The 41,840-nt window shown below is 51.4% G+C and carries 37 protein-coding genes and 2 pseudogenes; 28 read left to right on the top strand and 11 right to left on the bottom strand.

The window, feature by feature from the left end; genetic code table 11:
• Positions 1–111 precede the first annotated feature (111 nt).
• The 5 genes and pseudogenes from argC (at position 112) to BZG79_RS01055 (ending at position 6,761) form a co-directional block, all read left to right on the top strand.
• Complete coding sequence (gene argC / locus BZG79_RS01035) at positions 112–1,122, top strand: N-acetyl-gamma-glutamyl-phosphate reductase (RefSeq protein ID WP_077773547.1); 1,011 nt, start codon at positions 112–114, stop codon at positions 1,120–1,122.
• Between the two features lie 9 nt (positions 1,123–1,131).
• Positions 1,132–1,911 (top strand): acetylglutamate kinase, encoded by a 780-nt coding sequence (argB, locus tag BZG79_RS01040; protein WP_077773548.1) that lies wholly within the window; start codon positions 1,132–1,134, stop codon positions 1,909–1,911.
• A 55-nt stretch (positions 1,912–1,966) separates the two neighbouring features.
• A pseudogene (locus BZG79_RS01045) lies at positions 1,967–3,164 on the top strand (argininosuccinate synthase).
• 35 nt (positions 3,165–3,199) lie between these two features.
• Positions 3,200–5,080, top strand: coding sequence for an argininosuccinate lyase (gene argH, locus BZG79_RS01050; RefSeq protein ID WP_077773549.1), 1,881 nt, complete (start codon positions 3,200–3,202; stop codon positions 5,078–5,080).
• A gap of 214 nt (positions 5,081–5,294) precedes the next feature.
• The gene (locus BZG79_RS01055; RefSeq protein WP_108743210.1) at positions 5,295–6,761 is read left to right on the top strand and encodes an alkaline phosphatase; all 1,467 of its coding nucleotides are present in this window, start codon (positions 5,295–5,297) and stop codon (positions 6,759–6,761) included.
• On the opposite strand, the gene BZG79_RS01060 is transcribed toward BZG79_RS01055, so the two are convergent.
• The 3 genes from BZG79_RS01060 to BZG79_RS01070 all read right to left on the bottom strand — a co-directional run bounded on the left by BZG79_RS01060 (position 6,758) and on the right by BZG79_RS01070 (position 9,428).
• Complete coding sequence (locus tag BZG79_RS01060; RefSeq protein WP_077773551.1) at positions 6,758–7,030, bottom strand: DUF3624 domain-containing protein; 273 nt, start codon at positions 7,028–7,030, stop codon at positions 6,758–6,760. The genes BZG79_RS01055 and BZG79_RS01060 overlap by 4 nt on opposite strands.
• A gap of 162 nt (positions 7,031–7,192) precedes the next feature.
• A complete protein-coding gene (locus tag BZG79_RS01065; RefSeq protein ID WP_077485804.1) occupies positions 7,193–8,644 on the bottom strand; it encodes a dihydrolipoyl dehydrogenase in 1,452 nt (483 codons plus the stop codon).
• Between the two features lie 52 nt (positions 8,645–8,696).
• Entirely contained in the window at positions 8,697–9,428 is a 732-nt protein-coding gene (locus BZG79_RS01070; protein ID WP_077461547.1) for a glutathione peroxidase, read from the bottom strand.
• Between the two features lie 147 nt (positions 9,429–9,575).
• Between BZG79_RS01070 and oxyR the strand changes: the two genes are divergently transcribed.
• Complete coding sequence (oxyR, locus tag BZG79_RS01075; RefSeq protein ID WP_077461548.1) at positions 9,576–10,484, top strand: DNA-binding transcriptional regulator OxyR; 909 nt, start codon at positions 9,576–9,578, stop codon at positions 10,482–10,484.
• Between the two features lie 68 nt (positions 10,485–10,552).
• On the opposite strand, the gene BZG79_RS01080 is transcribed toward oxyR, so the two are convergent.
• Positions 10,553–13,051: a PBP1A family penicillin-binding protein gene (locus BZG79_RS01080; protein WP_077773552.1), complete on the bottom strand. Its 2,499-nt coding sequence runs from the start codon at positions 13,049–13,051 to the stop codon at positions 10,553–10,555.
• Positions 13,052–13,192: 141 nt separating this feature from the next.
• Between BZG79_RS01080 and pilM the strand changes: the two genes are divergently transcribed.
• From pilM to BZG79_RS01120, 9 genes are all read left to right on the top strand, one after another.
• On the top strand, positions 13,193–14,107 hold the full coding sequence (pilM, locus tag BZG79_RS16025) for a pilus assembly protein PilM (protein ID WP_108743208.1): 915 nt from the start codon (positions 13,193–13,195) through the stop codon (positions 14,105–14,107).
• The gene (locus BZG79_RS01085) at positions 14,104–14,682 is read left to right on the top strand and encodes a PilN domain-containing protein (RefSeq protein WP_199877491.1); all 579 of its coding nucleotides are present in this window, start codon (positions 14,104–14,106) and stop codon (positions 14,680–14,682) included. The genes pilM and BZG79_RS01085 overlap by 4 nt, the downstream gene beginning before the upstream one ends.
• Positions 14,682–15,287 (top strand): type 4a pilus biogenesis protein PilO, encoded by a 606-nt coding sequence (pilO, locus tag BZG79_RS01090; RefSeq protein WP_077773554.1) that lies wholly within the window; start codon positions 14,682–14,684, stop codon positions 15,285–15,287. Before BZG79_RS01085 ends, pilO begins: the two co-directional genes overlap by 1 nt.
• Before the next feature lie 8 nt (positions 15,288–15,295).
• Complete coding sequence (locus BZG79_RS01095; protein ID WP_077773555.1) at positions 15,296–15,808, top strand: pilus assembly protein PilP; 513 nt, start codon at positions 15,296–15,298, stop codon at positions 15,806–15,808.
• Between the two features lie 12 nt (positions 15,809–15,820).
• The gene (pilQ, locus tag BZG79_RS01100) at positions 15,821–17,566 is read left to right on the top strand and encodes a type IV pilus secretin PilQ (RefSeq protein WP_077773556.1); all 1,746 of its coding nucleotides are present in this window, start codon (positions 15,821–15,823) and stop codon (positions 17,564–17,566) included.
• Positions 17,567–17,710: 144 nt separating this feature from the next.
• Positions 17,711–18,229 carry a shikimate kinase AroK gene (gene aroK, locus BZG79_RS01105; protein ID WP_025739049.1) on the top strand — a complete coding sequence of 173 codons (519 nt, stop codon included), beginning with the start codon at positions 17,711–17,713 and terminating at the stop codon, positions 18,227–18,229.
• A gap of 19 nt (positions 18,230–18,248) precedes the next feature.
• Positions 18,249–19,328 (top strand): 3-dehydroquinate synthase, encoded by a 1,080-nt coding sequence (aroB, locus tag BZG79_RS01110; protein ID WP_077773557.1) that lies wholly within the window; start codon positions 18,249–18,251, stop codon positions 19,326–19,328.
• A gap of 11 nt (positions 19,329–19,339) precedes the next feature.
• Positions 19,340–20,929 (top strand): AAA family ATPase, encoded by a 1,590-nt coding sequence (locus BZG79_RS01115; protein WP_077773558.1) that lies wholly within the window; start codon positions 19,340–19,342, stop codon positions 20,927–20,929.
• Positions 20,930–21,001: 72 nt separating this feature from the next.
• Entirely contained in the window at positions 21,002–21,832 is an 831-nt protein-coding gene (locus BZG79_RS01120) for a Dam family site-specific DNA-(adenine-N6)-methyltransferase (protein ID WP_077461556.1), read from the top strand.
• A 20-nt stretch (positions 21,833–21,852) separates the two neighbouring features.
• Here the strand turns inward: BZG79_RS01120 and BZG79_RS01125 are convergent, their stop codons facing one another.
• Entirely contained in the window at positions 21,853–22,041 is a 189-nt protein-coding gene (locus tag BZG79_RS01125; protein WP_077461557.1) for a DUF2970 domain-containing protein, read from the bottom strand.
• Positions 22,042–22,191: 150 nt separating this feature from the next.
• Between BZG79_RS01125 and rpe the strand changes: the two genes are divergently transcribed.
• The 9 genes from rpe to BZG79_RS01170 all read left to right on the top strand — a co-directional run bounded on the left by rpe (position 22,192) and on the right by BZG79_RS01170 (position 32,834).
• Positions 22,192–22,866: a ribulose-phosphate 3-epimerase gene (gene rpe / locus BZG79_RS01130; RefSeq protein ID WP_025744259.1), complete on the top strand. Its 675-nt coding sequence runs from the start codon at positions 22,192–22,194 to the stop codon at positions 22,864–22,866.
• 9 nt (positions 22,867–22,875) lie between these two features.
• Positions 22,876–23,556, top strand: coding sequence for a phosphoglycolate phosphatase (locus BZG79_RS01135; protein WP_025744260.1), 681 nt, complete (start codon positions 22,876–22,878; stop codon positions 23,554–23,556).
• Between the two features lie 60 nt (positions 23,557–23,616).
• Positions 23,617–24,630, top strand: a complete 1,014-nt coding sequence (trpS, locus tag BZG79_RS01140) for a tryptophan--tRNA ligase (RefSeq protein WP_199877495.1) — start codon at positions 23,617–23,619, stop codon at positions 24,628–24,630.
• 222 nt (positions 24,631–24,852) lie between these two features.
• Positions 24,853–27,198, top strand: coding sequence for an ExeM/NucH family extracellular endonuclease (locus BZG79_RS01145; RefSeq protein ID WP_077773559.1), 2,346 nt, complete (start codon positions 24,853–24,855; stop codon positions 27,196–27,198).
• Positions 27,199–27,294: 96 nt separating this feature from the next.
• On the top strand, positions 27,295–27,873 hold the full coding sequence (locus BZG79_RS01150) for an aminodeoxychorismate/anthranilate synthase component II (protein WP_077461562.1): 579 nt from the start codon (positions 27,295–27,297) through the stop codon (positions 27,871–27,873).
• Positions 27,874–28,279: 406 nt separating this feature from the next.
• Positions 28,280–29,497: an aspartate aminotransferase family protein gene (locus BZG79_RS01155; protein WP_077773560.1), complete on the top strand. Its 1,218-nt coding sequence runs from the start codon at positions 28,280–28,282 to the stop codon at positions 29,495–29,497.
• Positions 29,498–29,526: 29 nt separating this feature from the next.
• Positions 29,527–30,549 carry an arginine N-succinyltransferase gene (gene astA, locus BZG79_RS01160; RefSeq protein WP_077461564.1) on the top strand — a complete coding sequence of 341 codons (1,023 nt, stop codon included), beginning with the start codon at positions 29,527–29,529 and terminating at the stop codon, positions 30,547–30,549.
• Between the two features lies 1 nt (position 30,550).
• The gene (astD, locus tag BZG79_RS01165; RefSeq protein ID WP_077773561.1) at positions 30,551–32,032 is read left to right on the top strand and encodes a succinylglutamate-semialdehyde dehydrogenase; all 1,482 of its coding nucleotides are present in this window, start codon (positions 30,551–30,553) and stop codon (positions 32,030–32,032) included.
• A gap of 10 nt (positions 32,033–32,042) precedes the next feature.
• Positions 32,043–32,834, top strand: a complete 792-nt coding sequence (locus BZG79_RS01170) for a DUF1338 domain-containing protein (protein WP_077646906.1) — start codon at positions 32,043–32,045, stop codon at positions 32,832–32,834.
• 117 nt (positions 32,835–32,951) lie between these two features.
• Here BZG79_RS01170 and crp read toward each other — a convergent pair.
• From crp to BZG79_RS01200, 6 genes and pseudogenes are all read right to left on the bottom strand, one after another.
• A pseudogene (gene crp, locus BZG79_RS01175) lies at positions 32,952–33,458 on the bottom strand (cAMP-activated global transcriptional regulator CRP); the annotation flags it as partial.
• Between the two features lie 223 nt (positions 33,459–33,681).
• A complete protein-coding gene (locus BZG79_RS01180) occupies positions 33,682–34,551 on the bottom strand; it encodes a phosphoribulokinase (protein WP_025744265.1) in 870 nt (289 codons plus the stop codon).
• A gap of 56 nt (positions 34,552–34,607) precedes the next feature.
• Positions 34,608–34,826: a YheU family protein gene (locus BZG79_RS01185; RefSeq protein WP_025744266.1), complete on the bottom strand. Its 219-nt coding sequence runs from the start codon at positions 34,824–34,826 to the stop codon at positions 34,608–34,610.
• A 147-nt stretch (positions 34,827–34,973) separates the two neighbouring features.
• Entirely contained in the window at positions 34,974–35,942 is a 969-nt protein-coding gene (locus BZG79_RS01190; protein WP_101494534.1) for a hydrolase, read from the bottom strand.
• Positions 35,929–36,408, bottom strand: coding sequence for a TIGR02444 family protein (locus BZG79_RS01195; RefSeq protein ID WP_108743209.1), 480 nt, complete (start codon positions 36,406–36,408; stop codon positions 35,929–35,931). Before BZG79_RS01195 ends, BZG79_RS01190 begins: the two co-directional genes overlap by 14 nt.
• An 8-nt stretch (positions 36,409–36,416) precedes the next feature.
• Positions 36,417–38,345, bottom strand: coding sequence for an ABC transporter ATP-binding protein (locus BZG79_RS01200; protein WP_077773563.1), 1,929 nt, complete (start codon positions 38,343–38,345; stop codon positions 36,417–36,419).
• Positions 38,346–38,538: 193 nt separating this feature from the next.
• Here BZG79_RS01200 and kefG point away from each other — a divergent pair, with 193 nt between their 5' ends.
• The 4 genes from kefG to slyD are packed head-to-tail and all read left to right on the top strand — an operon-like array spanning position 38,539 to position 41,667.
• A complete protein-coding gene (gene kefG / locus BZG79_RS01205; RefSeq protein WP_077660307.1) occupies positions 38,539–39,123 on the top strand; it encodes a glutathione-regulated potassium-efflux system ancillary protein KefG in 585 nt (194 codons plus the stop codon).
• Positions 39,113–40,912, top strand: a complete 1,800-nt coding sequence (kefB, locus tag BZG79_RS01210) for a glutathione-regulated potassium-efflux system protein KefB (RefSeq protein ID WP_077679222.1) — start codon at positions 39,113–39,115, stop codon at positions 40,910–40,912. The genes kefG and kefB overlap by 11 nt, the downstream gene beginning before the upstream one ends.
• A gap of 9 nt (positions 40,913–40,921) precedes the next feature.
• Positions 40,922–41,125: a YheV family putative zinc ribbon protein gene (locus BZG79_RS01215; RefSeq protein WP_025744269.1), complete on the top strand. Its 204-nt coding sequence runs from the start codon at positions 40,922–40,924 to the stop codon at positions 41,123–41,125.
• A gap of 50 nt (positions 41,126–41,175) precedes the next feature.
• The gene (slyD, locus tag BZG79_RS01220) at positions 41,176–41,667 is read left to right on the top strand and encodes a peptidylprolyl isomerase (protein WP_077660305.1); all 492 of its coding nucleotides are present in this window, start codon (positions 41,176–41,178) and stop codon (positions 41,665–41,667) included.
• Positions 41,668–41,840 lie beyond the last annotated feature (173 nt).

Below are 41,840 nucleotides of genomic sequence, written 5' to 3' on the forward strand. Positions count from 1 at the left end.
CAATATCCTTGCCCTTCGACGACGCTAGCCTGCTTTGCGTGGCTATCCGCTACGCCCTCGACACTATGCTGCCCCGCAGCACGCCTTAAATATCCATAAAGAGAGACACCCATGACACTTAACACCATTATTGTCGGTGCCAGTGGCTACACAGGAGCCGAGCTTGTCGCCCTTGTCCATCGCCATCCGCAATTGCACTTGGTCGGTTTATATGTCTCGGCAGGCAGTGAAGACGCTAATCGTCCTGTGAGCGCGTTGCACGGGCAACTGCGTGGCGTGGTGGATATGCCACTGATGCCATTGTCCTCGCCACAGGATGTCGCCAAGCAAGCTGATGTGGTGTTTTTAGCCACCGCGCATGCGGTCAGTCATGAATTGGCGCCGGTTTTTCTGGCTCAAGGTTGCGTGGTGTTTGATTTGTCGGGGGCGTATCGGGTCAATCAAGCCGATTTTTATCCCGAACACTACGGTTTTGCGCACCAATCGCCGACATGGCTTGAGCAAGCCGTGTATGGCTTGGCCGAGTGGCAGGGTGAGGCATTGCAAGCAGCGCAGCTAGTCGCCGTACCTGGGTGTTACCCCACCGCCAGTCAATTAGCGCTCAAACCTGTGCTGGATGCAGGCTTGTTGGATAAACAAATGTGGCCGGTGATTAATGCTACCAGCGGCGTGACGGGCGCGGGGCGCAAAGCGAGTCTGACCAACAGTTTTTGCGAAGTGAGCCTGCATGCCTACGGGGTGTTTTCTCATCGTCATCAGCCAGAGATTGCCGCACACCTAGATACGCCGGTGATTTTCACCCCGCACCTTGGCAGCTACAAACGCGGCATTCTTGCCACCATTACCGCCAAATTAGCGCCAGGTGTTAGTGAGGCGGAGGTGGGGCAGGCACTCTCTCACGCCTATCAAGAGGCGCCTTTGGTACGGGTGCTCCCAGCCGGTGAGGTGGCCAAGCTACACGCGGTGCAACATACCGGCTTTTGCGATATTGGCTATCAGGCCGCGCATGGGCATCTGATCCTTACCAGTGCGATTGATAATTTACTTAAAGGCGCGGCCAGCCAAGCCGTGCAGTGTTTAAACCTGAAGTTTGGCTTTGCCGAAACTACCGCGATTGTCTAGGAGAAACGGATGAAAACGCCATTAGTGATTAAATTAGGCGGCGCGGCACTGAGCTGCAGCGAGACCCTCGCCAAGGTTTTCGGCGCGATCAATGCCTATCGCAGTGAGGCGGAGCGCCCGTTAGTGCTGGTGCATGGTGGCGGTTACTTGGTCGATGATCTGCTCAAAAAGCTCGCCCTCACTAGCGTGAAAAAACAAGGCTTACGGGTCACGCCAGCCGACCAGATTGATTATGTCACCGGTGCGTTGGCAGGGACAGCAAACAAGTTGCTGTTAGCCCAAGCACGTAAAGCAAACATTAAAAGCTGTGGCTTAAGCTTGGCCGACGGTGGCCTGTGTCAGGTCAGCCAGTTGGACCCTGAGCTGGGTGCGGTGGGAGAAGCCAGCGCCGGCGATCCTACCCTGCTGCAGGCGGTACTGGCCGCAGATTGTGTCCCCATTATTAGCTCGATTGGCATCAGTGACCAAGGTGAGCTGATGAACGTTAATGCCGACCAAGCAGCGGTCGCGGTGGCTACCACCCTCGGGGCGGAGCTAGTGCTGCTGTCGGATGTCAGTGGTGTATTGGATGGCAAAGGCCATCTACTGCCCTGTTTGACCGAGCTGGATGCGCAACACCTGATAGAAAAAGGCGTGATCACCGATGGCATGGTGGTCAAGGTCAACGCGGCGTTTGCCGCCGCCCGCGAACTGGGTAAACCGGTGGAGATTGCCACTTGGCGTTACCCAGAAAAACTCACCCAATTATTCGATGGCCAGCAAATCGGCACCCGGTTTAGCGCCAGTTAATAAGACGTATAACGACGCTACTCAAACCGTCGCATCATGATTTAAGGAGAGCAAGATGAGCAAAGTCAACAAAGTGGTACTGGCCTATTCGGGTGGATTGGATACCTCGGCCATCATTCCCTGGCTAAAAGAAAACTATGACTGTGAAGTCGTCGCCTTTGTCGCCGACGTCGGTCAAGGCGAACAAGAGCTCGAAGGCATTGAGCAAAAAGCGCTCGCTTCGGGGGCATCACAGTGTTTTATCGCCGATCTAAAACACGAAATGGTGGCGGATTATATTTATCCCAGCCTGAAAACCGGTGCGGTGTATGAAGGCAAGTACCTACTTGGCACCTCTATGGCGCGTCCTATCATTGCCAAAGCGCAGGTCGAATGTGCCCTTGAGGTTGGCGCGGATGCACTCTGCCACGGCTGTACCGGCAAGGGGAACGATCAAGTCCGTTTTGAGAGCACCTTCTCCGCGCTGGCGCCGCAGCTTAAAGTGATTGCACCGTGGCGTGAGTGGGATCTCACCAGTCGTGAAGCCCTGCTCGATTACTTGGCCGCCCGTGATATTCCTTGCACGGCGAGCCTTGAGAAAATTTATTCACGTGATGCCAATGCTTGGCATGTCTCAACCGAAGGCGGCGTGTTAGAAGATACCTGGACGGCGGCCAACCAAGATTGCTGGGTATGGACTGTCGCGCCGGAAGAGGCGCCCAATACGCCCGAGTTTGTCACCTTGGGAGTACAAAGCGGGGAAGTGGTCTCGGTCGATGGTGAGTCCATGTCGCCTTATGACGTGCTAACGCTATTGAATGACAAAGGTGCCGAACATNGATATCGTTGAGAACCGTTTGGTGGGGATGAAATCCCGCGGCTGCTACGAAACCCCGGGTGGCACCATCATCATGGAAGCGCTGCGCGGCGTTGAACAATTGGTGCTAGATAAAGAGAGTTATCAGTTCCGTGAGGAGCTCGGTTTAAAAGCCTCTCACCTGATTTATGATGGGCGTTGGTTTACGCCACTTTGTCAGTCGATTGTTGCCGCTGCCAATTCCCTTGCCGCGCCGGTAACGGGCGAGGTGGTGATCAAACTCTATAAAGGGCAAGCGACGGTGGTACAAAAGCGCTCGACCAATAGCTTGTACTCGGAAGACTTTGCCACTTTTGGTGATGATGACGTCTACGATCACAGCCACGCCGAAGGCTTTATCCGTTTGTATTCGCTGTCGAGCCGGATTCGGACACTGAACAAACAAAAACAATCCTAATTAAAAAAGCATCGTGAGCAGTAAGGAGAGACAGCATGGCATTATGGGGCGGACGCTTTAGTCAAGCAGCAGACAAACGGTTTCAAGCGTTTAAYGATTCGCTGCGCTTTGACTATCGCTTAGCAGAGCAAGACATTGTGGGCTCCATTGCTTGGTCGAAAGCCTTGCGTTCAGTGGGCGTGCTGAGTGATGACGAGCAACAGCAATTGGAGCTGGCGCTCAATGAGCTCAAGCTGTCGGTGATGGAAAACCCTGAGCAGATCTTAAACTCAGAGGCCGAAGATATTCACAGCTGGGTCGAGCAGCAACTGATCGATAAAGTCGGGGATTTGGGCAAAAAGCTGCATACCGGGCGCTCACGCAACGATCAGGTGGCCACGGATCTCAAACTGTGGTGTCGCCAGCAAGGCCAGCAAATCTTGCTGTCTCTCGATAAGCTTCAGCAGCAGCTGGTGGATGTGGCGGGTCAGCACCATGGTACCGTGCTGCCTGGCTACACCCACTTGCAGCGTGCACAACCGGTGACCTTTGCCCATTGGTGTCTGGCCTATCTGGAGATGTTTGAGCGTGATACCACGCGTTTGCAAGATGCGCTCAGTCGCTTGGATACCTGCCCACTCGGATCGGGGGCGCTGGCAGGCACCGCGTATCCGATTGATCGCGATGCCTTGGCACAAAACCTGGGATTTAAACGGGCTACCCGTAATAGTTTGGATTCGGTCTCGGACCGCGATCATGTGATGGAGATGATGTCTGCTGCATCCATGTCGATGTTGCATCTGTCACGGATGGCCGAAGACATGATCTTCTATAACTCGGGCGAGTCCGGGTTTATCGAGCTGGCCGATACCGTCACCTCAGGCTCGTCGCTGATGCCACAAAAGAAAAACCCCGATGCGTTAGAACTGATACGTGGTCGAACGGGTCGGGTGTATGGTTCCTTGTCGGCAATGATGATGACAGTGAAAGCCTTGCCGCTGGCTTACAACAAGGACATGCAAGAAGACAAAGAAGGGCTATTCGATGCCATGGACACCTGGCATGACTGCTTAGACATGGCGGCCCTGTGCTTTGAAGGCATCACCATCCATAAAGACAAAACCTTGCAAGCGGCGCAGCAAGGTCATGCCAATGCGACCGAGCTGGCCGATTATTTGGTGAGCAAAGGGATCCCGTTCCGTGAAGCCCACCATATTGTTGGCGTGGCGGTGGTATCAGCCATTGAGCAAGGGTGTGCGCTGGAAGCGCTGCCGCTAGAAACCTTGCAGCAATTCTCACCGGTGATTGAAGATGATGTGTATGCCATGCTCACGATTGAATCCTGCCTGGCCCAACGTCGGGCACTCGGTGGGGTGGCACCTGAGCAGGTCAGCTTTGCTATTCAAGAAGCGCAAAAGCGCTTGGATAAGCGCTTTACCCCCAAAGTCACGGTGCGCTCGGCAAGACTCACCGACCTCGATACCATTGAAGGCATGGTGGTGTATTGGGCGAAATTGGGGGAGAACTTACCGCGCGACCGTCATGAATTAGTGCGTAATATTGGCCTGTTTGCGGTATCTGAGCATCAAGGGGATTTGACCGGCTGCGGATCGCTGTATATTTACGACTCAGGGCTGGCAGAAATTCGCTCTTTGGGAATCGAAGCTGGCTGGCAGCGCCAAGGACACGGTACGGCGTTGATGATGCATTTGATTAAAAAAGCCAAGCAAATGGCGATTGAGCAAGTCTTTGTCCTCACCCGGGTGCCCGAGTTTTTCACCCAATTGGGCTTTACCCCAGTGTCGAAATCGCAATTGCCAGAGAAAGTGATGAAAGATTGTGAAATCTGTCCTCGCTTCCACGCCTGTGACGAAGTGGCGCTAACCTATAACATTGCTGGGCCGGCCACAATCTCAACCTTCTCTACGTTGGAGTAGGGTGACATCGTCTATTGCCTGACGATATCAGCGTCGTCGTTACCCCTCCCTAAGGCTGCGTGCTGACTAAGTCGCAGCTTTTTTGTGTTATCGTCATAAAAAATTCATCAAAATGAGCCGCTTATAAATTGTTACATTGTACGGTTTGTCACAGAAGCGTCACGCGTAATGATCATCATGCCCGCGTTTTCTCGTTAATAATGGAGATTTTGTGGTGAAGACAATTCTTACGGCCGCGGTGGCCTCAGCCTTATTAGCGGCAGCTGCACACGCGGCAGTGCCTCAGCAAAACGATGTCTGGTATCAAGACGCGCAAGCGGCATTGGCGGCCGCTAAAGCTAACCCACCTATCACGGGCAAAGCCAAAAATGTGATCCTCTTTGTCGGCGACGGCATGAGCGTGGGGACAATCACAGCGGCGCGTATTTATCAGGGCCAGCAGCAGGGGCAAACCGGTGAGGAAAACCGCCTTGGCATGGAAAGCCTGCCGCATGTTGCGCTAGCCAAAACCTATAATACCGACATGCAAACCCCTGACTCGGCTGGGACCGCGACGGCCATGGTTACTGGGGTGAAAACCAAAGCTGGGATCATCAGTGTTGACGATAACGTTCAGCGTGGTTTTTGTAGCACCGCAAAAGGTAACGAAGCGAAAACCCTATTTGAAATGGCGGGCGAGAAGGGCAAAGCATTAGGTTTGATCTCAACCGCCCGTTTAACCCACGCCACCCCGGCCACCACTTATGCGCACAGTGCGGATCGCAATTGGGAAAACGATAGCAAGTTACCCAACATTGCCAAAAACCAAGGCTGCACCGACATTGCCAGCCAGTTTGTCGACTTTGATGCTGGAGAGGGGTTTCAGGTGGCCTTCGGTGGCGGACGGCGTGAATTTATTCCTGCCGATAGCGTCGATCCTGAGGGCAAAAAGGGTAAGCGTAAAGATGGACGCAACCTGATTGAGGCATGGCAAACCCGCCACCCTGATGGCCAATACATTTTCGATAAATCCGGTTTTGATGCCATCGATCCGGCGACCACTTCACGCGTGTTTGGTTTGTTTGAAAGTAGCCACATGAAATACGAAGCGGATCGCCGTGAAAGCCAAGATGAGCCATCATTGGCGGACATGACCAGCAAGGCGATCGATATGCTTAGCCGCAACAAAGACGGCTATGTGATGATGGTAGAAGCCGGACGTATCGACCATGCTCACCATGCGGGCAACGCTGCGCGAGCGTTAGAAGATACGTTGGCTTACGATGATGCCATCAAGGTGGCATTAGCGAAAACCAACCCAGAAGACACTCTGGTTATCGTTACCGCGGACCACGCTCACACCATGGTGATGAACGGCTATGCGGAGCGGGGCAATCCCATTCTCGGCCTGTCACGTCAAAAAGGACGCTTGAATCAGGATGACTTTGGTAAAACCTATACCACCATCACCTATGGCAACGGCCCGGGGGCGGTCAAAGGTGAGCGGGAAAACTTGCAAGAAGGGCAGGTGCGTAAGCTGGATTACAAACAGCAATCCTTGATTAAGCTCGGTTCGGAAACCCACTCTGGTGAAGATGTGGCCATCATGGCACGTGGGCCGATGGCGTGGTTATTCCAAGGGGCCGTGGAGCAAAACTATATTTTCCATGTGATTAACGAAGCCACGGATCTGGCTGATTAATCATCTGGTGTGTCTGACGACCCGTGCTTCGGCGCGGGTTTTTTATTGCGCCGAAATGGATAAATCAATAAATGAAGCATGAGCAAGGCGCTGGCACTGCCGGCGGCGAACAACAAGGCAATCGACTCCACTTGCCGTGGCGTGTCGGCATAGGCCCACCACCAAAACGGCCAAAGTATGGCAGAAATGACAGCAAGTTGGGTCATACAACGCGTGCAGCGTCCTAACTTCTGCTTCCAAATGCCAGATTGACAATATTTACAAGCCATATGGGCTCTCTTGGTCAGTGAGGGCGGTACGCCATTGTGGCGCAGTGAGTCGTTGGATACAAAAAAGCCCTCCGCGAAGGAGGGCAAAAGGTAAGCAAGTGCTTGGGGAAGCAACAGGCATTGCCTGTAAAGCGCCGAGCGTTCGGCGAAAAGGACAGTGAATTAGCAGCCTGGGCCGCAATCCATGCAGTGTTTGATCATCTCTGGCCCGAGTTTGAGTTTGGCGTTGACATCACGCAGTGCGGTACGTACCCCTTCTTCAATCACTGGGTGATAAAAGGGCATATCCAACATTTGCGAAATGGTCATTTGGTTTTGGTGAGCCCAGGCGAGTAAGTGTGCTAAGTGCTCGGCGTTCGGCCCAATCATTTCTGCGCCCAAGAAACGCCCTGTGCCTTGCTCGGCATAAACATGCAATAAGCCTTTATTGCGTAGCATGACCCGTGAGCGACCTTGTCCCTCAAAGGAAACCACACCGATTTCAAAACAGCCACATGGGCCGAGACGATCGGTAATTGCTTTATAGCTTTCGCCCACCATCGCAATTTGTGGATCGGAGAAGACCGCGGATAGCTTGCTACGGCGCAGTCCCGCACGGATATCTTTGCCGCGCCCCGCGTTGTCACCGGCAATTCTGGCTTGGTCAGCCGCTTCGTGCAGCAGTGGAATTTGGTTGTTAGCATCACCGGCAATAAAAATATGCGCTGCGGTGGTTTGCAGGGTGTAGCTATCGGCTACTGGGACACCGCGTGCGTCCACTTTGATGCTCGTCGCGTCAAGGTTAAGTTTGTCGACATTGGGGCGACGACCGGTGGCGGCAACCACGTAATCAACCCAACGCAACTGGCTTTCGCCGTTTTTGTCGCGGTAACGGATTTGGACCTTATCACCTTCACGGATCATCTCTTCAACCTTGGCATCGGCATCGAGATAAAACTCCTCGCTGAAGGTTTTATCCGCATATGCCATGATATCTGGGTCGGTGAGTGGACCCACTTGGCCGCCGACACCAAACATAGTCATTTCGACACCGAGGCGGTGTAACGCTTGGCCCAGTTCAAGGCCAATCACGCCCGGACCAAACACGGCAACCGATTCAGGTAAGTCATCCCATTCGAAAATATCATCGTTGACCACCAAACGATCACCGAGGTGATTCCAGGCCTCGGGCCAGCTCGGACGTGAGCCGGTCGCAATCACAATGCGGTCAGCATGGATAGTGGTGTGATCGTCAACCATCAAGGTATGATCATCGACAAAACGTGCATAGCCATCGATTTTGTCTTGGGCGGGAATGTCGTCGACACTTTCCAATACAAAGCCGACAAAGCGATCGCGCTCGCGTTTAACCCGATCCATTACCTCACGACCATTTATCTCGGTACTTCCGCCTGGGTAGACACCAAAACCGGGCGCTTTATCGATATGGTGCGCCGCTTCGGCGGCCGCAATTAACAGTTTGGATGGCATGCAGCCAACACGTGCACAGGTGGTGCCATACGGGCCGCCTTCAATCATCACCACGCTATCTGTCTGTGCTTTTGCCGCGCGATAGGCACCGAGCCCGGCGGTCCCGCCACCAATCACAGCCACATCAACCGTTAATGTTTTCATTGCTTTCTCCTGGGAAAATAACGGGCGGCAAGGCTGCCGCCCAAACAGCGGATTACTGGTTTAGGTAAGTGTCGAGCTCTTCGCTGCCACCGATGTGACGGCCACCGATAAATACTTGTGGCACCGTGGCACGGCCGGTGACTGCGCGCAAAGAGACCGTGGTGGCATCTTTACCGAGGATGATTTCTTCGAACTGAAGTCCTTCATCGATCAGTGCTTGTTTTGCTTTGGCACAGAATGGGCAGCCTGGCTTGCTAAACACGGTGATCGAATCTTGCAGTTTATGCTCAGGAGCAATATAGCCCAGCATGGTGTCGGCATCAGAGACCTTGAACGGGTCACCTGGTTCGTTTGGCTCAACAAACATTTTTTCGACCACGCCGTTTTTTACCAGCATGCTGTAGCGCCATGAGCGTTTGCCAAAGCCAAGATCATTTTTGTCGACCAGCATGTCCATGCCATCGGTAAATTCACCGTTACCATCAGGTAGTACATGGATGTTGTCAGCATCTTGGTCGGCTTTCCATGCGTTCATTACAAAGGTGTCATTGACCGAGACACAAACGATGTCATCAACGCCGTGTTGTTGAAAGACAGGGAACAGCTCGTTATAGCGTGGCAGATGCGAAGAAGAACACGTCGGGGTGAACGCGCCTGGCAGGCTGAACACAATGACGGTTTTGTTGGCAAAGATGTCATCGCTGGTCACGTCTTTCCACTGATCGCCTTCGCGAGTGCGGAAGGTTACTTGTGGTACTGGCTGGCCTTCTTTGGTTGCTGTCATGAATCGTTCCTTTTGTTTTCAATTAAAGTTATTAAGCGAGAAGTGACTCGCTGTGTTTTGATGGGTCTAGTATTGCTAAATAAGATTGATAGCTCTAATCGCTTGATGCTATGGTTTTGATAGTTATCCCCTATAGAAGAGACAACGATGAACATTCGTGACTTGGAGTATTTGGTTGCGTTGGCTGAACACCGACATTTTCGCAAAGCCGCTGAGGCTTGCTTTGTCAGCCAGCCGACCTTGAGTGGCCAAATTCGTAAACTGGAGGATGAACTCGGCGTCAGCTTACTTGAGCGTACCAGTCGTCGGGTTCTGTTCACCGATGCCGGTATGAGGTTAGTACAGCAAGCACGTAACGTATTGCGGGAAGTCACAATTTTAACCGAATTGGCCAGTGAGCAAGGTGAAAGTATGACCGGCCCCCTACATATTGGCTTTATTCCCACCGTGGGGCCGTATCTATTACCCAAAATCATTCCGATGCTGCGAGATTGTTTCCCAGATTTAGAGCTGTTTATTCATGAGGGACAAACCCAGCAACTGGTTCAGCAGTTGGAAGAAGGCAAGCTCGATTGCGTTATCCTGGCCTCTGTCGAAGAAACACAGCACCTTAAAGAGCTGCCACTCTATGATGAGCCGATGTTGCTTGCGGTCAACGAAAAGCACCGGTTGGCGGAATGTGCTGAAGTTGCGCTTGATGTGTTAGACGGGGAAACCTTGTTGATGCTGGGCGATGGCCACTGTTTGCGCGATCAAGCCATGGGCTTTTGTTTTAAAGTCGGTGCGCAAGAGGATCAACGTTTCCGCGCGACCAGCCTAGAAACGTTACGCAACATGGTGGCCGCAGGAAGTGGGATTACCTTATTGCCTCAGCTGTCCGTGCCTGCCGATAAACGCGATGGTGTGGTGTATATCCCCATTACGTCACCGACGCCGTCGCGACAAATCACGCTCGATTATCGCCCTGGGTCACCGTTACGAGGACGATATGAACAGCTTGCGGACGCCATTGGTGGCCAGATGACCGCGATAAGGAGCGGCTTAAATCACCGCTAACACAAGATACTGGCATTGAGGTGACAACGCCCACGGATGTGGGCGTTGTGGTTTAAGCGTTTATCGAGTTAAAACAAGGATTCCGTGCTGGACTCGTAAATGTTGCCATCAGACTGATCCGATACATATTCTGTCGGCTCGGTGCCTTTGATAAAGTACTCAAACATCGAGGTATGATCGGTTTTTCTTGTCAGCAGTCCGGTCTCGCGATCGATCCGTACTTTGACTATGCCGGACGGCACCACTTTATTTTGCTCTGGCACGTCAGCGAGAGCTTGTTGCATAAAGTCAATCCAAGCAGGTTCTGCGGTTTTTGCGCCAGATTCCGCCCCATAAATCGGTTGACGCTCGTCGCCTAAATTAGCATTACGAGTGGTGCGACCGAGTTCACGCGAATGATCATCAAAGCCAACCCAAACCGTGGTGACGATACCTGGGCCATAGCCAGTGTACCAAGTGTCTTTGGAGTCATTGGTGGTCCCGGTTTTACCACCGATATCGCGACGTTTAAGCGCTTGAGCGCGCCAGCCCGTGCCGTTCCAACCGGTGCCATAACGCCAATCGCCGCCGCCCCAAATGTTGCTTTGCATCATTTCGCGCACCAAGAACGCATTTTGTTCATCAATCACTTGCTTGGCATTGCGCGGTGTTGGTTGGTCACTGCCATTGTCCGTCAATAAGTTTTGCTCATTAAACGGGTCAGCCTTTTCCGGTTTGCGCTCACAGTGGTCGCATATAACCGGTGGGTTGGCACGATAGATCTCCGCGCCGAAGGGGGTTTCAACGCGATCAATGATAAAAGGCTCCATAAAATAGCCACCATTGGCAAATACGCTAAACCCTTGTGCCATTTCAACCGGCGTTAAGCTACCTGCGCCGAGTGCAATGGCTTCAGCGCGCGGTAGGTCGTCACGTTGGAAACCAAAACGCGTGAGGTAATCTAGCGTATCGTCGAGCCCCACTCGGCGGAGTACTCGCACCGCCATGACGTTTTTAGACTGGGCTAATCCCAACCGTGCGCGCGTCGGGCCGGCATAGCGTGGCGGTGAGTTTTTAGGACGCCATGCCACCCCTTGGCTGCGATCCCAACGGTTAATGGGCGCGTCATTGATAAGGCTGGCTAGCGTCATTCCCTCATTGACTGCCGCCGAGTAAATAAAGGGTTTGATACTCGACCCGACTTGCCGTACCGACTGAGTGGCACGGTTAAACTTGGAGTGGACAAAGTTAAACCCACCGACCAAGGCTTTGATTGCCCCCGTTGACGGAGACATAGAAACTAAGGCCGTATTGGTGGTAGGTACTTGCGCCAAATGCCAGCTGTCATTGACTCGACGAATAAACACTTGCTGGCCACTGGCGAGGAACTCGTCAGCACGTTTGGGCGCTGGGCCTTGGCGACTATCAGTAATATAAGGTCGCGCCCAGTCGAGTCCTTTCCAAGGCAGTTCGATTTCACGGCCATTGGGCCCAATAACCTGTGCCGATTGTGCTTGGACATCGGTCACGACCGCAGGCTCCAAGGGGCCGTAACTGGGTTGCTTGGCAAGGTGATCAACAATACGTTGATGTTGCCAGCGTTCGCTAGGTGCTTGCCAAAGCGTGGCTACTGGACCACGAAAACCATGGCGTCGGTCATAGGCGAGGATATTCTCTATGGCGGCGTGATTGGCCGCGCGCTGCATATCCGCATCCACACTGGTGAAAATACGTACCCCTGAGGTGTAGGCATCATCGCCAAGCGCATCGACCGCCCAAGCCCTGGCCATTTCAGCAACATAGGGTGCTGAGAGTTCTATTTCGGCGCCATGGTAGCTGGCGACAATAGGCTCATTTTTCGCTTGCTGGTATTCCGCATTAGAAATGTAGCCCTCATTCAACATGCGGCCGAGCACTACGTTCCGTCGCTCGGTTGAGCGTGAAAGCGAGTAAAGTGGGTTCATGGTGGAGGGCGCTTTGGGTAACCCCACGATCACGGCCATTTCGCTTAAGGTCAGTTGATCTAAGGTTTTACCAAAATACACGTGTGCGGCTGCCCCTACGCCATAAGAGCGATACCCTAAGAAGACTTTGTTGAAATAGAGCTCAAGGATCTCTTCTTTACTGAGCAATTGTTCGATATGCACCGCGATAAAAATTTCTTTTATCTTGCGCATAATTCGCTTTTCGTTGGTCAGGAAGAAGTTTCGTGCTAGCTGTTGGGTGATGGTGCTGGCCCCTTGCTTGGCACTGCCAGACATGGCGACAACCGCCGCGGCACGAACAATACCAATAGGATCAATGCCTGGGTGTTGATAAAAGCGGCTATCTTCGGTGGCAATTAAGGCATCAATCATAGGTTGAGGTATATCCTCGAGTTTGACTGGAATACGCCGTTTTTCGCCGAATTGCGAGATTAACTCACCATCCGCGCTATAGACCTGCATCGGAGTTTGTAGCTCAACATCTTGCAATGTCGCCACATCGGGGAGGTCGGGTTTCACATAAAGGTAAAACCCAAAGATTGTTGTGACTCCAAGCACTGTGCAAACCAGTGCAAAGATAAGCAAACGCTTTATGAACTTCACCTGAGATTTCCCGTTTCGTTGCCGTTTAGCCGTTTAATAATCATACGTGAGTAGTATAAAGGCACCAGCATAAAAAATAACCCGTGATGAGGACAGTTTTGTAAATACTGACCTTACTCTGACGTTGGAGCCTAACACGAAATGATTCCAAGTTCGGCAGTTTTAGGTATCGCTTTGGGCCAAACGGAAAGCCACGCGATTGCGCTATGCCCGTCCTCTTCATCCCTCAAGGTTTCCGGGCATCATATCTTGACCGCTGGTGATGAAGACACCCTGACAACCACGATGAAAACGCTAAAAGACACACTATTGAGCCGAGTATCCTGGTATCAACGTTTGTCACCGAGTGTAGTGGTAGGCGTTGAGGATGACACCGTGATCAGTAAGACCCTGATGGCAGCCGATGTGGATGATCCTCTCGAGCAGGAAGCCGTGGTCGGACAAGCATTGGGCATGGCGCTCAATATGGAAATTAGTGGTCTTTTCTTCGATTTCACCAAACAGCATGCGTTGAACCATCAGCCAGGACAGGCGCAGTACCAGGTAGTGGCCTGTCGCCAACAGACACTCACGCCAATACTTTCGGCGTTGAAAGACGTGGGATTAAAGGTAAGTGTTGTCGATACGCAGCAGCATGGGCTGCAAGCAGTTTATGATGCGTTGATAGGTCACTACCAACCACAGACTTCACCGCTATGGCTACATCTTGATGCCGGCAAGTTGACGGCGGTGCGCGCGTTATCCGATGGCGGGCTGTACCAACAATCTTTGACCGTCGCAATGCCGCTAGGAGGATCTGGCTCAGAAGGCGAGGCAACGGCATCCTCTCGCGTTCTACAACAACATTTGGATCATGCCTATCAACGCGGGGAGAGCGAACACGCGGTGCCTATCTCAACCTTATGGCTAAGCGGTCACTGGCCCAGCGACATTCTCTGCCCCTCATCTGCCCAACGTGTGTTTATTCAACCTGGCGAACCCTTTGGCGCGCCCTCTCTAAGCCCTCATGCTTGCTCGGCGCTAGGGCTTGCGCTCCGAGGAGCGAGCGGTTCATGAGGATTAACTTACTCCCCTGGCGCGCGCAAGTGCAACGTCGACAGGCACGCCATTTTATCCTGCAAACCCTTGCGGTTGCGGGGAGCGCACTGATCATCGGAATGGGATTCATCCAGTGGCAGCATTAWCAGATAGCGGGGCAGCAACACCGTAATCAACAACTTGAACAAGGCATCACGCAGTTTAAACAAACCTTAGTGCGCTTTGAGCAACAAGACACTAAACGTCGCGCCTTGCAATCACGGCTCGGGTTGGTCAATCAACTGCAAAGACAGCGTAATAATGTCACTGAGGTGCTCAACTTTATACCGACGGTGATGCCTGCTGGTGCCTATTTAACCCGGTTGGCACAACAAAAAGGCCATATCCGTTTAGAAGGGTGGGTGAATTCAAACGCAGAGCTCGCGCGTTTGCTGGCCGCGTTGGAAGCGCAGCAAGCGGTAGAGGCGCTCGATATCGATACCGTAGTGACGGGTGATCACACCGTCGGGCCCAATAAACGGTTTCGACTGAGCTTTTCACTGACACACTATGTTTCCCCCCAATTACCGGAGCGCGAGGAGGACGAACAGTGATGGATTCGATGGCATGGGAGTGGCGACGACTACCGTTTGCGCCTTGGTCGGTAAAGCTGAGTTTATGGGGTGCTTTACTGACAGTGATGGGGTATGTCGGCTGGTTAGGCGCTGGACAGCCAAATCAAGCGACCTTGCTTGATGCTCACCGGCAAGAGTCTCACCTGAAAGCACGTTATCGACAGTTAGCGCATGAGGTGGCTGCGTTACCCGATGTCCAGGCGCAAATAGAGACGCTTAATCAACGCTACGCAAGACTGATTCAGCAATTGCCTGAGGAAGAAGAGCTCGCGGGCCTGCTGGCTGGTGTGAACGAGGTGGGGATGCGTCACCAGTTGCAGTTTGAAACGCTCGCATGGCAGCCGAGAAAGCAAGGAAGCTGGCTAGACGCCATTCCAATCAACATTGTGCTTGAAGGCCAGTATCGAGATATTGGCGCGTTCAGTGCCGATATTGCCGCGATGACTCGCTTAGTGTCATTGCAGGACTTTGTCCTCGCGCGCGAGGCCGAACAGCCGCCGTCTGCGGCGCCATTGCAATTTTCGGTGTCTGCGACGACGTATCGCTATACCGGCCGCCCCGCGCTCAATCAACCCACAAACTAGGACGCGTCATGTTAAGAGCCAGTGTATTTGTGTTGATCGTGATCTTGAGTGGTTGTCAAAAAACGGATGATGACATTCATCAGTTTATGCGCCAGGTGCAAGCGCAAGCGACGGTTACCGCGACACGCATGCCGCCGCCTAGTGTTTATCAACCTGTCCCCTTTGCAAAAGAAGCGCGCGATCCATTTGTTCTATCGATCGCATCGGACCCACAACGGATGTCTCCTGGTGATTGCTGGCAACCGGCCTTGCATTGGCGTGACAGTCCGCTTTCAACCTTACCTTTAGCACAACTTGAAATGAAAGGAAGCCTCACTAAAGGGGGGCAAAAACAGGCACTCATTGCTTTGCCGAATGGGATGGTCAAGCAAGTCGCACGTGGCGACCGGCTTGGTGAACACCACGGCCGAGTGATGGCGGTGACGCGTGATCATGTCGCGATAAACCAGGCACTACCTGATGGTTTAGGATGCTGGCAGCAACGGACCGTGACGCTTTCAATCGAACCTAACCTGTCGTAAAGGATAACTGTTATGATGATTTTCGCGGCGTATAACGCCCGATATACCCTTATACCGTGGTCGCTTGTGCGCGTGGCGCTGATCGTGGTGTGTTTTATAGGCGCGTCCGCTCAGGCTGCGGAGATGACAACCTTGAGCCAGTTGCAGTTAACCCGCTCTGCTCAGGGAGAGGCGCAACTGATTTTGGGCTTCGACAGCCCTGCGATCATGGCGGATTTTCGTCAGCCGAGCGCCGATCAACTCCATATCCGATTACCGCAGGTAACGATTAAACCGTCATTAATGAAGCGGATCGATACCCAAGACAGGGATTCGGCAATTACGGCGATCGATGTGTCGCAATCCTCTGGACACGCAAAAATTTATCTGCAAGCGGCGCAAGCGATCGCCTTTGATTACCATCAACAAAAACAACAATTAGTGGTAACCATACAAGCCACCGAACCGACGACACCTGCATCCTTTGATCCGAATGCACCGATTTCGATCAACTTCCAAGACATTCCAGTTCGTGCTGTGCTCCAACTGATTGCCGAGCAAAATCAGTTTAATTTAGTCACCTCAGACAGTGTTCAGGGCAATATCACCATGCGGATTGACGGTGTGCCTTGGCAAGACGTGTTAGAGGTTATCTTAAGAGTGAAAGGGCTGGACAAGCGTCAACGTGGCGAGGTGATGCTTGTTGCCCCTCGTCGAGAGCTGATGGCGCAAGAAAAGCAGGATTTGGAAATGGCGCAGCAAGCAGAAACCTTGTTGCCGCTATCGTCGGCGGTTATCACGGTAAATTATGCCAAAGCCAGCGAGGTAGCCGCATTAATTCGCGGTCAAACGCAAGGCGTGAGCTTGTTATCTCCAAGGGGGGCGGTGTCGCTGGATGAGCGGACCAATGCGATCATCATTCGCGATATTGACAAGAACATTGATCGTATCCGCACCTTGGTTCAGCACCTCGATGTGCCGGTTAAGCAGGTGGAAATCGAAGCGCGTATTGTCACGGTAGAGCAAGGTTCGGTCGACGAGCTTGGCGTACGTTGGGGGCTTTTGAATCGCAACGGCTCAACCACGGTGGGATCGTCGGTCGAAGGGAATATCATGTGGGATAGCGATTTGGCGCAGCAAGGTCCTGACAGCCTAAATGAAGCCGCCGGTGAGGGGAGCAGTATTGGTGATTTCCTCAATGTTAATTTAGCTGCAGTCAATCCTTCTGCCTCAAGCATGGCCTTTCAAGTGGCTAAGTTAGGCAACGATTTACTGCTCGATTTGGAGCTTTCTGCGCTCGAGAGCGAACGAAAAGCCGAAGTGGTCTCGAGCCCAAGATTAATCACCACCAATAAAAAAGCCGCCTATATTGAACAAGGGACGGAGTTGCCCTATTTAGAAGCTTCTTCCAGTGGGGCGGTGGCCGTCTCTTTTAAGAAAGCGGTGTTGAGTTTGTCGGTCACGCCTCAGATCACGCCGGATAATACGTTGGTGCTGGATTTAAAGCTGACCCAAGATATGCCGGAAAAGTCGGTCGTGGCCGGAAAAGGTGAGGCGATGTCGATCAGTACCAAACGGATCAATACCCAAGTCTTGGCGCGAAATGGCGAAACTGTGGTCTTAGGTGGCATTTTTCAGCACACGATGATCAACAAAGAAACCAAAGTGCCTCTCCTTGGGGATATTCCCTTGCTTGGAGGTTTGTTTCGACATCAGTTAAAAGACCATGCAAAACGCGAACTTCTGATCTTTGTGACCCCTAAAATCGTCACAGGGTAGGTTAGGTGTTGCCAAAGGGGTCACTGTCCTGAGATAATTTTTAATCTGATCACGAAATATCTGTGAGGAATTGGCGCCTCGGGCTTTTTACATTAAGCCTGCGGGCGGTGTTGTCTTATTTAACCGCGCGTAAAATTGCTTAAAATGGCTGAAAAACGAAACATCTTTTTGGTAGGCCCTATGGGGGCTGGTAAAAGCACAATTGGTCGTCATCTCGCTCAGCAACTTCACATGGAATTCTATGATTCTGATTCAGTGATTGAAGATCGTACTGGAGCAGACATTGCATGGGTCTTTGACGTTGAGGGTGAAGAAGGTTTCCGTAAACGCGAAGAAAACGTGATAAACGACCTCACTGAAGAGCAAGGTATCGTTCTCGCGACTGGCGGTGGCTCGATTATGAGCAAAGAAAGCCGTAATCGCCTCTCTGCTCGTGGGGTGGTGGTGTATTTGGAAACCACCATCGAAAAGCAGCTCGCACGTACCCAACGCGATAAGAAACGACCATTGTTGCAAACTGACCAACCACGTGAAGTGCTGGAGTCATTGGCAGAAGAACGTAATCCTTTGTATCAAGAAATTGCGGATTACGTTGTACGAACTGATGATCAAAGCGCTAAAGTGGTGGCAAATCAAATCATGGCGCTCTTAGAGCAGCAATAACCGACCACAGGACCCGACCATGGAACGGATAGACGTTAACTTAGGGGCACGTAGCTACCCTATCTCGATTGGTGAAGGGCTTTTAGCAGATGCGAGCCTGTTTGAGGGCGTCCATTCCCGTCGGGTTGCTGTTATTAGCAATGAGACAGTGATGCCGCTTTATGGCGCCACTCTGGTCTCAACCCTTCAGCGGGCAGGCGCAACTGATGTAGCCTGCCTTAGCTTGCCTGATGGTGAAGCGTATAAATCGCTCGAAACGTTTAACACCATCAACACCTTTCTTTTAGAAAATAATTATAACCGTGATGTCGTGCTCGTCGCCCTCGGGGGCGGCGTGATTGGCGATATTGTTGGATTTGCCAGTGCTTGTTACCAGCGCGGCGTTGATTTTATTCAAGTTCCCACGACATTACTGTCGCAAGTCGATTCGTCCGTCGGTGGGAAAACAGCAATTAATCATCCTCTTGGCAAAAACATGATTGGCGCATTTTATCAACCCAAAGCGGTGGTGATTGATACGCAGGTGCTAAGCTCCTTGCCCAGTCGTGAGTTTGCTGCGGGGATGGCAGAAGTGATCAAGTATGGTGTGATTGCCGATGCCCCTTTCTTTGATTGGCTTGACAGTGAAATGGTGGCGCTGACCGCGCTCTCTCCTGATGCATTGATTTATGCGATAAGGCGTTGTTGTCAAATCAAAGCCGATGTGGTGGCCGAAGATGAAACCGAAACAGGCGTACGCGCGCTGTTGAATTTGGGGCACACGTTTGGTCATGCGATTGAAGCCGAAATGGGCTATGGCAATTGGCTTCATGGTGAAGCGGTCTCGGCTGGAACCGTGTTGGCGGCACAAACGGCGTGCCAGCATGGTTTGATTGATGAAAAAACGGTTACTCGCATCACGGCCCTGTTACAAAGTGCACATCTTCCCGTGCAGGCTCCCCGTGAAATGGACTACGATGCTTTTATTAAGCACATGATGCGTGATAAAAAAGTGCTTTCAGGACAGTTGCGTCTGGTTTTACCAACGGCGATAGGCCAGGCTCAAGTGGTTGCAGATGTTCCACACCAGCTAATCGCTGATGTGATTGATGCCGGTTAACCATTGAATGCATGACAGACACGTTTGATACGCTAGCTCTGGATCTGGAAAGCCAAACCCAGCTCCTTTCTCGACTGCAATTTATCACTCGATTTAGCGCGAATCTGATCCAAGTCACCGGGCCTGATGGGGCGGGTAAAACCTGGTTAAGTGAGCGCTACATGGAGCAGTGGGCGGATGCCCATGTTCATGCCTTACTCGCGTGCCATACGGCACAAAGCGATGACCAACGTCGTGCTATCTTGCTGCGACAAATTGTCAAAGACGGTGTTTTTAATCAAGCGGATCCGCTGTTAGATAGCTTGACGATGATGCTTGACGGGGCTGGGTGTGATGCACTCATTGTGATTGATGATGCGCATCGGCTGACTCCTGGATTACTGTCTGAGCTATGGGCGTTGGTGCAATATGCACAGCATCAAGCACACTGGCGTATCAATGTTGTACTCTTTGCCTTGCCAGGAAAGTTGAACAAGTGGCTACGTCAGGTGTCTTACGGGCACGACCAAAAGCCGCTGGAGCTCGAGATTTCGCCGCTTAATGACGGTGAAGAAGAGATGTTCATCGATGTGTTAGCCGTCACGCAACGTATTGATGCAGCGGGTAAAAAACAGTGGTTAGCCAAGCTTGCTAATCAAACCGTTTACCCCGGCACCATCATGGGAAAGGACAATCAGGAGATAGGCGCTGTGAGTAAAGACAATAAAAAGCCCGCGAAAAATAATAAACCCTTTTTAATGCTGCTGTTGGCCGTGGTGCTGATGATTGTGGGTGCCGGTGCGATCTGGTGGGCTTTTCCGAGTCAAGATGACGCCTCGTCGGCTGAGACAATGCTCCCTGACGGGTTAAAAAACTTGGATGATTTGCTCAACGAGCAGCAAGCGACCACTGACCCACAAACCCTTGATGGGCAAGTGACGGGCCAAGATAGCAACTCGGCAGTGGATCAAACCGACACCGTAGCGGGATCGAATGCAGCGGTGACCGATGATCAGGCGAATTTACCGCAGGAAGTCAACGGTGAGGGGTTAACCGTCGGTCGCAATGATGCGGGCCAGAGAGTGGTTTTACCTGATGATGTTGTCGACGCCATTATTAACGAACAAGATGCCGGTGGCGATGGCACCCAGGCGGTTGAGGAAGCACTTGCTAGCGAGATTAACCAAGCGATTCCTGCGCCCGCGACACCGGATGAGCCCTCAGATCTGGCGCAATCGCAAAATACCGCCGCCTCGCCGTCTACAGAGGCAGCATCTACAGAGACAGCGTCGACAGCGGCCAGTGATGATCGCTTATCTTTTGACGCGCAAGCTTTGCTTGATGTACCTGCCCAGCGTTATGCCCTGCAGCTCGCAGCCTTGCGTTCGCGTCAAGATGCGACAGACTTTATCGCTAACTACCAACTCAATGATCGGGTTCAGGTATATCAAACCCAACGCAACAATGCTGACTGGTACATGGTGTTACTGGGTGATTATGCCAGCGTCACGGATGCGCGTCGTGCGGAACTGACATTGGCGGATAATCTACGGGCGCTGCAGCCGTTTGTGAAGTCTTTTAGTCAGGTTCACCGTGAAATCAACCGCGCAAATGGGCAGTAAAATCCGCTGATTGATGAGCCAAAATAGGGTACAATCCGCCCCTTTTCACACCGCAGAGATAGATCAGGGGCAATGAGAAAGCATCGCGCGTTTCTAAAGTGGGCTGGTGGTAAATACTCGCTAGTCGATGACATTCGTCGTCATCTTCCCGAAGGGAACACGCTTATCGAGCCCTTCGTCGGTGCTGGATCGGTATTTTTAAACACCGATTACGAACATTACATTCTGGCTGACATCAACCCAGATCTTATCAATCTATACAATATTATTAAGCAAACGCCGTTGCGTTTTGTGGCGGATGCGCGCGTCTTCTTTTGCCAAGAGTACAACCAAAAAGAGCGCTATCTAGATGTCCGCCGGGAGTTTAACCTTACCACAGACCCTTATTTACGCTCGCTGTACTTTTTGTATATGAATCGTCACGGCTTTAATGGCTTGTGTCGGTACAATAAAAAAGGCGGTTTCAATGTCCCATTTGGGTCGTACAAAAAGCCATATTTTCCGGAAAAAGAGCTCGCTATCTTTGCAGAAAAGGCCCAGCGTGCGGAATTTGTATGTGAAGGGTATGGGGAGAGTTTTGCTCGGGCGACGAAAGGGACAGTGATTTATTGCGATCCCCCTTACGCGCCTTTAACTGCTACGGCGAATTTTACCACCTACGCCACCAATGGTTTTACGCTGGATGACCAAGCCTTGCTGGCTGAGCATGCTGAGCAAGCGTCGTTGGCCCAAGGGGTGCCGGTATTAATCTCCAATCACGATACGCCCTATACACGCCGTTTATATCGTGGCGCGAGTTTTAATGTGGTGAAAGTTAAGCGTACCATCAGCCGTAATGGCAATGGTCGTAATAAGGTAGATGAGCTATTGGCACTTTTTTCCCCTCAGCCATCCACGCCTTAAGCGCTGTTGCCCCAAAGCGCTCACGTCAACCAGCTCACGATCACCAGCAGCGCGCCAATGACGAGTCCGATCATGATAACGCCGGTAATGATATAAATTGCCGGTGAATCATAGCCGAAATCTCGCTCGCGATTGCGTTGTGATTGCACCCCAAACAAAGCAGCGACGACACTTGTCACTACCTGTTTTAGTCTAGGTTTTTCGCCCATCCTGCCTCCATTTTCAGCCTCTGTTTTTACTCTAGTTAATTCTCTGGCACTTGCCAGTGTTCGCTGAGATTAAGCATGGTTAAGGTAAGACTTCATGGCCGATATCGGGTAGAATTACGGCGACTTTTTGGCAATTGAGGCGACCGCACTATGAAGGATTTTTTGATTGCGCCATCGATTTTATCTGCAGACTTTGCCCGATTGGGCGAAGAAGTTGAAAACGTATTGGCGGCGGGTGCAGATGTGATTCACTTTGATGTGATGGATAACCATTACGTTCCGAACCTGACATTTGGTGCCCCGGTTTGTCAGGCTTTACGTGACTATGGGATCACCGCACCGATTGATGTTCACTTGATGGTTAAGCCGGTCGACCGCATTATTCCTGATTTTGCTAAAGCGGGCGCGAACATGGTGACGTTTCATGCTGAAGCCAGTGAGCATATTGACCGCACGTTGCAGTTGATCAAAGAGCACGGCATGCAAGCGGGTTTGGTCTTTAACCCGGCAACGCCGCTCCACCACTTAGATTATGTGATGGATAAGCTCGATATGATCCTGCTGATGTCGGTCAATCCTGGGTTTGGCGGCCAGTCTTTTATTCCCACCACCTTAGATAAACTGCGTGAGGTCCGTCAGCGTATTGATGCCAGCGGGCGAGATATTCGTCTGGAAATTGACGGCGGTGTAAAGGCCAATAACATTGCAGACGTTGCCCAAGCGGGTGCGGATATGTTTGTCGCAGGGTCGGCCATTTTTGGTCAACCGGATTATAAAACCGCAATTGAAGAAATGCGTGCCGAACTGGCAAAAGTAGAAAGGTAATGAAGTCGTATGAGCCTGCGTTATATTGCATTTGATTTAGATGGCACCTTGGTTGATAGCGTGCCCGATTTGACCCAAGCGCTGCAGATGATGCTGGCGGATTTGGACCGGCCAACAGTGAGTGTAGCCGAGGTGACCGGTTGGATAGGGAATGGTGCGGATATTATGATTCGTCGCGCATTGTCCCGTGCGCATGATCATGATCCAGCGCTTGACCCTGAGCTGGTCGCAACTGCACGCACGCGTTTTAATTACCATTATGAGCACAATGGTCACGAAAAAACCGTGCTGTACCCTGGCGTGAAAGAGACCCTAACCGCATTGCACCAGCAGGGATATCAGCTGGGCGTCGTCACGAATAAACCGATCGCTTTCGTGCCCGCTATTTTAGAGGATTTAGGTTTAGCGCCCTTGTTCAGTGATGTGATTGGTGGTGATAGTCTGTCAACCAGCAAACCTGACCCAGAAGGCTTGCACCTGTTGCGCGATAAGCATGGGTTAACCAATGCCCAGATGTTGATGGTCGGTGACTCAAAAAATGATATCTTAGCAGCACACAATGCGGGAATGGCCTCCGTTGGCCTCACTTATGGCTACAACTACGGTGAGCCAATCAGTGACAGCCAACCTAGCTATGTACTGGACCATTTTAGCCAGCTAGAGGCAGTGGTGGCCAATTACTCCGCGTAACGCTTTTTACCAGCAAATAAGACCGCCCACACGGGCAACATGTAAAGGAACCGAATCATCATGAGTCAATCTTCGAAACCCATTGTATTGAGTGGTGTGCAGCCCTCAGGCGAGCTGAGTATTGGTAATTATCTGGGCGCGTTGCGTCAGTGGGAACAGATGCAAGATGATTATGATTGCCAGTACTGTGTGGTGGATTTGCATGCCATTACGGTTCACCAAGAGGCGGATGCCCTGCGCGAAGCGACTTTAGATGCGCTAGCGCTGTGTCTCGCGGTGGGAGTCAGTCCAGAAAAAAGCAACGTGTTTGTCCAGTCCCACGTGCCTGAGCATGCTCAACTCAGCTGGGTATTAAACTGCTACACCCAAATGGGTGAGTTGAATCGGATGACCCAGTTTAAAGATAAGTCGCAGCGCCATGCAGAGAACATTAACGCGGGATTGTTTAGTTATCCGGTATTGATGGCGGCAGACATTCTTTTGTATCAAACCAACCAAGTGCCGGTGGGTAACGATCAAAAGCAGCACCTTGAACTGGCGCGTGACGTTGCGACCCGTTTTAATAATCGCTATGGCGATGTGTTTGCTCTGCCTGAGCCTTACACACCCGATGTCAATGCGCGGGTGATGAGCCTGCAAGATCCGACCAAAAAAATGTCGAAATCTGACGATAACCGTAACAATGTGATCGGGCTGCTCGAGGATCCAAAAGCGATTGCGAAAAAAATCAAACGTGCGGTCACGGACTCAGAAGAGCCGCCGCGTGTCCGTTTTGATAGCGCACAAAAACCGGGTGTTTCCAACTTGCTTGGGTTATTGTCTGGGGCGACGGGTGAGTCAATTGATACGCTAGAAAAAGCGTATGAAGGCAAGATGTATGGCCACCTGAAAAAAGACACTGCAGACGCCGTCGTCGCGATGCTAGAGCCGTTGCAAGCGCGCTATCATGCGTTTCGAGCTGATCGCGCAATGCTCGATAGTGTGATGCAAAAAGGGGCGGCGCATGCCTCTGCACGGGCACAAGACACCTTACGCAAAGTCTATGATGCGGTCGGTTTTGTGCCACGTGTGTAGCACGCGTTTGTAATAGTACAAACCTGGTATAATCACAAAATAAGTAAGCAGCGGGCCAGTCTCGCTGCTTTTTTGATCAAGGCTGAACCGGCCTCTCACTTCTAACGAATTCATCAATAATCGCTAGCCTCGATGCGATTCATATCACGTCATATTCTGTATCTATCATGAATAATGCACCCGATTTTCGAGTAAACACTCAATTTACGTGAAGGAACAGGTATGAAAAAGCCATTGATGTGGTCGCCCCTTGCTTTGGTGCTGGCCGGCGTTGCACTGCCCGCGGCGGCAAAAGCCCCACCCACTGAAACTTATCAATGTGGTGTGACAACCCCAACCCCCATCTACGCGATTCAAGGTGACGGCGCGCGTAGCCCATTGGTTCGAGACGGGCAGTACCGCTCAGACAAAACTTATGCGGTACAAGGCATAGTCACTGCCGTTACCCAAGGCTTGTATAAAGGAGCCTGGATACAAGATCCGCAAGGCGATGGTAATCGTGCCACTTCCGATGGCTTATTTGTTTACTTGCGAGGCGCTGATGACCTCAACTTACAGCCCGGTGACACCTTATGTGCCAGTGGTTACATCAACGAGTATTACGGCCATACCCAACTGGGTGTTACCGATGAACAAGTGGCTAAGGGAGCACCTCAGGGGACGATTGCACCGACGGCACTCCGTGTCCAACCCGATGAGACTTTGCACGAGGCACTTGAGCGCTACGAAGGGATGTACGTCACCATGGACGCGGATAGCGATTTGGTGATCACGCGTAACTTTGGCTTTGACTACGATGCCTTCCGTAACAATATGGTGTTATCGCATCAATCCCCTTTATACAAACCCACGCAACAGTATCCCGCGTTAACGCCTGACGCTGAGGCATTAGCCGCGAAAAATAGCGATAACCAGCTGTATATCGAGAGCGATCAAAAAGCGAAAGACGGCAAGATCCCGTATTTTCCAGGCTTAGATGCCGAGCAGGGATATCTACGTATTGGCGATCGGGTCGAGCGTTTGAGCGGTGTTATGGGTTATAGCTACGACCAATACCGACTTGTTGCAACAAACACCATCACTGCCGGTGATATTGTGCACCAAAATGATCGTCAACCGGCACCGAATAACGTGCCTGGCGCTGACATTAAGGTGGCGAGTTTTAACGTACTTAACTATTTCACCAGCGCCAGTGCGGTCGGTGGCCCACTCAACGTGACCTGTGATGATCGTGCCGATGCCGATGCGAATCGTGGCTGTAACCGTGGGGCGAAAACGGCGGCTGAGTTTGGGTTGCAACGCACTAAAATTGTCAATGCACTCACCGCGATGGACGCTGACATTGTCGGTTTGATGGAAATTGAGAATAATGGCTTTGAGTCTGGCAGTGCCATTGCTGATCTGGTGACCCATTTAAATGCGCAATTTGCTGACTCGCGTGATCATTACCAATTTGTCGAACCCAGTGACCAAGAGAAAAATCAGGGCGCCTATTTTGGCTCAGATGCCATCATGGTAGGCATGATTTATCGCCCCGCGAAGGTCAATCTCGCAGGTGAGGCGCAAGCGGTACCCATGCCAGAGCAGCATATCAGCGGCGAAAGTCCAGACGGAGAAACCAAGACACTCGACAAATACCAGCGTGATAGCCTAATTCAACGTTTTATGGTTAATGACCAGCCGCTCAGTGTGGTGGTGAATCACTTTAAATCGAAAGGCTCAGGCTGCTATGAAGACTGGATTGCGGGTGAGTTTGATACTGATACCGCGGATATGCAGGGACACTGCAATGCGTTTCGCGTGTCTGCCGCCGTTGCATTGCGTGACCATCTCAAAGCGGTCGACGGTGACGTATTAATTTTGGGTGATCTCAATGCTTATGCGCAAGAAGATCCGGTGCGGGTGCTAACGGATTATCAGCGTACTGAGGGCCAGCGCGATATTATCACCGCGGCGGGCACTGAAATTCGTGGTGTGCCTATGCATCCAACGCCAAGCGTCGTTGAGCAAGGTCTTGGTTATACCAACCTCGCAACGCAGTGGTTAGGAGATAAAGCCTACTCGTACTCATTTTCTGGGGAACTGGGCGCGTTAGATCATGCACTCGCCAATGCCAGTTTGGCGAGCAAAGTGGTCGGGGTGGAAGAGTGGCATATTAACTCGGTAGAGAGCACTCTGTTTGAGTACAGCCGACAATATAGCGGAGAATTGGTGAAATCGAGTAATCCATTCTCGTCATCCGATCACGATCCTGTGCTGATCTCACTCGATTATCCTGAGCCCGTGGTCCCCGTCTCGGTGACGATCAATAATCGCAGTTTCTTGCCTATTATCCCCTTACTTAATGGACAAAAAAGTCCGGATCATGCGTGGATGAAATGGCGCGCGACGCGCACCTTTGACCAGGCTAGCCCTTTAGTTCAATCCTTGGCGCTGCAGCCGGATGATTCGATAAGGGTATCCGTGAAAGCGCTAGGGTTGATCCCGGTTTACTGCGGCCGTGCACCTGCAGATAGCGCGATGACGGTTAAATACACCGGATTTCGCTGTCAGCTCACCCAGCCGTAAGCTTGTGGCGGGCAGCGAAGGTTGCTCGCACCTGGATGACGCCTATTCAGCACTGTGGTAGCATCATGCCGGTTTTCCATCGCATGGCGTAGCACAGTGCTTCTTATCATCGATAATTACGATTCCTTTACCTATAACCTTTATCAGTACTTTTGTGAGTTGGGCGCATCGGTCCATGTTGCGCGAAATGACGCCATTAGTGTGGCGGATATTGAGGTGATGGCTCCCTCGCACATCGTTATCTCCCCTGGCCCTTGTACCCCGGATGAAGCGGGGATTTCCTTAGCGGTGATTGCACACTTTGCCGGGAAAATTCCAATTTTAGGGGTCTGTCTTGGCTATCAGGCGCTGGCACAAGTATTTGGCGCGAACGTCGTGAGAGCTCGTACGGTAATGCATGGCAAAACGTCCCAAGTTACCCACCAAGGAGAAGGGGTCTTCGCTGGCCTGCCTAGCCCTGTCACTGTCACGCGTTATCATTCTTTATTAGTTGAACCTCAAAGCCTACCTCACTGTTTGGCCGTCACAGCGACCGCTATCGATAACGATGGCAGTGAGATTATAATGGCGCTCAAACATCGGCAGCTGGCGATTGAGGGGGTGCAATTTCATCCGGAAAGTATTCTGACGGAGCAGGGCCATGCCTTGTTAGCCAATTTTCTTCAACAATCTTAGGTAGCGGTGCGGACAGGTTAATATGTTCGTCTTTTGACGCTCTATCTGTGGCGGCCTCTATCGTGCAGCCTTTACCGTATGTCTTCCTTTCTTGAGTCTTTTTTTTCAGCAATGGTTGCAAAAAATAGCGATCTTTATCACTAATTTTACATTTCGCTGTTTTTAATCACTTTGTCAACGGCTGCAACCTTATGCAACTGTCGGTCTTTAGTCCGTTAATCTTGCCTTCTTAGCATCATAGCCTTACTCACTTTCATCTTCTCTTTGCTCACAGTTTATGCATAACTATCTCTTTAAACTGCATGAGCTTTGTTACCATGCTGAAAACAAAACATAATCTGCTATTGCTGCGGTTAAAATAATGTAAATACTATGCCTCATAGATAAAACATAGAAGGATTGAGTGATGACAATGGAGCACAAAGTAGAACGTAAACTCTTCGATGAAGTCATGGTGCCATGTTACAACCCAATGCCGATGATTCCTGATCACGGTAAAGGGTCGCGCATTTGGGACCAAGAAGGCCGAGAGTATATCGATTTTGCCGGTGGTATCGCGGTGAGCTGTTTAGGCCATTGTCATCCGGTTATGGTTGATGCGTTAACCGAGCAAGCCCAGAAGCTGTGGCATTTGAGTAATGTCATGACCAATGCGCCCGCGTTGCGTCTGGCTAAACGCCTCACCGAACTCTCATTTGCCGACCGCGTGTTTTACGCTAACTCGGGCGCTGAAGCGAACGAAGCGGCCCTGAAACTGGCACGTCGTTGGGCAAAAGAAGAACATGGTGAGCATAAAAGTGAAATCATTGCCTTTACCAAAGGCTTCCATGGTCGCACCTTCTTTACTGTCACCGTAGGTGGTCAGCCCGCGTATTCCGATGGCTTTGGACCCAAACCCGGCGATGTAACACACCTTCCTTACAATGACATTGCCGCATTGGCCGATCATATTTCGGACCGAACCTGCGCGGTGATGATGGAGCCTTTACAAGGTGAAGGTGGGATTGTGCCGCCAGAGCCAGGTTTTCTCCAAGCCGTGCGTGAACTGTGTGATAAACACAATGCGCTTTTAGTGTTTGATGAAGTACAAACGGGGAACGGGCGCACCGGTACTTTTTATGCTTATCAAGAGTCTGGGGTCGAGCCCGATATATTGGCCACCGCAAAATCACTGGGTGGCGGGATCCCAATTGGTGCCATGTTAACGACCGACGCCTTGGCTGCGCATATGAAGCCGGGGGTTCATGGCTCTACTTATGGCGGTAATCCACTGGCCTGTGCGGTGGCAGAAGCGGTGGTTAATGAAGTGACCAAACCCGACGTGCTTGCCGGTGTCATAGAGCGTGAGCAATGGTTCCGTGACGGGTTAGAAGCGATCAATGATAAATATGGCATCTTCAGTGAAGTGCGTGGCAAAGGCTTGTTACTCGGTGCGGCACTGAACCAAGACTGGGAAGGCCGAGCACGCGATATCTTGGTTGCGGCAGGCGAAGAAGGCTTATTGGTTCTCGTTGCCGGGCCTAATGTGGTGCGTTTTACTCCCTCACTGGTCATTACCAAAGCGGATATTGAAGAAGGAATGGCACGCCTAGAATGTGCGATTGCCAAGGTCGTCGCAGGATAAGCGACCTGACTCACTCGGAGGGATTTGAGATGTTAGTTATTCGGCCGATCCGTGCATCAGATTTTGATGCACTGATGTTGTGTGCGGAAGCGTCCGGGCATGGATTTACCTCCTTGCCGGTCGATGCCGATTTGCTACAGGGGCGGATTAATAATTCGCTTGAGAGTTTTGCCAAACAGGTGACAGAGCCGGGGCCAGAGGGATATCTGATGGTCGCCGAAGATTTAGAAACCGGTGAAATCGCAGGGACCACGGGCATCGAAGCCGCCATTGGTCTTGATAACCCGTTTTATAGTTACCATCTGACCAAGGTGGTACATTCATCACGCAAACTGAACGTGCACAACATTGTTGAAGTGTTGACCTTTGGCAACAACTACACGGGGGCGACAGAAATCTGCACCCTGTTTATGCGTCCAGAGTTTCGTGGCGGGTTAAACGGTAAGTTATTGTCTAAATGCCGCTTCCTAATGCTGGCGCAATTTCCAGAGCGCTTCGCTGACGTGGTGTTTGCCGAAATGCGCGGTGTGTCGGATGACGAGGGCAACTCGCCATTTTGGCAGTGGCTAAAAGACAACTTTTTTAACATTGACTTTACCTTGGCGGATTATCTCACCGGGATTGGTGCCAAAGGGTTTATTGCCGACTTAATGCCTAAATTGCCGATTTATGTGAGCCTACTGAGTGAGGAAGCTCGTGCAGTTATCGGTCAAGTGCACCCGAATACCCGTCCAGCATTACGCTTGTTGGAAAAAGAGGGCTTTTCTTGCCGTGGTTATGTCGACATCTTTGATGCGGGCCCAACGGTAGAATGCTTACGCCCCAATATTGAGTCTGTACGTCACTCTTTCACCGCCTCAGCGCGCGTAAGAGAGCACAGTAGCGCGCAGGATTATTTAATATCGAATACCGATTTTGCTGGCTTCCGTGCCACCGCGGCGAAAGCTGCGATCGATCACGAAACCAATCAAGTTGTGATTAGCCCAGCGGTTGCCGATGCATTGAATGTAAAAAACGGCGATCAACTGCGTTTGATTGCCATGGGGGGATAAAATGACAAAGCAATCAGCAGGCCATTTGATTGATGGCGAGTGGGTGAAAGGCGAGGGCGAGATCATGACCTCGCAAAACCCCTTTGATAGTCAATGTATTTGGCAAGGTGCAGAAGCGAGTCGTTCGCAAGTGGAGCAAGCGGTCAGCGCCGCACGCGACGCGTTTTTGCGTTGGCGTAATACCGATTTTTCTGAGCGCCAAGCGCTGGTGGAACGCTTTGCCGAGATAGTGAAAGCCAATACCGATGAACTGGCTCGGGTCATTGCCGAAGAAACGGGCAAACCCTTGTGGGAAACCAAAACCGAAGTCGGGGCCATGGTAGGCAAAGTGGCGATCTCCTTGCGCGCGTACCACGAAAGAACAGGCTCACGTGAAAAAGACGTCAATGGCACCCAAGCGGTATTACGCCATCGTCCACTTGGCGTTATGGCGGTATTCGGGCCTTACAATTTCCCTGGGCATCTACCTAATGGCCACATTGTTCCAGCTTTATTGGCGGGCAACAGCGTAGTATTTAAACCCTCTGAGCTGACGCCAAAAGTCGCAGAGAAGACCTTGGGCTATTGGCTCGAAGCGGGATTACCGCAAGGACTGATCAGCCTGGTACAAGGTGGACGCAATACCGGCGAGGCGCTGGCCCAAGCGCGCGGTATTGACGGTTTATTGTTTACCGGTAGCGCCAATACGGGGCATATTCTTCATCGTCAGTTTGCTGGCCAGCCCGATAAAATGCTGGCGCTGGAAATGGGGGGCAATAACCCCTTGGTGGTGAGTGATCAGTTCGGTGATTTAGACGCCACGGTATACACCATTATTCAATCGGCCTACCTCAGTGCCGGTCAGCGGTGTACGTGTGCACGCCGCCTACTGCTGCCTGAGGGAGAAGTGGGTGACAAGATCTTGACTCGCCTAGCACAATGGACCAAAACCGTGCGAGTGGGCGGCCAGTTTGATGATCCCGCGCCTTTCATGGGCGCCCAAATTTCAATGGCTGCCGCCGAGGGGATTTTGGCCACACAGCAGAAATTGATCGATCTGGGAGCTACCCCCGTCATAGAGTGCGAGCATTTACACGATGCGGTGATTTCTCCAGGGATTTTAGATGTGAGTGGCATTCAAGCGTTACCCGACGAAGAGTATTTCGGTCCGCTACTACAAGTGCAGCGCTATCAGGATATGGCTGATGCGATCACGAAGGCGAATGATACCCGCTATGGTTTGTCGGCAGGCCTTATCAGTGAAGACGAGGGCGAATGGCAATACTTTCTCGATCATATTCGCGCAGGGATTGTGAATCGTAATCGTCAGTTGACAGGGGCAAGCGGTGATGCGCCATTTGGCGGGCCAGGTGCGTCGGGTAATTTACGTCCAAGCGCTTACTATGCCGCCGATTATTGCGCTTATCCCATGGCATCAATGGAAGGGGATCAGGTGGTACTGCCTGAGACGTTCGCCCCCGGTATTCCGACTCAACAAGATTAAGGAGACCAACATGGACAGTGGCCAAGCGTTATTCGATAAATTATGGCAAGACTATATTAACCGTCTTTGCCCATCGGCACATCAGGTACATGCCTTGCTCGAAGAAGGGCAGCCTTTAATCAATGATCATATTGCCTTGCGGACATTTGGTTTGCCCAAGGTTGGGCTTGAGGTCTTGGCGCGCCCCTTCCTGGCGCTAGGCTATCAGCAAAAAGGGGACTATACCTTTGAAGCGAAAAAGCTCAATGCCTGCCATTTCGAGCACCCCGATCCTTTGATGCCGAAAGTGTTTATCAGTGAATTGATGGTCGAGCAATGCTCGCCTGCGCTGCAAGCCATTGTTCACAAGCTGGTGGCACAAGTCGATGCGTCGTCACTAACAGGGAGCGATTTTCTGCATCAGGGGCGGCTTTGGGACATCGATAGTGCCACCTATCAAGCGCTTGCTGAGGAGAGTGAATACGCGTCCTGGGTAGCCGCGCACGGTTATGGCGCGAATCATTTCACAGTGAGTGTCAATCAGTTAAAGGCTCATGATCATTGCCAATCGGTTAATCAAAAGCTGCGAGACAATGGCTTTGCAATTAACGAAGCGGGTGGGGAAGTAAAAGGGGACGCATCCGTTTATCTGGAGCAATCCTCCACCATGGCTGACCGTGTCCCTGTTGTTTTCTCTGATGGCACGCAAACCATTCCAGGTGGGTTTTATGAGTTTGCTAAGCGTTATGTGTTGCCCAACGGTGAGTTGTACCAGGGGTTTGTTGCCGCTTCAGCGGATAAAATTTTTGAGAGCACGCACTAACAAATAGTGGATATAACGAGGCCTAAACGGTTAAGGAAGAGTTCGCTCTTCCTTTTTTTTGTTTTAAAAAGAAAAACCGACGCCAGGCGTCGGTTGGGAATACAGAGAGCGCTGTGATTAGCGGGTACCGTATACCACGATGGTTTTACCATGGGCTGAAATAAGATTTTGCTCTTCCAGCATTTTAAGAATACGCCCCACGGTTTCACGCGAGCAGCCAACGATTTGGCCAATTTCTTGACGTGTGATCTTAATTTGCATGCCATCAGGGTGCGTCATGGCATCGGGTTGCTTCGCTAAATTCAACAAGGTTTGCGCAATACGGCCCGTGACGTCCAGGAAGGCAAGATCCCCCACTTTTTGGCTGGTCACTTGCAAACGGCGCGCCATTTGTGAGGACAAACGCATTAATATATCAGGGTTAACCTGGATCAGTTGGCGGAACTTTTTGAATGAGATTTCTGCCACTTCACAAGGAGACTTAGCCCGAACCCAAGCGGTACGCTCCTGATCATCTTCGAAAAGGCCTAGCTCACCGATGAAATCACCTTGGTTAAGATAAGACAGGATCATTTCCTTGCCTTCTTCATCTTTGATTAGAACGGCGACAGACCCTTTCACGATCCCGGCAACAACGTCCTATCTTTGTCTGAGGGGTAACCCACCAGATCTATGCACAGAATACGAAGTCTGGGCGCGGGCTACAAGCTCACTGTATGTTAACAAGAGTGTATCTTTTTTTGTTAGCAATTTCTTGATTTTGATCTAGGCCAACCGCCTAAAAATCTGGCAAAAACGTGGCTAAGATCACGGCTTGAGAAGTAATACACGATAGATGCGCTACGCCCTAGCCAATCTTGCCTTTTTCGATTAGCTGCTGAATCAATGGACGGATGATAAGTTCCATCGCAAAGCCCATCTTACCGCCTGGCACGACGAGTGTATTATGCCGTGACATAAAAGACCCCGTGATCATTTGCAGCAGATAAGGAAAGTCGACGTTTTTCATCCCTCGAAAGCGGATCACCACAAAGCTCTCATCCAACGAAGGAATGCCTTTGGCGTTCAGTGGGTTGGAGGTATCGACCGTCGGCACCCGTTGAAAGTTAATGTGAGTGCGTGAGAATTGCGGCGTAATATAATGCAAATAATCGTCCATCGACCGCACAATCGAGTCGGTGACCGCTTCGCGTGAGTGGCCCCTATCGCGGGTATCGCGGACAAACTTCTGAATCCACTCAAGGTTGACGATCGGGACCATACCAATCAATAGGTCGACATGTTGGGCGACATTGACCTCACCATCAACCACACCGCCGTGCAAGCCTTCGTAAAATAGTACGTTGGTATTGTCGGGTAAATCCTGCCATGGTGTGAAGGTCCCTGGCATTTGATTGTAGGGCACCGCTTCGTCAAAGGTATGCAAGTAGCGGCGATATTTGCCTGTGCCGAGTTCACCGTACTCACGGAAAAACTGCTCTAATCGCGGAAAATCATTGGCGGTGGGGCCAAAGTAACTAATGTGCCGTCCTTGCTCACGTGCTTTACGGATCTCGACGTCCATTTCCGGTCGCGTAAAGCGATGGAAACTGTCCCCTTCTAGCCACGCCGCTTTGATGTTCATCATCTGGAACATCTTACGGAATGCTTCGGATGTGGTGGTGGTCCCTGCTCCTGAAGAGCCGGTGACCGCGATGATTGGATGTTTAGCCGACATGACGCGCCCTGTCATTCAGTCTGAATGTGTATCGCTGTTTATTGCGTACAGCGATGCTAAGATCTGAGTGCTTCTTTACGACGAATATCCACTGTCTCGTGCAACTCAGAATACACAATCACGGCGTCGCCGGATTGCAGTTGTTGGCGAACATCCGCCACTTTTTGTGCAAAGCTGACTTCCTGCTCACCATAATCGGTTCCTTCCCGTAACACAAAGTGCTCGATTAAACGAGTCAGTGTTTCCTCAGGGACCGATTGCCAAGGAACCATCATACTACATCACCTTTTGTTGATTTATGGCTGAGACGTTAGGGTGCTTGATGCTGATCTTGTGAATCAGCTCGCATTTTACCCAATCATTCAACACAATGCAGTAGATCAATGTGCGTCGGTCTTTTTTGCTTTGCGTGGCGTCCTTTTTTAACGGGACGAGCAAAGGCGTGAGGCTAACCAGTGAGGCACCGACTGCTCCAGCCAGAACTGTGGCTGGCGCCAACTGCCGGTAACAAAACCAACATGCCCACCATGTTCGCTCAGTTGATAGTCAATATTCGCGGGCAGAGGCGAGGTTGGGATCACTGCGTCGGTCATAAAGGGATCGTCTTTCGCATGGATAATCGCAAGTGGGACCGTAATAGCGTCAAGGACAGATAAACCACTACAGCTTTGATAGTAGTGTTGAGCATCGTCAAAGCCATGCAGCGGTGCGGTGACCGTTTGATCAAACTCGAACAGAGTTTTAATCTTTGGCCGCTCCCCAGCATGCCACCGACCCACTTTTTGGTGTCGGGTAAGTTTTTCCGATAAGGTTTGTCGCATCGACCGTAGCAAATACGCTTGATAAACACGGGAAAACCCTTGTTGAATACGGGTCGAGCACGCCGCTAAATCGAGCGGGGGAGAAATAGCACAACCACAACTGACAATCGGATCATGCTGATAGTCGGCCAGGTAGCGCACCAACATGTTTCCTCCCAAAGAGACTCCCACAGCGGCAATCTCATTGTTCGGGTAGGTCTGGCGTAAATAGGTCAAAAATGCCCGAGCGTCCTCCGTTTCGCCGGAATGATAAGTCCGCGGCGCGCGATTAAGACGGCCACTGCAACCGCGAAAATGCATCACCACACCGCACCAGCCTTGCTGTTTAAAAGCGGCCAATAATCCATTGGCATAAGGGCTATCAAAGCTTCCTGCCAGGCCATGAAACAAGACAATAATAGGCTGTCCTACCTCGGGATGATGCGTCCATGCAAGATCGACAAAGTCACCGTCAGGCAGATCAAACGCTTGCCAAATAGGCGCAAAAAGCGGTTGCCGGCGCAGCAGGCGTGGCAGTAAGGTTTGCAGATGCGCATTACGGGCAGTTGGAATGGGGTTAAAGGGTGTCATCATCGTCTGCTCCATCCTCTTTTGTAGGCCGGTCTACCCGTAGTGGTGTATAGAGATTACGGGCAGAGGGGGATAGCTGGCGGCAATAATAGGCCRAGGGAGACGCGGCTTGTGTGAGCCAGGATTGACGATTAAGCACTTCAATCAAGTCTTGTTGCTGGAACTTTTCTAAACTGAGTTCAAAGTTGAGCATTTTTTTATATTGGCCGGTGCCCACGCGTGGCTTGAGATCGCGTCTTAGATGGCGATAAGCGATCAGCAAATGTTCAGACCGGCTCAAGGCGTGCTTAAGCTGGGTGAGGCTCTCGGGGCTAAGCCCGTAACCGTGGCTTTCAATCCAAGCGAGCAACAAAGCAAGGTTCACATTGCCTTGGTGCTCGTCTTGTAATTTAAGGCAGGCTTGTTTGACCTCTTGCTTAGCATAGTGGTGCAAACAAAACTGCCAAAGATCGGCGGCGTTTGCCATCCCAGGCGTTAGTGTTGGTTGAATGTCGCCTCCAGGGCTTCTAGCGCTTCTTGTTGCTCCATCCATTCTTGTTCCACCTCTTCGAGCGTCGACTTTGCATCGGCTTGGCGTTGCAATTGCTCCGTTAAACGGGCTTTGTTGTCACTCTGGTAAATAGCGGGATCCGCTAATTGGTTTTCTGCTTCTGCGATAATGGCAGAAAGTTGTTCGATCTTTGTGTCTAAATGGTCAATTTTTTTTCGTAGTGGTGCCGTTTGTTTTCGGCATTCGGCTTCACGACGCTTTTGTGCTTTTCGATCTAACTGTGTTTGCTGTGGGGCAAGCTTTTCGTCTGCGGCTTGCTTTTTGTTTTCCGCACGATCAGCGCGTTGTTGTTCGGTCAGCCAGCGGTGATAGTCGTCTAAGTCGCCATCAAAGGGTAGCACTGCGCCCTTGTCCACCAAATACAAGTCATCGGCTGTCGCACGCAATAAAAAGCGATCGTGGCTGACGATCACCATCGCGCCCTCATAGGATTGCAATGCGAGCGTTAACGCTTGGCGCATGTCGAGATCCAAATGGTTAGTCGGTTCATCTAACAATAACAAGTTCGGTTTTTGCCAAACTAACAATGCAAGGACTAAACGTGCTTTTTCGCCGCCAGAAAAAGGGCCAATGTTTTCCAATGCTTTGTCACCTTGAAAGCCAAACCGTCCGAGAAAATCACGCAGGGTTTGCTCGGCAGTGGTCGGTGCTAAGCGATTTAGATGCTGGAGCGGCGTTTCATCGATACGTAAGGTATCGAGTTGATGCTGGGCAAAATAACCTATTTTCACCCCTTGAGAGTAGCTTAGCTCGCCAGCCATCGCCGGCAAATCGCCCGACAATAACTTGATCAGCGTTGATTTGCCCGCGCCGTTACGCCCTAACAGGCCAATGCGCGCCCCAGGCACTAAGTTAAGACGAATGTTCTCGATAATTGGCGTTTTGTTATAGCCAGCGGCCACCTTATCCATCATAAGAATGGGAGTGGGCAATGCATCAGGGGGTAAAAAGGTAAAGCTAAACGGATTATCGTATTGAGCCGGTAGCACCTTTTCCATGCGTTCCAGCGCTTTTATCCGACTTTGCGCTTGGCGGGCTTTGCTGGCTTTGTATCGGAAACGGTCAATGTAGGATTGCATGTGAGCAACTTGCTTTTGTTGCTTCTCATATTGCGCTTGCTGTTGTGCTAACTTTTGCGCGCGCATGCTTTCAAAATCCGAGTAGTTACCGGTGTATTCATTCAGCTTGGCGTGCTCAATATGAATGATACGATTGACCACAGGATCAAGAAAATCACGGTCGTGTGAGATTAAGACCAAGGTTCCCGGGTACTGCTGCAACCATTTTTCTAGCCACATCACTGCGTCCAAATCGAGGTGGTTGGTGGGCTCGTCGAGTAGCAGTAAATCTGAGCGACATAACAAAGCTTGTGCCAAGTTAAGTCGCATGCGCCAGCCCCCAGAGAACTGCGTTAATGACCAATGGATTTGCGTCTGACTGAACCCCAAGCCATCCAGCAAGCTTGCGGCGCGCGCTTCTATGGTATAGCCGCCAATCGCATCGAGCTTATCGTGTAACAACGCCACTGCATTGCCATCATCGTTGGCTTCGGCGTTACGCAGCGCGTCTTGCAGCTCACGGTATTCGGTATCGCCATCAATCACATATTCCAGCGCACTTTTATCCAATGCGGGGGTTTCTTGTGCGACCCAAGCCACTTGCCATTGACTGGGGTAATCATAGTGCCCTGCATCAAGCGAAAGTTGGTGGCGTAGCAAGGCAAACAGGCTGGACTTGCCACAGCCATTTTTACCCACCAAGCCGACTTTGTCGCCGGGTGCGATGATGGCAGAGGTGTGGTCAAGCAGGGGCTTACCACCACGAAGCAATTGAATGTCGGAGAAGCGAATCATGATTACTCAGTCTGTCTTGGGTTGATGGATGCACGTTGCGCGGTCGTTATACCAGCTTGATGCGGAGATTGCCAAATTCCACCCCGTGGCGCGAGTGGTTAGACAGGGGGGTGGCCTTTTTGTATGTTAAAGTTAAAAACATGGCATAAAGAACAGATTGCGTGCTTGGCCAATCATAACGACAAGGAAGCGTATGCCTCAAGATAAGAAGGACAACCCACGCCCTCCCAAGGTGCTTGTTATTGTGGCGCATCCTGATCCGGATGAATCGGTCGCCAATCGCCGATTACTCGAATCGATACGCCCGCTGGCGAATGTCACTGTGCATGATATTTACGCCGCTTATCCGGATTTTGTGGTGGATGTCCATCACGAGCGTGCGTTGGTGACTGACGCCGATGTGTTGGTGTTTCAACACCCCCTACAGATGTACTCATGCCCGGCGTTATTGAAAGAGTGGATTGATGTGGTGCTCGGAAAAGGCTTTGCTCATGGGCAAGGGGGAGATGCGTTAGCGGGAAAAACATGTCGTTTTGTGGTCACCACAGGTGGAGCAGCAGAAGCGTTCAGTAAAATCGGCTACAACAAATATTCCATGGAGGAGTTATTGCAACCTTTTGAACTGACGGCGGCGTTATGCCGCATGCACTGGGTCTCACCTTTAGTTCTTCACTGGGCGCGCCGCGTCACCGATGCTGATCGCAATGCCTTTGCTGAACTCTATGCGGACTGGTTGGCTAACCCTTTAGCGAAGCAGGAGGCACATCGTGGATCATAGCTTTCTGCTCATTGCGTTTATCTTTTTATTGGCAGCCGTGATTGCGGTGCCTTTGGCGCAGCGTTTGGGGATGGGCTCGGTGCTTGGCTACTTGGTAGCAGGCATTGTGATTGGCCCTTGGGGGCTGGGTTTAATCGATGATGTCGACTCAACCCTGCATTTTGCCGAATTTGGTGTGGTGCTGCTGCTGTTTTTGATTGGCTTGGAGCTTAACCCTAAAAAGCTATTGAAAATGTGGCGCCCCATTATCGGCCTTGGTGGTAGCCAAGTGGTGCTGACCGGGGTCGTGATAGGGGCATTAAGTGTCTTCGCTGGGCTCACGTTGCCACAAGGCGTGGTGATCGGGGCGGGGCTGGCACTTTCTTCTACCGCGATTGCGATGAAAATCATCGAAGACCAACGCTTAATGCGCAGCGAAACCGGACAATCTGGATTTGCCGTTTTATTATTTCAAGATATCGCCGTGATCCCGATACTGGCTGTGATCCCAGCGTTGGCCGGTGGCAGTGCAGGCAGTTGGTTTGATGTCCTCTGGATGTTTTTAGGCATTGGCGCTCTCTTGGCCGGCGGTCACTTTTTCTTGCGCCCTATTTTTCGTCTGATCGCGATGAGTGGCGTCACCGAGTTGTTTAATGTCACCGCGCTTGCCTTGGTCATCGGGATTGCATTGGCCATGCAAAGCCTTGGTCTATCGATGGCGCTGGGGGCGTTTTTAGCCGGGGTGTTGTTGGCTGAGAGTGAATACCGCCATGAGCTTGAGACGGCAATTGAGCCCTTTAAGGGTTTATTACTCGGGCTGTTTTTTATAGCGGTCGGGATGACGGTCGACTTAGGGCTTTTACTGGAATATCCCTGGGCGATCATCGGTGCCGTGGCTGCGTTAGTCGGTGGTAAAGCCTGCTTACTGTATGGACTGGCGCGTGCGTTTGGTGTCGCGCCCAAGGCGCGCAGTCAAATGGCGGTATTGCTCAGTCAGGGGGGAGAGTTTGCCTTTGTGATTTTCACTGCCGCGCGTAGCCAAGGGCTACTGGATAAAGAATTAAATGCCTTTTTGCTTGTGGTCGTGAGCTTGTCGATGATGACTACGCCGTTAATTCTCTCGCTCCAGCAGCGTTGGTTTGCGCGTACTTTTAACGAGCCTGAATCCTTGCCTCCGCAAGCGCCATTCACTGAGACTGACTCGCGAGTCATCATTGCCGGATTTGGTCGGTTTGGTCAGGTAGTCGGTCGCTTGATGTTCGCCAATAAAATTGGGGTGACCATCCTGGAACGTGATCCGACTCAAATCAAGTTACTACGCCGCTATGGCTACGAAGTGTATTATGGTGATGCTACGCAGCTCGATTTATTACGTGCCGCTGGTGCAAAGACGGCTGAAGCGATCGTGATTTGTACCGATTCGCCAGACGAAGTGATGGAGATTGTTGATCTTTGTGCCCATCACTTCCCTAATCTTAAAGTAATGGCGCGTGCGCGTAGTCGTGTCGAGGCGTATCAGTTGATGGCGCACGGTGTCGAGCAGTTTTCTCGGGAAACCTTTTTGGGCGCGCTGGATCTTGGGCGGCAAACGTTAGAGTCCCTAGGTATGCACCCGTACAAAGCGAAACGCGCAGAAATATTGTTCCGTAAACTCGACATGCGGGTGCTGGAAGATTTATTGCCTCAGCACAGTCAAGATGTCGCGACCGCATCACGAGTCAAAGAAGCGCGCAAAGAGTTGGAAGAAATTTTTGACCGAGAGATGCGCGGTGATAGTGAGCGGCATCAAAGTTGGAATCGAGACGAATAAGGTGTTGATGTGAAAAAACGTTTTATCGCAGGCGCTGCCTGTCCGTCGTGCCAACAACGCGATACATTGCGAGTGTGGCGTGAGAATAACATTGACAAAGTGGAATGTGTCAGCTGCGATTACCATGATAGTCGGTTACCGGAATCGGCACAACAGTCACACTCTGGCGCCGAGTCGGCAGAGAATGTCATTGGGATCTTTAAACCGGAGTAGGGGATCCGTTATCATCGGCAGTCCATTTACCTTCCGGTCTCGGAGCGAGCATGAAAATTGCAAAAGATGTGGTAGTCAGCCTGGCTTACCAAGTAAAAAATGAAGACGGTGCACTTGTTGATGAATCAACAGCACAAGAGCCTCTCCAATACCTACACGGTCATCGTAACTTGATCGTCGGACTTGAGAGCGCGCTGGAAGGCCGTGAAAAAGGCGAGAACTTTGAAGTGACGGTAGGCCCAGACGAAGCTTACGGTGATTACCAAGAAGCCATGGTACAACGTGTACCGGCTAACGTGTTCCAAGGCGTCGATCAAGTTGAAGTTGGTATGCGTTTTATGGCTGAAACCGACCAAGGCCAGATCCCAGTCGAAGTGACTGAGGTTGAAGGTGATGAAGTTGTTGTTGATGCCAACCACATGCTTGCAGGCCAAACCCTGTCCTTCTCAGTGGAAATCGTTGATGTGCGTGAAGCCACTGAAGACGAGCTTTCACACGGGCACATTCACCAAGACGGTGAAGAATGTGGCCACGACCACTAATCACGACGATAGATAAGTGGTAATGAGTACCATCGAATAAAAGGCGCCGTTTGGCGCCTTTTTTTTATTTGGCCGTCGTGACCGCGCGCTAATCGTCACGCATACGGTGTGGTTTCAATAATGCGGGGGGGGTGTTTCTTCAGCTTGGCTAGCAATATTCTCTGGCTCAACAT

The organism is Salinivibrio sp. MA427 (assembly GCF_001996115.1).
Classification (GTDB): Bacteria; Pseudomonadota; Gammaproteobacteria; order Enterobacterales; family Vibrionaceae; genus Salinivibrio; species Salinivibrio costicola.

Coding starts and splice junctions, on each gene's coding strand:
- argC (WP_077773547.1), top strand. CDS start 112: ATGACACTTAACACCATTATTGTCGGTGCCAGTGGCTACACAGGAGCC.
- argB (WP_077773548.1), top strand. CDS start 1,132: ATGAAAACGCCATTAGTGATTAAATTAGGCGGCGCGGCACTGAGCTGC.
- BZG79_RS01060 (WP_077773551.1), bottom strand. CDS start 7,030: ATGGCTTGTAAATATTGTCAATCTGGCATTTGGAAGCAGAAGTTAGGA.
- BZG79_RS01065 (WP_077485804.1), bottom strand. CDS start 8,644: ATGAAAACATTAACGGTTGATGTGGCTGTGATTGGTGGCGGGACCGCC.
- BZG79_RS01070 (WP_077461547.1), bottom strand. CDS start 9,428: ATGACAGCAACCAAAGAAGGCCAGCCAGTACCACAAGTAACCTTCCGC.
- oxyR (WP_077461548.1), top strand. CDS start 9,576: ATGAACATTCGTGACTTGGAGTATTTGGTTGCGTTGGCTGAACACCGA.
- pilM (WP_108743208.1), top strand. CDS start 13,193: ATGATTCCAAGTTCGGCAGTTTTAGGTATCGCTTTGGGCCAAACGGAA.
- pilO (WP_077773554.1), top strand. CDS start 14,682: ATGGATTCGATGGCATGGGAGTGGCGACGACTACCGTTTGCGCCTTGG.
- BZG79_RS01095 (WP_077773555.1), top strand. CDS start 15,296: ATGTTAAGAGCCAGTGTATTTGTGTTGATCGTGATCTTGAGTGGTTGT.
- pilQ (WP_077773556.1), top strand. CDS start 15,821: ATGATGATTTTCGCGGCGTATAACGCCCGATATACCCTTATACCGTGG.
- aroK (WP_025739049.1), top strand. CDS start 17,711: ATGGCTGAAAAACGAAACATCTTTTTGGTAGGCCCTATGGGGGCTGGT.
- aroB (WP_077773557.1), top strand. CDS start 18,249: ATGGAACGGATAGACGTTAACTTAGGGGCACGTAGCTACCCTATCTCG.
- BZG79_RS01115 (WP_077773558.1), top strand. CDS start 19,340: ATGACAGACACGTTTGATACGCTAGCTCTGGATCTGGAAAGCCAAACC.
- BZG79_RS01120 (WP_077461556.1), top strand. CDS start 21,002: ATGAGAAAGCATCGCGCGTTTCTAAAGTGGGCTGGTGGTAAATACTCG.
- BZG79_RS01125 (WP_077461557.1), bottom strand. CDS start 22,041: ATGGGCGAAAAACCTAGACTAAAACAGGTAGTGACAAGTGTCGTCGCT.
- rpe (WP_025744259.1), top strand. CDS start 22,192: ATGAAGGATTTTTTGATTGCGCCATCGATTTTATCTGCAGACTTTGCC.
- BZG79_RS01135 (WP_025744260.1), top strand. CDS start 22,876: ATGAGCCTGCGTTATATTGCATTTGATTTAGATGGCACCTTGGTTGAT.
- trpS (WP_199877495.1), top strand. CDS start 23,617: ATGAGTCAATCTTCGAAACCCATTGTATTGAGTGGTGTGCAGCCCTCA.
- BZG79_RS01145 (WP_077773559.1), top strand. CDS start 24,853: ATGAAAAAGCCATTGATGTGGTCGCCCCTTGCTTTGGTGCTGGCCGGC.
- BZG79_RS01155 (WP_077773560.1), top strand. CDS start 28,280: ATGACAATGGAGCACAAAGTAGAACGTAAACTCTTCGATGAAGTCATG.
- astA (WP_077461564.1), top strand. CDS start 29,527: ATGTTAGTTATTCGGCCGATCCGTGCATCAGATTTTGATGCACTGATG.
- astD (WP_077773561.1), top strand. CDS start 30,551: ATGACAAAGCAATCAGCAGGCCATTTGATTGATGGCGAGTGGGTGAAA.
- BZG79_RS01170 (WP_077646906.1), top strand. CDS start 32,043: ATGGACAGTGGCCAAGCGTTATTCGATAAATTATGGCAAGACTATATT.
- BZG79_RS01180 (WP_025744265.1), bottom strand. CDS start 34,551: ATGTCGGCTAAACATCCAATCATCGCGGTCACCGGCTCTTCAGGAGCA.
- BZG79_RS01185 (WP_025744266.1), bottom strand. CDS start 34,826: ATGATGGTTCCTTGGCAATCGGTCCCTGAGGAAACACTGACTCGTTTA.
- BZG79_RS01190 (WP_101494534.1), bottom strand. CDS start 35,942: ATGACACCCTTTAACCCCATTCCAACTGCCCGTAATGCGCATCTGCAA.
- BZG79_RS01200 (WP_077773563.1), bottom strand. CDS start 38,345: ATGATTCGCTTCTCCGACATTCAATTGCTTCGTGGTGGTAAGCCCCTG.
- kefG (WP_077660307.1), top strand. CDS start 38,539: ATGCCTCAAGATAAGAAGGACAACCCACGCCCTCCCAAGGTGCTTGTT.
- slyD (WP_077660305.1), top strand. CDS start 41,176: ATGAAAATTGCAAAAGATGTGGTAGTCAGCCTGGCTTACCAAGTAAAA.